The organism is Mucilaginibacter lutimaris, assembly GCF_042676625.1.
Classification (GTDB): Bacteria; Bacteroidota; Bacteroidia; order Sphingobacteriales; family Sphingobacteriaceae; genus Mucilaginibacter; species Mucilaginibacter lutimaris.
Genome location: NZ_JBHTIA010000003.1, coordinates 1,439,635 through 1,497,305, shown reverse-complemented (window position 1 = coordinate 1,497,305; position 57,671 = coordinate 1,439,635). Strand labels below are relative to the sequence as shown.

The 57,671-nt window shown below is 41.9% G+C and carries 49 protein-coding genes (2 of these 49 only partly in view); 28 read left to right on the top strand and 21 right to left on the bottom strand.

Going from position 1 to position 57,671, the window contains the following annotated elements; translation table 11 throughout:
- Positions 1–648 carry the end of a glutamine synthetase III family protein gene (locus ACFQZI_RS07660; RefSeq protein WP_377140632.1) on the top strand. It extends 1,527 nt beyond the left edge of the window, so 648 of the gene's 2,175 nt are visible here — the last part of the coding sequence; its start codon lies beyond the left edge, outside the window; the stop codon is at positions 646–648.
- Between the two features lie 42 nt (positions 649–690).
- Here the strand turns inward: ACFQZI_RS07660 and ACFQZI_RS07655 are convergent, their stop codons facing one another.
- Entirely contained in the window at positions 691–2,469 is a 1,779-nt protein-coding gene (locus ACFQZI_RS07655) for a chloride channel protein (protein WP_377140629.1), read from the bottom strand.
- A gap of 68 nt (positions 2,470–2,537) precedes the next feature.
- On the opposite strand from ACFQZI_RS07655, the gene ACFQZI_RS07650 reads away from it, so the two are divergent.
- Both ACFQZI_RS07650 and ACFQZI_RS07645 read left to right on the top strand, forming a co-directional pair.
- Positions 2,538–3,719 (top strand): AIR synthase related protein, encoded by a 1,182-nt coding sequence (locus ACFQZI_RS07650; protein WP_377140626.1) that lies wholly within the window; start codon positions 2,538–2,540, stop codon positions 3,717–3,719.
- Between the two features lie 199 nt (positions 3,720–3,918).
- Positions 3,919–4,422 (top strand): sterol desaturase family protein, encoded by a 504-nt coding sequence (locus tag ACFQZI_RS07645; RefSeq protein WP_377140624.1) that lies wholly within the window; start codon positions 3,919–3,921, stop codon positions 4,420–4,422.
- Positions 4,423–4,492: 70 nt separating this feature from the next.
- Here the strand turns inward: ACFQZI_RS07645 and ACFQZI_RS07640 are convergent, their stop codons facing one another.
- Together ACFQZI_RS07640 and ACFQZI_RS07635 are read right to left on the bottom strand one after the other, a co-directional pair.
- Complete coding sequence (locus ACFQZI_RS07640) at positions 4,493–5,077, bottom strand: hypothetical protein (RefSeq protein ID WP_377140622.1); 585 nt, start codon at positions 5,075–5,077, stop codon at positions 4,493–4,495.
- A 37-nt stretch (positions 5,078–5,114) separates the two neighbouring features.
- Positions 5,115–8,417, bottom strand: a complete 3,303-nt coding sequence (locus ACFQZI_RS07635) for a TonB-dependent receptor (protein ID WP_377140619.1) — start codon at positions 8,415–8,417, stop codon at positions 5,115–5,117.
- Positions 8,418–8,748: 331 nt separating this feature from the next.
- Here ACFQZI_RS07635 and lpdA point away from each other — a divergent pair, with 331 nt between their 5' ends.
- The 3 genes from lpdA (at position 8,749) to ACFQZI_RS07620 (ending at position 12,758) form a co-directional block, all read left to right on the top strand.
- Entirely contained in the window at positions 8,749–10,137 is a 1,389-nt protein-coding gene (gene lpdA, locus ACFQZI_RS07630; protein ID WP_377140616.1) for a dihydrolipoyl dehydrogenase, read from the top strand.
- Positions 10,138–10,256: 119 nt separating this feature from the next.
- Positions 10,257–11,810, top strand: a complete 1,554-nt coding sequence (locus ACFQZI_RS07625) for an FAD-dependent oxidoreductase (protein ID WP_377140613.1) — start codon at positions 10,257–10,259, stop codon at positions 11,808–11,810.
- A 12-nt stretch (positions 11,811–11,822) separates the two neighbouring features.
- A complete protein-coding gene (locus ACFQZI_RS07620; protein WP_377140610.1) occupies positions 11,823–12,758 on the top strand; it encodes an MBL fold metallo-hydrolase in 936 nt (311 codons plus the stop codon).
- Between the two features lie 32 nt (positions 12,759–12,790).
- Here ACFQZI_RS07620 and ACFQZI_RS07615 read toward each other — a convergent pair whose 3' ends face one another.
- A complete protein-coding gene (locus ACFQZI_RS07615) occupies positions 12,791–14,422 on the bottom strand; it encodes a carboxylesterase/lipase family protein (protein ID WP_377140608.1) in 1,632 nt (543 codons plus the stop codon).
- Positions 14,423–14,538: 116 nt separating this feature from the next.
- Here ACFQZI_RS07615 and ACFQZI_RS07610 point away from each other — a divergent pair, with 116 nt between their 5' ends.
- Positions 14,539–14,823: a SelT/SelW/SelH family protein gene (locus ACFQZI_RS07610; RefSeq protein WP_377140605.1), complete on the top strand. Its 285-nt coding sequence runs from the start codon at positions 14,539–14,541 to the stop codon at positions 14,821–14,823.
- A gap of 65 nt (positions 14,824–14,888) precedes the next feature.
- Positions 14,889–15,326, top strand: coding sequence for an RrF2 family transcriptional regulator (locus ACFQZI_RS07605; protein WP_377140602.1), 438 nt, complete (start codon positions 14,889–14,891; stop codon positions 15,324–15,326).
- Positions 15,327–15,368: 42 nt separating this feature from the next.
- Here the strand turns inward: ACFQZI_RS07605 and ACFQZI_RS07600 are convergent, their stop codons facing one another.
- Positions 15,369–16,880, bottom strand: coding sequence for a hypothetical protein (locus ACFQZI_RS07600; protein WP_377140599.1), 1,512 nt, complete (start codon positions 16,878–16,880; stop codon positions 15,369–15,371).
- Positions 16,881–17,018: 138 nt separating this feature from the next.
- Between ACFQZI_RS07600 and ACFQZI_RS07595 the strand changes: the two genes are divergently transcribed.
- Positions 17,019–17,267: a hypothetical protein gene (locus tag ACFQZI_RS07595; protein ID WP_377140597.1), complete on the top strand. Its 249-nt coding sequence runs from the start codon at positions 17,019–17,021 to the stop codon at positions 17,265–17,267.
- A gap of 38 nt (positions 17,268–17,305) precedes the next feature.
- Here the strand turns inward: ACFQZI_RS07595 and ACFQZI_RS07590 are convergent, their stop codons facing one another.
- On the bottom strand, positions 17,306–18,025 hold the full coding sequence (locus ACFQZI_RS07590; RefSeq protein WP_377140594.1) for an RluA family pseudouridine synthase: 720 nt from the start codon (positions 18,023–18,025) through the stop codon (positions 17,306–17,308).
- Positions 18,026–18,161: 136 nt separating this feature from the next.
- Here ACFQZI_RS07590 and ACFQZI_RS07585 point away from each other — a divergent pair, with 136 nt between their 5' ends.
- Positions 18,162–18,695 (top strand): hypothetical protein, encoded by a 534-nt coding sequence (locus tag ACFQZI_RS07585; RefSeq protein ID WP_377140591.1) that lies wholly within the window; start codon positions 18,162–18,164, stop codon positions 18,693–18,695.
- A gap of 43 nt (positions 18,696–18,738) precedes the next feature.
- On the opposite strand, the gene ACFQZI_RS07580 is transcribed toward ACFQZI_RS07585, so the two are convergent.
- The 3 genes from ACFQZI_RS07580 to gatB form a co-directional block, all read right to left on the bottom strand.
- Positions 18,739–19,425, bottom strand: a complete 687-nt coding sequence (locus ACFQZI_RS07580; protein ID WP_377140589.1) for a response regulator transcription factor — start codon at positions 19,423–19,425, stop codon at positions 18,739–18,741.
- Positions 19,426–19,528: 103 nt separating this feature from the next.
- A complete protein-coding gene (locus ACFQZI_RS07575) occupies positions 19,529–20,644 on the bottom strand; it encodes a redoxin domain-containing protein (RefSeq protein ID WP_377140587.1) in 1,116 nt (371 codons plus the stop codon).
- Positions 20,645–20,650: 6 nt separating this feature from the next.
- Positions 20,651–22,120 (bottom strand): Asp-tRNA(Asn)/Glu-tRNA(Gln) amidotransferase subunit GatB, encoded by a 1,470-nt coding sequence (gene gatB, locus ACFQZI_RS07570; RefSeq protein ID WP_377140585.1) that lies wholly within the window; start codon positions 22,118–22,120, stop codon positions 20,651–20,653.
- 180 nt (positions 22,121–22,300) lie between these two features.
- Between gatB and ACFQZI_RS07565 the strand changes: the two genes are divergently transcribed.
- Entirely contained in the window at positions 22,301–22,900 is a 600-nt protein-coding gene (locus ACFQZI_RS07565) for a hypothetical protein (protein WP_377140582.1), read from the top strand.
- 67 nt (positions 22,901–22,967) lie between these two features.
- Here the strand turns inward: ACFQZI_RS07565 and alaS are convergent, their stop codons facing one another.
- Positions 22,968–25,631: an alanine--tRNA ligase gene (alaS, locus tag ACFQZI_RS07560; protein WP_377140579.1), complete on the bottom strand. Its 2,664-nt coding sequence runs from the start codon at positions 25,629–25,631 to the stop codon at positions 22,968–22,970.
- 133 nt (positions 25,632–25,764) lie between these two features.
- Between alaS and ACFQZI_RS07555 the strand changes: the two genes are divergently transcribed.
- The 3 genes from ACFQZI_RS07555 to ACFQZI_RS07545 all read left to right on the top strand — a co-directional run bounded on the left by ACFQZI_RS07555 (position 25,765) and on the right by ACFQZI_RS07545 (position 28,990).
- Positions 25,765–26,100, top strand: coding sequence for a MerR family transcriptional regulator (locus ACFQZI_RS07555; RefSeq protein WP_377140576.1), 336 nt, complete (start codon positions 25,765–25,767; stop codon positions 26,098–26,100).
- A 72-nt stretch (positions 26,101–26,172) separates the two neighbouring features.
- Positions 26,173–28,269: a ComEC/Rec2 family competence protein gene (locus ACFQZI_RS07550; RefSeq protein ID WP_377140574.1), complete on the top strand. Its 2,097-nt coding sequence runs from the start codon at positions 26,173–26,175 to the stop codon at positions 28,267–28,269.
- 70 nt (positions 28,270–28,339) lie between these two features.
- A complete protein-coding gene (locus ACFQZI_RS07545; RefSeq protein ID WP_377140572.1) occupies positions 28,340–28,990 on the top strand; it encodes a DUF4412 domain-containing protein in 651 nt (216 codons plus the stop codon).
- 70 nt (positions 28,991–29,060) lie between these two features.
- Here the strand turns inward: ACFQZI_RS07545 and ACFQZI_RS07540 are convergent, their stop codons facing one another.
- The 5 genes from ACFQZI_RS07540 to ACFQZI_RS07520 are packed head-to-tail and all read right to left on the bottom strand — an operon-like array spanning position 29,061 to position 33,254.
- Positions 29,061–29,666: a hypothetical protein gene (locus ACFQZI_RS07540; protein WP_377140569.1), complete on the bottom strand. Its 606-nt coding sequence runs from the start codon at positions 29,664–29,666 to the stop codon at positions 29,061–29,063.
- A gap of 3 nt (positions 29,667–29,669) precedes the next feature.
- Complete coding sequence (gene bioA / locus ACFQZI_RS07535; protein WP_377140566.1) at positions 29,670–30,935, bottom strand: adenosylmethionine--8-amino-7-oxononanoate transaminase; 1,266 nt, start codon at positions 30,933–30,935, stop codon at positions 29,670–29,672.
- On the bottom strand, positions 30,932–31,378 hold the full coding sequence (locus ACFQZI_RS07530; RefSeq protein ID WP_377140563.1) for an NUDIX domain-containing protein: 447 nt from the start codon (positions 31,376–31,378) through the stop codon (positions 30,932–30,934). The genes bioA and ACFQZI_RS07530 overlap by 4 nt, the downstream gene beginning before the upstream one ends.
- Positions 31,371–32,345: a cation diffusion facilitator family transporter gene (locus ACFQZI_RS07525; protein WP_377140560.1), complete on the bottom strand. Its 975-nt coding sequence runs from the start codon at positions 32,343–32,345 to the stop codon at positions 31,371–31,373. Before ACFQZI_RS07525 ends, ACFQZI_RS07530 begins: the two co-directional genes overlap by 8 nt.
- A 60-nt stretch (positions 32,346–32,405) precedes the next feature.
- Entirely contained in the window at positions 32,406–33,254 is an 849-nt protein-coding gene (locus tag ACFQZI_RS07520) for a hypothetical protein (protein WP_377140557.1), read from the bottom strand.
- 154 nt (positions 33,255–33,408) lie between these two features.
- Between ACFQZI_RS07520 and ACFQZI_RS07515 the strand changes: the two genes are divergently transcribed.
- Positions 33,409–34,602 carry a pyridoxal phosphate-dependent aminotransferase gene (locus ACFQZI_RS07515; protein WP_377140555.1) on the top strand — a complete coding sequence of 398 codons (1,194 nt, stop codon included), beginning with the start codon at positions 33,409–33,411 and terminating at the stop codon, positions 34,600–34,602.
- Between the two features lie 134 nt (positions 34,603–34,736).
- On the opposite strand, the gene ACFQZI_RS07510 is transcribed toward ACFQZI_RS07515, so the two are convergent.
- The 4 genes from ACFQZI_RS07510 to ACFQZI_RS07495 form a co-directional block, all read right to left on the bottom strand.
- On the bottom strand, positions 34,737–35,315 hold the full coding sequence (locus ACFQZI_RS07510; protein WP_377140552.1) for a hypothetical protein: 579 nt from the start codon (positions 35,313–35,315) through the stop codon (positions 34,737–34,739).
- A 376-nt stretch (positions 35,316–35,691) separates the two neighbouring features.
- Complete coding sequence (locus ACFQZI_RS07505; RefSeq protein WP_377140550.1) at positions 35,692–38,871, bottom strand: efflux RND transporter permease subunit; 3,180 nt, start codon at positions 38,869–38,871, stop codon at positions 35,692–35,694.
- Between the two features lie 65 nt (positions 38,872–38,936).
- Positions 38,937–40,115: an efflux RND transporter periplasmic adaptor subunit gene (locus tag ACFQZI_RS07500; protein ID WP_377140547.1), complete on the bottom strand. Its 1,179-nt coding sequence runs from the start codon at positions 40,113–40,115 to the stop codon at positions 38,937–38,939.
- 53 nt (positions 40,116–40,168) lie between these two features.
- On the bottom strand, positions 40,169–41,521 hold the full coding sequence (locus tag ACFQZI_RS07495; protein WP_377140544.1) for a TolC family protein: 1,353 nt from the start codon (positions 41,519–41,521) through the stop codon (positions 40,169–40,171).
- A 340-nt stretch (positions 41,522–41,861) separates the two neighbouring features.
- Between ACFQZI_RS07495 and spt the strand changes: the two genes are divergently transcribed.
- The 13 genes from spt to ACFQZI_RS07430 all read left to right on the top strand — a co-directional run bounded on the left by spt (position 41,862) and on the right by ACFQZI_RS07430 (position 56,807).
- Positions 41,862–43,073 carry a serine palmitoyltransferase gene (spt, locus tag ACFQZI_RS07490; protein ID WP_377140540.1) on the top strand — a complete coding sequence of 404 codons (1,212 nt, stop codon included), beginning with the start codon at positions 41,862–41,864 and terminating at the stop codon, positions 43,071–43,073.
- Positions 43,074–43,132: 59 nt separating this feature from the next.
- Entirely contained in the window at positions 43,133–44,251 is a 1,119-nt protein-coding gene (locus ACFQZI_RS07485; RefSeq protein WP_377140537.1) for a hypothetical protein, read from the top strand.
- A 232-nt stretch (positions 44,252–44,483) separates the two neighbouring features.
- Positions 44,484–45,806, top strand: coding sequence for an inositol-3-phosphate synthase (locus ACFQZI_RS07480; RefSeq protein ID WP_377140535.1), 1,323 nt, complete (start codon positions 44,484–44,486; stop codon positions 45,804–45,806).
- A 154-nt stretch (positions 45,807–45,960) separates the two neighbouring features.
- Entirely contained in the window at positions 45,961–48,267 is a 2,307-nt protein-coding gene (locus ACFQZI_RS07475) for a hypothetical protein (RefSeq protein WP_377140533.1), read from the top strand.
- A gap of 9 nt (positions 48,268–48,276) precedes the next feature.
- Entirely contained in the window at positions 48,277–48,957 is a 681-nt protein-coding gene (locus ACFQZI_RS07470; protein WP_377140531.1) for an SMI1/KNR4 family protein, read from the top strand.
- Positions 48,958–49,297: 340 nt separating this feature from the next.
- Entirely contained in the window at positions 49,298–49,672 is a 375-nt protein-coding gene (locus ACFQZI_RS07465) for a GtrA family protein (RefSeq protein WP_377140528.1), read from the top strand.
- A gap of 13 nt (positions 49,673–49,685) precedes the next feature.
- Complete coding sequence (locus ACFQZI_RS07460; protein ID WP_377140526.1) at positions 49,686–52,235, top strand: DUF5686 and carboxypeptidase-like regulatory domain-containing protein; 2,550 nt, start codon at positions 49,686–49,688, stop codon at positions 52,233–52,235.
- A gap of 41 nt (positions 52,236–52,276) precedes the next feature.
- A complete protein-coding gene (locus tag ACFQZI_RS07455; RefSeq protein ID WP_377140523.1) occupies positions 52,277–52,996 on the top strand; it encodes a CDP-alcohol phosphatidyltransferase family protein in 720 nt (239 codons plus the stop codon).
- A gap of 43 nt (positions 52,997–53,039) precedes the next feature.
- Entirely contained in the window at positions 53,040–53,591 is a 552-nt protein-coding gene (locus tag ACFQZI_RS07450) for a DUF4833 domain-containing protein (RefSeq protein WP_377140520.1), read from the top strand.
- 5 nt (positions 53,592–53,596) lie between these two features.
- Positions 53,597–54,223 carry a sterol desaturase family protein gene (locus ACFQZI_RS07445; protein WP_377140518.1) on the top strand — a complete coding sequence of 209 codons (627 nt, stop codon included), beginning with the start codon at positions 53,597–53,599 and terminating at the stop codon, positions 54,221–54,223.
- On the top strand, positions 54,216–55,154 hold the full coding sequence (locus ACFQZI_RS07440) for a phosphatase PAP2 family protein (protein WP_377140516.1): 939 nt from the start codon (positions 54,216–54,218) through the stop codon (positions 55,152–55,154). Before ACFQZI_RS07445 ends, ACFQZI_RS07440 begins: the two co-directional genes overlap by 8 nt.
- 232 nt (positions 55,155–55,386) lie before the next feature.
- On the top strand, positions 55,387–56,151 hold the full coding sequence (locus tag ACFQZI_RS07435) for a hypothetical protein (RefSeq protein WP_377140514.1): 765 nt from the start codon (positions 55,387–55,389) through the stop codon (positions 56,149–56,151).
- Positions 56,152–56,234: 83 nt separating this feature from the next.
- Complete coding sequence (locus ACFQZI_RS07430; RefSeq protein ID WP_377140512.1) at positions 56,235–56,807, top strand: CAP domain-containing protein; 573 nt, start codon at positions 56,235–56,237, stop codon at positions 56,805–56,807.
- Here ACFQZI_RS07430 and ACFQZI_RS07425 read toward each other — a convergent pair whose 3' ends face one another.
- Both ACFQZI_RS07425 and ACFQZI_RS07420 read right to left on the bottom strand, forming a co-directional pair.
- Positions 56,808–57,050, bottom strand: a complete 243-nt coding sequence (locus ACFQZI_RS07425; RefSeq protein WP_377140510.1) for a DUF1456 family protein — start codon at positions 57,048–57,050, stop codon at positions 56,808–56,810.
- 23 nt (positions 57,051–57,073) lie between these two features.
- On the bottom strand, positions 57,074–57,671 hold the 3' portion of the coding sequence (locus ACFQZI_RS07420; RefSeq protein ID WP_377140508.1) for a pseudouridine synthase. It continues 89 nt past the right edge of the window; 598 of the gene's 687 nt are visible here — the last part of the coding sequence; its start codon lies beyond the right edge, outside the window; its stop codon occupies positions 57,074–57,076.

Sequence of the window (57,671 nt, the reverse complement as noted above, 5' to 3'; positions counted from 1 at the left end):
GAGAAAAAAGATGTAGCCCTGATGACCATCATCAAACGCTATATTAAAGAATCGAGAAACATCCGCTTTGAAGGCAACGGCTACAGCGAAGAATGGGAGAAAGAGGCGGAAGCACGCGGTTTAGCTAACATTAAAACCACACCCAAAGCGCTCGACGCTTTTATATCTGAAAAAGCCGAAACACTTTTTACAGAAACAGGCGTATTCACCAAACGCGAAGCACACGCCCGCCACGAAATATTGCTGGATAGCTTTTATAAAAAACTACAGATAGAAGCCCGGGTAATTGGTGAGTTGGTAATGAATATTATTATACCTGCAGCCATAGAATATCAATCGAAACTAATAGAGAACGTTAAGGGTTTAAAAGAAATTGGCATGGATCCATCCACCTACGAGGCCCAGATGGATATCATCAGCAAAATCGCGGAACACATTAATTTCACGAAAACCAATGTGGAACAGATGATAAATGAACGCAAACTGGCCAATAAGATTGACGACCTGCGCCAGCGCGCGATAGATTACGACGAGAAGGTAAAGAGCTACTTTCAACCTATCCGTTACCATGTAGATAAGCTGGAACAACTGGTTGACGACTCACTTTGGCCACTGCCTAAATTTAGGGAGTTGCTGTTTATAAAGTAATATAAAAGAAACGCCGGGCGATTGCCCGGCGTTTCTTTTATATTATCTCGCGAAAATATCAGCCTGCTTATGCTGGCTGATAATTACTTCGCGGTATTTATTGAGCAAAGCCGATTTAGACACAAACCCTATAAACTTATCATCCTTAATAACAGGAAGCTGCCAAACATCCAACCCGTCAAACATATCCATTACGTCGCTTATAGGTTCGCCATAATGTATTATTGCAGGTGGTGCAACCATTATGTCGGCAACGGTATCTTCTTGCTGTACGATTTCAAACAAATGCTTCCGTATCTCATCCATCCAAACAACCCCCTCCAGCTGGCCGTGTTTGCTTAACACCGCAAAGATGTTTGCTTTACTATTTGATAGGATAGTGTAAAAATCGCTGACCGGCATCTCCTTACTGATCACCTTAAAATCGTGGTTGATAATACTATCCAGTGATATTTGATTTAACATACCGTAGTCCTGGCCGGGGTGTATATTTTTTTCATGAATGAGCTCGTGCCAGTACATATTATGCTTGCTAAAAACACGGGAGATGATATATGATATAGCCGATACGATCATGAGCGGGATAAAAAGGATGTAACCTCCGGTTATTTCGGCTATTAAAAAGATGGATGTCAGCGGCGCATGTAAAACACCGCTTAGCGCCCCCGCCATGCCTACGGCAATAAAATTACTGATATTTAAATGCACTAACCCGGTCTGGTTTACCGCAAAAGCTACAAATAAGCCCAGGAACGCGCCTGTAAACATGGTTGGCGCGAACGTACCGCCGTTACCGCCCGAACCAATGGTAATACCCGCGGCCACTATCTTCATTAAAATAAGCGCGGCAATAAATAGCAGCATTAGCCACGGATTTGATAACCACTGGCTAAAAAATGACTCTTCTTTAAGCGCGTCAATATTACCGTTCAATATCTCCTGGAGGTAGTGGTAGCCTTCGCCAAATAAGGCGGGAAATATCATCAGGATAAAACCTAATATCAGGCCGCCGCCAATAGCGCGTACGTAACGGTTCTGATTAGTAAAAATCCCCTTCTCGAGTTTACCCGCAACTTTTGTTATGTAAACAGCGATCCATCCGCAAAGCAAACCCAAAATAACATAAAACGGCAGGGCTGTCATTACCCAACCATCGGTAACCAGGTGGAAGAGCTGGCGCGAATACAGCACCTTGGCCACAACCACACCTGTGGCAGATGCAATAAGTAAAGGGATAAAAGTTGGAATAGTGATCTCTCCTATCAAGATCTCCAATGCGAACAAAACACCCGCAATGGGGCTGTTAAACACCGCCGCAATACCCGCCGATGCCCCGGCGGCTATCAGCACCGTTTTTTCGTACGGGCTAAGGTTAAATAACTTACCCACGTTAGAACCTATGGCCGAGCCGGTACAAACAATGGGCGCCTCTAAGCCCGATGAACCGCCAAACCCCACGGTAAGCGAGCTTGTTATTAAATGCGAATAAATATTATTTGACCGGATGTTGGAGCGGTTCTTTTTAATGTTGATCAGTATGTTACCTATCCCCTTTTGTATTTTATCACGATTGATGAGGTGTTGCCAGGCTACAGTAAGCAAGATACCAACAGCAGGCAAAAACACATATATAATATGGTAAGGCAGGTGCGATGATATATTACGGCTTAGCTCCTCCATTAGGTGCACCAGGTATTTTAATGCCACAGCCGCAAGGCCGCCAATAAGGCCTACAGCAACACTGCAATAAATTAAAAAGTTGCGTTGGGTATTCTTTTTTAATCGCCAGCGGGCAATTTTATAACTGATAGATTTTAACATAGGAGTGCGCAGAAGTGGCAATGTAATAATTTTAACGCTTAAAATATTTGTAAGCAGTATATTTGCCCATGACTTCTCCGCAAAGATATGATCAACGGGGCGTTTCTGCATCAAAAGATGATGTACATAATGCCATTAAAAACATTGATAAAGGGATCTTCCCGAAAGCTTTCTGCAAAATTGTACCCGATATTTTAACTAACGACCCTGAGTATTGCAATATTATGCATGCTGATGGCGCAGGTACAAAATCATCTCTAGCGTATACTTACTGGAAAGAAACCGGCGATATATCTGTATGGCGGGGTATTGCACAGGATGCCATTATCATGAACCTGGACGACCTGCTTTGCGTGGGCGCTACTGATAACATCCTGCTATCATCAACCATTGGCCGTAATAAAAACCTGATACCGGGCGAAGTTATCGCAGCTATCATAAACGGCACCGAAGAAATTTTAGCCGAACTGCGTAATGCAGGGATAGGAATCTACTCTACCGGCGGCGAAACTGCCGACGTGGGCGATTTGGTACGTACCATCATAGTAGACAGCACCGTTACCTGCCGCATGAAACGTGCCGATGTAATTTCAAACGACCGTATTAAACCCGGCGATGTTATAGTGGGGCTTGCATCATACGGGCAAGCTACCTACGAAAAAGAATATAATGGCGGCATGGGTTCAAACGGCCTTACATCTGCCCGCCACGATGTGTTTAATAAAAACATCGCCAATAAATATAGCGAAAGCTTTGACTCTGCAGTTCCCCAAGAACTGGTATTTAGCGGCAGCAAGACACTCACCGATAAAATTGAGATCGGCAATGGCGAAACTGTTACCGCGGGTAAACTGGTATTATCGGCAACACGCACCTATGCCCCCATCATCAAAACCATTTTAGATAAGTATCGCGCACAGGTAAACGGTATGGTGCATTGCAGCGGCGGGGCGCAAACTAAAGTATTACACTTTATTGATAACCTGCACATCATAAAAGATAACCTGTTCCCGATTCCTCCTTTGTTCAAACTTATCCAGGAAGAATCCAATACCGACTGGCAGGAAATGTACAAAGTATTTAACATGGGCCACCGTATGGAACTTTATGTACCCGAAGAGATAACTGATGACATCATAGCTATTTCAAAAAGCTTTAATGTAGATGCGCAAATTATTGGGCGTGTAGAAGCTGCTGATAAAAAGCAGGTAACGGTGGTATCGGAATTTGGGCAGTTTGAATATGAATAGTAATTAACTTATCATGTTAAAATTCCTGTCAGAACAATCGTCCGCTATATTATTGATGATATTTCTGATAGAAAATTGTCTTGTAACACTATTAGCTTTATTTGCTGGTTGGCTTACTCAGAAGTTAACCTCGAAGCATGTCGAACCGCCCAACCGTAATGAGGTTCTTGTTTGCATCATAACAAATCTGATCAACACTTTGATCACTTTCGCAGGCTTTAAGTTATGGCAAACGGGAGCCTTAACTTTCCGCTTTGATATAAATTGGATTATAGTTATCGATTTTGCATTTTTATTTATAGCGATGGATCTGGCTATGTATGTTTTGCATTATTGCATCCATCATTCAGCTATTTACAATACTATTCATAAATTCCACCATTATTACAGCCACCCAAAACCTATAGATCTTTTTGTTTTGCATCCGTTGGAAACTGTTAGTTTCGGTTTACTGTGGCTTTGTATTATTAGCGTTTACGCTTTTAACTTCTATGCTGTTATTATTTATTTAACGGCAAATGTAGTCTTTGGTATTGCCGGCCATTTGGGTACCGAACCTTTATCAGATAGAGCAAGAAACAGTATATGGTTCAAGTATCTCGGGTCATCAACATTTCATCATAATCATCATACTGATATTACCTATAATTACGGCTTTTATACCAACATCTGGGACAGGTTATTTAAAACATATAAACCTTAATCTCCGAAAAACAAGCACAAAAAAAAGCCTCCCAAATTGGGAGGCTTTTTTTATTATTTAAAACTTCATATTACTTAGTTACTAAGAATGAGTTTTGAGTAAACACTGATGATTTACTTCCATCTTTATTGTAAGCGTAAGCTTTTACGTTGTAAGTTTTACCAACCGTTAAACCAAGTGAACTTAATTTAAGCGTGATAGTACCGGCATATACTAAAGTATTAGGATATGTGGTTGATTGCTCAACAGCAGAAATAGTATGAACAACCACTGCAGCTTTTGCAGGTGTTGTTTCGGTAGCCGGTACAGCAGGTGTCGATGTAACATCATTACCGTTCCACGACGTAAAGTTTACGGTAGATTTTAGCACCGGTGCGGGAGTTACAGGCGGGGTTCCGGCTGCAGGTTGTTGTTCGTAAAACTCCAGTTTAAAAGCACCGGTTTGCTGGTTAGTAAGTGTTGCACCAAAGTTTACCTGCAAATAATTTGCAGTACTACCGCTAATGATGAATGGCCCTACTTGCTGATAGCCAAGGCTGCTTAATTGAATGGCTGGCAGCTTTGGTTCGATAGCGTCAACATCGGCTTTTTTTGTACAGCTAAACACGGTTAATGTAACCAGGGCAGCTAATACGATATTTATATATTTTTTCATTGTAATTATTTTAATGTTTAACAATATCAACTGTTGATTAGAAAATGTACTTAGCACCAATCAATAAGCTCCAGGTAGTAGCTGATGTAGCATCAACATATGGAGTGTTAACCAGTTTACCGTTAAGCTGACGCATGTTGTATGACGGAACATTTGTAGTTGCATCTGTACTTAAGTAAGTAAGCGGGTTAGCAAAGGTGATCTGTTTTTGGATACCCCAGTATTTGTTAAGCAAGTTTGGCAGGTTTAATACAGTTGCGCTTAACTGTAATGTATGTTTCTGACCGCCGGCCATGATGTAAAAATCTTGTAAGATGTTTGCATCTATACGGTTGTACCATGGTAAGAAAGCAGCATTCCTTTGCGCGTATTTACCCCTGTTAGCATTTAAGTAAGGAGTGTTTTTGATGAATTGCTCTAAAGCAGCAGCTTGTTGTTGCGGGGTGTAAGTGTAAGTTACGCCGTTAACAGTAGCATTGTATTGAGTGAAAGTAATTTCGCTCGCTTTTTTAGGAATGTACATTAAGTCAGCAGATACACCATCACCATTTAAGTCGCCGTTAACAGTGTAGCTGATAGGGGTTGTACCACCTGCCTGGCCCTGGTAAAATAAACCAATGGTTGTAGCAGCATGGTTTAAGTAATTAAACCTGTACGATGCAGAAGCAACTATACGGTGAGGAACATAAAAGTTAGTATAACCTGTTTCAACATCGTTAGTAGTACCAACGTTTGCAGTTGATGACCATACGTTTGTTGCAGTTGTACCTACAGTAGAGAATGCTTCTTTAGCCTGGGTGTAAGTATAGGCTGCAGTTGCAGTAAACCCACCTTTAAATTGTTTAGCGATTTGCGCGGTTAACGAAGTAGCGTAACCTTTGTTAGTGTTCTCTAATACGATAGCCGAGCTAAGTGCAGGGTATATAGACCTGTCTGCAGCGTTACCTGTGTAGCGAACACGTGTCAGGTCGCCTTCAACTAAAATACCGGTAGGGTCTTTTAAGTTAGCGTTACGCATTCTAACAGCATTGATATCTTTAGTATATAAACCTTCCAAAGTAGCAGTGAAGCCATTACCAAGGTTTTTCTCTACCGCTAAGTTAGTTCTGAAAACCTGTGGGAATTTAAAGTTACGATCTATTAATACAGTAGCCGATTGGATAGCTGTACCAGCAGTTTGCGGGAACAGGTTGGCGTAAGTTGTTGGATCCGGGTTTAACTTAATATCAGCAAGTTGTGCCGGGGTAGCAACACCACCAAAGTTATACATGGCGCTGTTACTTGGGTTGTTGGTTAAGAAAACGTAAGGAATTTTACCTGTGAAGATACCGGTACCACCACGGATAACCAATGATTTATCTTCAAGCAATGCCCAACGGAAACCTACCCTTGGCGATAACAAGATAGGTGATTTTGGCCATAAGCCAGAGTTGTATGAAGTAGGCACACCTTTAGAGTTCGGCAATATCAACGCGGTCATTTGCGGGTTTTCTATTGGGTTCTCTAAGTAGATGCTCTTATCGGCACGGATACCGTAAGTAAATTTAAAGTCCGGGCTTACAGCGTATTCGTCTTGTACGTATGCGCTGATAGTACCAACTTTTAAGTTAGCCGAGAAAACTTTATCAACACCCGGTACCAACGAGTAGTTGTAAGTAAATTGAATGGGTGCCCTGTCATTCAAGAAATCATCTAATGAATTGTAGATGTATGAACCCGCTGCACCCGGCATAAACGCGTTACCTACCCTTTGGTACTCGTAGTTAATACCACCTGTAATGGTGTGTTTACCTGCGTAGTAAGTTAAGTTGTCGTAAACGCTGTAGGTATTGTCAACAACCTCGTTGTTTTTTGTGTAAGGGTCAGAACCTGCAGTAATGTAGTTGCTACCTAAACCATTGTAGATATCAATAGTTGGGAATAATGCACCTTTGCTGGTACGTGGGTTATCGTATTTTTTGAAGGTAGCTAACAACTGGTTAGAGAATTTAGAGCTGATGCTGCTGTTTAACTCTATTGTACCGGTGTTAACTTTGTTTAAGAAACCATAGTTTGAGTTAGCAAACGCAATTGACTGGTTGCTGTAACGCGCGTTAACCAAACCACCACTACCACGGGTAGTAGATACACCTGTAGCTGTATTTGTAAAGGTATAAGATCCGTTGTTTGGTGTACTTGTACCATTAACTGTTTGATCGCTGGTTGCATTTAAATGGCTGTATTTAACAGTCAACTTGTTTTTATCGTTGATGTTCCAGTCCAGTTTAAGTAAATACTTGGTGTTTTTGTTGTTAAACGCGTCAAAGTTATCAAAACCACCTGTTTCATAACCAAACTTAGTTTTCAGGTAATCAGACACTTTTTGAAGATCGGCAACCGGTGTTGCTGATGGCGTACCATTACCCGAACCACCTGCCGGAGAAAACGCTATACCCGGAGAGGTTGCGGTTTCTTTTTCGAAGTTAGCGAAGAAGAATAATTTGTTTTTGATGATAGGGCCGCCAAAAGTAGCACCGTAAGTTTTGGTACTTGCTTTAGCTACGTTAGCACCAATAAAATTATCGCCAATGTAGTTACCGTTAAAAGATTGGTTTTTGTAGTAAGTATAAGCCGAACCGTGGAATGTGTTGGTACCGCTTTTGGTAGTAGCGTATATACCTGCACCGGTAAAGCCTGACTGTCTAACGTCAAACGGAGCGATATTAATAGAAAGCTCGTCGTAAGTTTCGATAGAAATAGGCTGTGCACCACCACCCGGTAAAAGGTCTGATGATGTACCAAAGGTATTGTTAAGGTTTGCACCATCAACAGTTACACTGTTTAAACGCGCGTCGCGGCCTGCAAAGCTCGAACCTGATGACTGTGGTGTTAAACGGGTAAAATCTGTAATGCTACGAGAAAAAGTAGGCAGGGTTGAAAGTGCTGTTCTGTTCACGTTTGTACTTGCGCCTGCTTTAGCAGTAGAAATGCGCCTTGTTGCAGTAATGTTTACAGCCTGTAACTCTAAACCTGTTTCGCTAAGGGTTGAGTTAAAGATGTAAGGCTGGCCTAATTGTAAAGTAATGTCGCTTGCGGTTGCTTTATTAAAACCAATAAAGCTTACCTCAACCGTGTAAGGGCCACCAACGCGCATACCCGGGATGTTAAACAAACCGTCTTTGTTTGAAGCGGCAGTGTAAACAGTTCCTGATGGAAGGTGAGTTGCCTTAATGGTTGCGCCGGGCAAAGTAACGCCCTTAGCATCTTTAATTGTTCCTGACATACTACTTGATGTTACCTGTGCAAAGGCAACAACCGCAGTAAACAAGAAGATGATTGAGAGAAGTAAATGTTTTCTCATACTTGTTTTTTTAATTTAACTGTTAAGTGATTTAATCGTTAGTGAATTAATGGCGCAAAGATATATATTACAGCTGTTTAGTATATTAAGTTTATGTTAACAATAATTATATATTTTTCAACACTTTACACCTTATTTAAGCAATAATGAAATTTTGATGAATTTCTGCTATAATATTTGCATTATGAGTGTCATTTTTTATAATAATTAACTTAAATATCACCTAATTACTTTAAATTATAAGCTTCATTTCTAAATCAATTCCCATTTTTCATTTACACTGGTTTTTAGTTAGCTTTGGCATTCCAAAATCATAAAAGATACATACTATATGGATTACGATTTAATTGTTATTGGTTCGGGCCCGGGCGGCTATGTAGCTGCTATCCGCGCATCGCAATTGGGTTTAAAAACCGCTATTGTAGAAAAAGAATCGCTTGGGGGCATATGCCTTAACTGGGGTTGTATCCCTACTAAAGCTTTATTAAAAAGCGCCCAGGTTTTTGAATATTTAAACCATGCTGCCGACTATGGTATTAAAACCAGCGGCGGCGAGGTTGATTTTGAAGCCGTTGTAAAACGCAGCCGCGGCGTTGCCGATGGCATGAGTAAAGGCGTACAGTTCTTGATGAAGAAAAACAAGATCGACGTGATTATCGGCTACGGCTCGTTAAAATCAAAAGGCACCGTTGCTGTTAAGCTTGCAGATGGCTCTACAAAGGATTTTACCGCTACCAACATCATATTGGCAACAGGTGGCCGCTCGCGCGAGTTACCTAACCTTAAACAGGATGGTAAAAAGGTAATTGGTTACCGCCAGGCCATGATATTACCACAGCAACCTAAATCAATGGTTGTGGTGGGCTCAGGCGCTATAGGTATTGAGTTTGCTTATTTTTACAACGCTATTGGTACAAAAGTTACTGTGGTAGAGTATTTAGATAACATCGTTCCGTTAGAGGACGAAGAGATCTCAAAAGGCTTGTTACGTATCTTAAAAAAACAGGGCATCAACATCATGACCGGTTCTACCGTTGAGTCTGTTGATACCAATGGCGAAGGCTGCCGTGTTAACGTAAAAACCGCTAATGGCAACCAGGTGCTTGAGGCCGACATTGTATTATCGGCAATAGGTGTCTCTACCAACATCGAAGGCATAGGCCTTGAAGAGAACGGTGTTAAAACCGACAAAGGCAAGGTTTTAGTTGATGATTTTTACAAAACAAACGTTGAAGGCGTTTACGCTATCGGCGATATTGTTAAAGGCCAGGCTTTGGCACACGTTGCATCTGCCGAGGGTATTATTTGTGTAGAAAAGATAGCGGGTAAAAACCCCGAGCCTTTAGATTATAATAACATCCCGGGCTGTACTTATTGCTCTCCGGAGGTTGCTTCTGTAGGTTATACCGAAAAAGCTGCTAAAGAAGCAGGGTACGAAGTTAAGGTGGGTAAGTTCCCGTTCTCGGCATCGGGTAAGGCAAGTGCTGCCGGCGCTAAAGATGGTTTTGTAAAGGTTATTTTTGATGCTAAATACGGCGAATTCCTGGGAGCGCATATGCTGGGCCTTAACGTTACAGAAATGATTGCCGAGGTTGTTACCGCACGCAAGCTGGAAACTACCGGTCACGATATTATTAAATCGGTACACCCTCACCCTACCATGAGCGAGGCTGTTATGGAAGCCGCTGCTGATGCATACGGCGAAGTAATTCACTTGTAGTAAATATTTTTAACCTATAGTATTAGGATGGCATCACATTTGTATTAAATGTGGTGCCTTACATATCAAGGCCGCCCCGGTATACCGGGGCGGTTTTTTTATTTAAAAATCTGTATGCTATGGAAAAAATCAACACTACACGACAACAAACTTTACGGGATAGCGAAACGCTTAGTCCCTGGCAAAAGGGCAGTTTTACGCTTAACGCTACAACAGATAAAATCACCGGAGAGACTGTTTATGATGCCCTCGTAGTTGGCGGTGGCATCACAGGTTTAACCACTGCCCTGCTGCTTCAAAAACAGGGTAAACAAACCATTCTGGCCGAGGCAAGAACCATTGGTTTTGGCACTACAGGCGGCACAAGCGCACACTTAAATACATTTTTTGACGCTACCTATGCCGATGTAGAAAGCGATTTTAGCGAGGCGGATGCTAAACTACTTGCCAATTGCGGCAAAGAGGCATTTAGTATGATCAGGGATCTATCCCAGGATCATAATATAGCCTGCGATCTCGAAATAAAAGACGGCTACCTGTACGCGGAAACCGACGAAGAGGTTAAGATACTTGACGACATCCTTACTGCTTCACAAAAGGCAGGAATAGAAGTTTTTGAAGCCGATGACAACGGTGTTAAAGTGCCGTTTAAAAAATCGATCGTATTTAAAAAGCAGGGGCAGTTTCATCCGCTTAAGTATATATATGGTTTGGCAAAAGCATTTATTGAAGCGGGCGGCGTTCTGTTAGAGGACACATTTATCAGGGAAACATCTTTTGCTGATGGGGTACATTTAGCCAAGGGGGATAGTGTTACCATAAAAGCCAAAAATTTGGTTTACGCTACCCACCTTCCACCGGGAATTAATGTTTTCGATTTTAACTGCGCGCCCTACCGTAGCTATGTAATTGGTGTAAAACTAAAGAACGAGGCCGATTACCCGGATTGTTTATCCTATGATTCTAAGGAGCCGTATCATTATTTCCGCGGCCATACCGTTGATGGCCAAAAATACTTACTGGTTGGCGGCGAAGATCATAAAACCGGCCACGAAGATCCTGATGCTGCCTTTGATACGTTAGAAAAATATATTCGTAATTATTATGATGTTGACGAAGTGGCGTTTAAATGGTCGTCTCAATATTACGTCCCAACAGATCAGTTACCATTTATAGGGCAAATGCCCATGGGCGACGATAATCTTTATATGGCTACGGGCTACAATGGCAACGGCATGATGTTCGGTACCATCGCGGGTAAAATGATTAGTGATGCGATACTGGGCAAGGAAAATGAATATGCAGATCTGTTCAATCCTTCGCGCATTAAGCCTGTAGCAGGGTTTATGGATTTTGTTAAAGAGAACGCTGATGTTGCCTACCGTTTTGTAGCGGATAGGATCAGCGCCGAGTCGATCAACTCATTAAAGGATCTTGAATCAGATACCGGCACCATAGTAAAGTATGAGGGAGAAAAGCTTGCAGTATACAAAGATGCTGATGGCAAAATAACCGCCTTAAACCCTACATGCACTCATGCCGGCTGTATTGTATGTTTTAACCACGCCGAAAAAAGCTGGGATTGCCCCTGCCATGGCGGCCGATTTGACATTGACGGAAAAGTACTTACCGGCCCGCCAAGAATGGATTTACAGAAAGTAGATATAGAATAGAAATATATAGTTATGACCCAAGTTGAAACAGAAAAAGATAACCAGTCTGGTTACTTCAAAATAGCAACCGGCGTGTGGGGGCTTAAAACGCTATTTGTAAACGTTTACTTTGTAGCCATTAATAAAAACGAATGGGTGTTGGTAGATACAGGGCTTAAAGGCTACTCACAATATATTAAAGATACTGCGCAAGAGCTTTTTGGTAATAACCCGCCAAAGGCAATTATACTTACCCACGGGCACTTCGATCATACCGGCAATATATTGGAGTTGTTAAAAGCCTGGGATGTACCGGTATTTGCACACCCGTTGGAGATACCTTATTTAAACGGAGTTTCATCTTACCCACCACCCGACCCTACCGTTGGTGGCGGATTAATGAGCCTGATGTCGGTAGTTTATCCACGGAAGTCAATCGATTTGAATGGCTCCTTAAAGGTGCTGCAAAACGATAATAATATCCCGGTTTTACCAGGTTGGCAATATATCCATACGCCGGGCCACGCTCCGGGGCATATAGCGCTTTTTAGGGAAAAAGACAGGCTGCTGTTAGCCGGAGATGCATTTGTTACTACTAAACAAGAGTCGGCCTTTTCGATAGCCATGCAATCAGAGATCGTATCCGGTCCTCCCAAATACTTCACTTACGATTGGGGCGCGGCAAAGCAGTCGGTAAAAAAATTATATAATTTAAATCCGGCTATTGCTGCAACCGGCCACGGCAGACCAATGGTTGGCGAGGAGCTTGCCGAAGGGCTTAAAAGTTTGGTTGAAAATTTTGACAGGGTAGCCATCCCAAGCAGCGGCCGATATGTTAAGCGCCCCGCTAAAACAAATAAACGTGGCGTATTGTACACCCCGCCTAAATTGGTCAACAAAACACTAATTGCTTCGGTAATTGCAGTTGCAGGCATATTGACTTTTACAATTGTCAGGAATTTGAAGTAATAAAAAAAGAGCCGCACAAAGCGGCTCTTTTTTTATTCTTGATATTGCTTATCTAAAAAATCATATCTACCTTTTAGCTGAGGGCTTTCCTTTTTCAACACGGTTTTTACATCAAGGTCATTGTATGATACTACCCCGTCCTTAACGTTGGCATCCCACTTCGGCAATCGCGCCCCGTTGGGGTTACCTGTTTTAATAAAGTTGGCAAAATAGCTTTCCATCGTGTCAGATACTTTGTAATCGTCCGCTGTCCAGGCATACATTTTATTGGTGGCCAGGTTACCCATAGCATACTCAATTTCAAAAGCATGCGGCGCGCCATTATAAGGTTGCGGCCCCTTAGGCCTTGCTTTTTCAGCATCTGTAGTTTTATTTACACCACCTGCAAGCCCTGGTGTTAAATTGGCCATTGCCGCAGTAACAGGTGGTTTAGCTTTAGAGAACACATACCTGTACACCGGCTTACCGCTTGTTTTAGCATGTACATCGGCCCATTTCCAGGTTGCGTAAACAATAAACCTGTCGCTGGCCAGTTCCGTGGCCGATTTAATTACCTCTTCTTCTGTAGCACCCGGATATAATTTGAGCACCTCGTTGGCCTTGTCCTTATAAAACATATTTAATTGCTTTAAATAATTCTCGGGCGTTGGCGCGTTGCCGTACATAAAGGCCTGGTAAGGTATCTCGGCAGAGTTCCATCCTACCAGCAGCGTCACTTTAGCCTGCTGTCCTGACATGAACGTAGCAGATGGTTGTTCAGTGAAAAAGTAACCATCTGTAGTAAAGCCTATTTGCGGATTGCCCGGTTTAGAGGCCAGCTCTAATAATTGATCGGCCGGGATGGTACGCAAAGCTGCTAACGTGGTGGCCTCTGCCTTTTCGCCAAATTTAACACCATTACTTTCGGCAACATCAAGCGCCGTTGGCGCTAAAGGTTTAAACATAGCCCCGCTCTCACCTATGGCTCCGGCTATCAAACCCTTTGATAAAGGCGATGCCATTTGCGCTGATACCGACATGGAGCCGGCAGATTCCCCTGCTATGGTTACCCTTTTAGGGTCGCCACCAAAGGCGGCAATATTTTTTTGCACCCAACGCAGGGCGGCGTTCTGGTCGAGCAAACCATAGTTGCCCGATGAGTGGTGTGCCGATTCCTTCGTAAGTTCTGGGTGTGCCAAAAACCCGAACACGCCCAAACGGTAGTTAACGGTTAAGGTAATAATGCCCCGTTTGGCCATGCTTTCGCCATCGTAACGCGGCTCGGATCCGTCGCCGGCCACAAAGCCGCCGCCATAAAAATATACCAGAACAGGTAACTTACCTTTGGGTTTACCGGCAGGTACCCAAACATTCAGATACAGGCAATCCTCGCTCATACCCGGCGAGCGAAAACCCATGTCGCCAAACGGCTTTTTTTGCATGGCGTTGTAACCAAAAGCATCGCACTTTCGCACACCTGTCCAGCTGTTAACCGGTTGCGGCTCTTTCCAGCGCAATTCGCCAATTGGTGGCTGTGCAAATGGTATCCCCTTGAAGCTGTTTACGCCGGATGTTTCTGTAACGCTTTCTACAATACCATTTTCAATTTTAACTTGTACGCCCTTTTGAGCGAACAAAGACATGCCTGCAACCTGCATCAGCAGAAAAAATGTTATTTTTTTCATGAAATATGTTTTATAATTGGTTGGTGTTTGGATGTTGAAATTAATAAAAATTATCTGCTAACAAACTATTGTGTCGTATTTACGCAATGAATTTATAAATTATTTATCTCGCCAGTATGAAACCTGCTATCACCATTGAATATTGCCCAAAGTGTAACTGGCTTTTACGTGCGGCATACATGGCCCAGGAACTGCTTACTACCTTTACCGATGATGTTTACGGCATAACTTTACAACCCAGCGAAACATCTGGAACATATAACATCCGGATAAATGAAGCTGTGATATTTGACCGCAAAGAACAAGGCCGTTTCCCTGAAATTAAGGAACTAAAGCAACTTGTACGAGATGTAATCAGCCCCGGTAAAAACCTTGGCCATTCAGACAAAACGACTACCTGATTTACTATGCATACATATTATGTAGTACAAATTTGTTTATGTAATTTTGTGCACTATATTTATAAATGCTATCCAAAAAAACTAAATACGCCATAAAGGCGCTTGTTGTCATGGGCAAAAACATGGACAAGCCGCCTATGCAGATCTCGAAGATCGCTGAGCTTGAAAAGATACCGAAAAAATTTTTGGAGCAGATCCTGCTTGACCTCAGGAACGCGGGTTACCTATACAGTAAAAAAGGTGCGGGTGGTGGCTACAGCCTAAACAAAGACCCTAAAGACATTTACCTGGTTAGCATTATGCGTATTACCGATGGCCCTATTGCCATGGTACCTTGTGCAAGCTTAAACTTCTATCATCGTTGCGATGAGTGCCACCAGGAGCATACCTGCGGTATACGGGATGTGTTTATAGAAGTACGCGATGCTACGCTGAAGATACTATCTGAAACGAGTGTGGCTGATATTATTCGCCGGGAAACTACGCTGATAAGCTTGGATTAGGGATAGTAATTGATCCGGACAGAATTTTGTTAGACATCCCCTCTACTCGTCGTTCAGCTTTTCGGAAATGTTTTTGATAGCATCATCAAGCAACGAGGCAGATTTGTATAGATACTCCTCCACCTGCCTGTAGTCTTCCAGTTTAGTACTACTGTGCTTTAAAATATCTATCATACCCAAAATATTGGTGAGGTGTTTGCGAACCTCATGAGAGTTGATAAAGGCGAGCTCGGCTTTTTTAGCTTCAAACAATAGTTTTTCGTAATGCCTTTTTTGACGAACGTTACGGTAAAACAACGCTATGGCAATTATGCTGAGTGCTGCAATCAATACAATAAACAGCAGCCACAAACGCTCGCGTTTATATACCTCGGCTTTTTGAAGATAGGATTGTTCGGTTTCTTCTATTTTTATTTGCGATGATATATTACCTACCTGCGTTAACCTGATGTTAATTTCCTGCGATTGGCGCAACGCCAGCCTGAAGTTGTATGATGAAGCTTTGTAGTCCCCTTTCTTTTCGGCTATCCAGGCAAGCGTTTCGTAAAGGTGAAATTTTATCTCAGGGTGGCTGTTAGCGGTATCGGCGGCAAGCAGCATGTCAATAATAACCTTTGCCGAATCTAACTGCCCGCTCATGTAGTACGCATCGGCCAGGTGTTGGTTTTCCAGGTCGCTTTGGGCGTAGTTCTTACTTTTCTGCAGTTCTTTAATTTGGTTTATAGCTAAAGTATAGTTGTGCTGCAGCAACGTTATGTAATAAGCTGTACGCCCCCGGTAAGTAAATATTTTATAGTTGGTGTTTTTAGGATCGTTAAGTATATTGTGATAAGCCTTCAGCGAATCGAGGTTGTTCATCCTGAAAAAATTCTCGGACTTATTATAATATATAGCGCTCGATAAAAGGCGTTGCGCTGTAGTGTCGTTTCTGAGCAGCGCATCAGCGTCGTTAAGGTAATTGAGAGACTGCGCATACAACCCCGATTTGTAAAACAGGTCGGAAATATTAATATTGAGGGCGGCTTCCCTCCTTACATCCTTAAACTTATCCCTAAGCTTCCGTACGTTGATATTGGCAAGGCGATAGCTATAAATAGCACCGATATAATCGCCCTTATCTGTTTGAATAAAGCCCAGGTGGCTTAAACATTGAAATGACAGGTAAGCCTGATTATTTCTTTCGGCAAGCTGTACGGCCTTTGCCATGTTCAGTTCGGCCAGCTTAAGATCATGAAGCTTATTATATGCGATGCTTTTTATAAAATATATAAAAATATCGCGGTTTGGCAGATTATACTTCGAAAAATAATTTTTTAAAGTGTCTTGCGCTGCTGATAATTTAGCGGTATCTGTAACCTGGATATATGTTTTTGAAAAAGTAATTAAACGTTTTTCGCGTTGAAATGCATCCGGCTGCGAAAGTATATCGATGAGTGTGTCTTTACTGAGCTTATTATTTTTTTGCTGTGTAACAGGCAATTGCCGTGCATGAACATGCACAACTTGCAGGAATAGAATAAAGAAACTAAGGGTTATGGTAAGCTTTTTAAGCATACACTGTTTTTTTACTAATTTACGCTTGACTTTGATAAAAACAAAAAGAATATAATTGTAACTTTTTACTCTTTTTATGCGTATAAAGAAATATATTAATTATACATTTGTATAAACTATCACAGCGGACAATCAGATATGAAAAAAATTATTTACTTATTATTAGCCATAGTTGTTATTGGCGTATATGCGTGCCAGAAAGATAACACTGCCCCTGCCGGTAAGTCTCTTAATAATTTAAGCGTTAAAGGCAAAAAAGACACTGTTCCACCAGACCCTTCTTTCAATACATTCAGGGTTAAAAAAGACACTGTTCCACCAGATCCTTCTTTTAATACATTAAGGACTAAAAAGGATACTGTTCCACCAGATCCAAGCTTCAAGTAATTGAAAGCCCTTGCAAATAGCAAGGGCTTTTTTTATGCCTAACTGTCAAATTTTTCCAACAGTTTCAGCAGCGTTTCAAAATCTTTAGGGTAAGGCGCATGTATGGTAACATCATTGCCGGATGGCAGCTTAAAGCTTACCTCATAAGCGTGCAGGGCAAAGCGTTTCATAATAGGCAGCTCCTCCTGATCTTTACCTAAAATATACTTCCGTTTTATTTTTGAAAGGAATACCGGCTGGCCCTTATACATTTCATCGCCGGCTATTGAAGCACGCTGGGTAGCCAGGTGAATCCTTATCTGGTGCATTCGGCCCGTAACTGGCCTACATTCCACCAAGGTGTAGTGTTTAAAGTATTTTAACGATTGGAACCATGTTTCGGCACGTTTACCTTCCTGCCTGCTAATGGTTACATTGCCTTTACCAACGTTTAGGATAGGCAGGTCTATCAGCAGGTTTTCAAAAACATGTGTACCATCAATAACAGCGTGGTAAACCTTTTTAACTTTACGTTTTTCAAACTGCATAGATACCGTACGGTAGGCCTCCGGGTTTTTGGCTATAATAAGCGCGCCCGAGGTTTCTTTATCTAAGCGATGACATATCTGCGCATCATCGGTATATTGCTTCGCCAGGCGCAGCATATTTATCTCGCCACCCTTGCGCTCGTCTAACGAACTGATGAACGGTGGTTTATTAACCACAATAACATCATCATCTTCAAACAATATCAGATCGGTAAACTTTGGAAACTTCATATTGCGGGCAAAAATACAGTTAATTAAATTAATTGCAGTATCGCTATAGCAATCACGCTAAATAGCTGGCCTAAAACAAATTATAATTACCTATGTTAAATTCCTATAAATCATTCCGCTACCTAAATATATTATTATGAGCACAAAAAAAACACAGCCCGAAGAAAAGGGCTTTTTCGAAAAGATAAAGGAAACCATAGAAGAATTTTGGGATGGCACTAAAGAAACTGCCGAAGACCTGAAAGATAAGGCCGAAGACAAAATTGAAGACATTAAAGAAAGCGTAACCGCAAAAAAAGCGACGGCCACGCGTAAAGCAAGTGCGGCAAAAACAACCGTTGTAAAAAAAGCTACTGCAGCTAAAACCACTGCCGCTAAAAAGGCCGCCGATACTACAAATAAAGCTCAGAAAGAAGCAACCGCTGTTAAAACAGTTGCCGCGGCCAAAGCAAAAGCGGTTACCGATAAAGCAAAAACCACCACGGCTGACGCTAAAAAAACAGCTGCCGATTTAAAAACCAAAGCCGATACCAAAGCTAAAGCAATTACTACTGAAGCTAAAACCAAGGTTGCCGCTGTTAAAAAAGCAGCACCAAAGGTTACTGCTGCTAAAAACACTACTTCAAAAACAGCAACCACCGCTAAAAGTAAAGCCGCGACTGCTAAATAAGTAAAGAACACAAAAAAAGCCTCCCGGCTTCGGGAGGCTTTTTTTAGGCTTCAAATTTGTAACCTACACCTTTTACGGTAGCTACACAATCATCTCCAAGCTTTTCGCGTAGTTTGCGCACATGTACGTCAATGGTACGGTTGGTAACCACTACCGAATCTTCCCAAATATTTTTCAGTATCACTTCACGGGTATAAACCTTGCCCGGTTTTGATGCCAACAGGTAAAGCAGCTCAAACTCTTTTTTGGCTAATACTACCTTTACACCCTTTTTATAAACCAGGTAAGCCTCACGATCTATCACAAGGTCTCCAATTTCCAGTTTGTTATCGGTAACCTCTTCCGGTGGGGCATTACGACGAAGGATGGCGTTTATACGGCTAACCAGCGCACGTGGCTTAATAGGTTTGGCAATGTAATCATCGGCACCTACGTTAAAGCCTGCAATTTCCGAATACTCTTCGCTACGTGCAGTAAGGAACACCATAAAGGTGTTCTTAAACTCGGGCATGGTGCGCATAATGCGGCATGCTTCTATGCCATCCATTTTAGGCATCATTATATCTAAAACGATCAGATCTGGCTGGGTACGTTTTGCTTCGGCAACAGCTTCCTGGCCATTACGCGCCGAATAAACCTGGTAGCCTTCTTTCTTAAGGTTATACTCTATCAGCTCTAAAATATCGGGCTCGTCGTCAACAATTAATATCTTTTGTTTGCTGGTGCTCATGTATATTTATTTTTGCATAAATGTATAAGCTTAATTAAAGCTAATAGTTAACGCAATATTAACAAATTGTTAAATGGCACCATAAGTTAACCTTTAATTCAGGTTATTTAAATGTTTTCTTTAAAAATTCTTCAAGATCAGCGCCTGTAACATTCTTCGCTACAATATTTCCTTGCGGGTCTATGATAAAATTTGATGGGATAGCCTCAATATGATATAGCTTTTCTGTAGGCCCTTCAAAGCGCTGTAAGTCTGACACATGCGTCCAGCTTAAGCCATCGGCATTAACAGCTTGCTTCCAGTCTTTTTTCTCAATATCTAATGATATACCAAGTATGTTAAAGCCTTTATCTTTATAAAGTTTATACTGCTTAACCACGTTAGGGTTTTCCTGGCGGCAAGGACCGCACCACGATGCCCAAAAATCCAGCATTACATATTTGCCTTTATAGTCTGATAGCTTTACATCCTTATCATCAATGCTCTTGATGGTAAAGTCGGGCGCTTTATGGCCTACCGAAATAGGCTTTACCGCGGCCATCTGGCGCAAAAAGGTTTGTACGGCAGGGTTATTTTTAAACTCATCTTTTATATCATCGGCATAAGCAACCATTTGCTGCTCGTACTTGTATTGGTCTAAAGATGTGGCTGCGTAAAAACCTGCCAATGATTTTTTATTATCGGCAACAAATTTCAAAACTTCGTTGCTGTAGTCGGCAATATTTTTCTGGAATTGCGGAATGTAGATCTTAAGCAACGAATCGGACTCCTTACCCAATGCTGCCGATTTATTGGTGTACTCATCAGACAGTTTACTGTTTTTGGCACCGTACATGTTGCTTATTTTATTAAACTCCTTAATTTTTTCAGATGTTTCTGAACCACCCACCTCATAATCGTGGTTAACGTTGGCTACATCTGTTTTAAAAGTAATGGCATCGCCGTTCTTGGCAACCAGATCATAAATATTACCGCCAATGCGCAGCTTATACAGGTTAGCGTAGGGCGATGAATGTTTGAAACTGAACTCCTTGTTAGCGCTTATTTCTGTGGAATCAATAATACTTACCTGCGCGCTGTCTGCTGCTAACAGATATACTTTTTTAATGCTGCCGGGGTTATCTAATTTACCCGAAATAGTGAAGGTTGTAGCATCCTTACACGACGAAATGGCGAACGCTGCCACGAATGCCAGGCAGGTAACAATACGGTTTTTCATTGATCTTTATTTAGATTCTAATTCTTTTATTAAAAGCTGATTGGTTTTTTGCGGGTCGATCTTTCCTTTCGATAGTTTCATCACCTCGCCCATAAACAAGCCTAAAACGCCCTTTTTACCCTTTTGGTATTCTACCACCTTGTCGGGATATTTTGCCAGCGCGGCACGTATAAACTCATCAACCTCGTTAGTATCACCACTTATCAGTAAATTTAAGTCTTTAGCCAGTTGATCGGCAGTTTTGTTATTAACTTTCAACATTTCGGGGAAAAGCTTTTGCGTGGCTACAGAATTATTCACTTTGCCTTCGTCAACCAGTTGGATAAGCCCGGCTAAATTTTTTGGAGGCAAATTAAAATCAGCTACGTTAATGCTGTTATCGTTAATGTATGACCTTACGGCCCCCATAACCCAATTAGCGGCAGATTTATAATTAGTGGTATGCTTTATAAGCTCTTCAAAATATACGGCAAAATCTTTGTCAGCGATTATCACGCCGGCGTCATAATCAGATAGGCCAAGGTTTTTCGTGTACTTTTCAAACAACTCATTTGGCAAAGCCGGCATGCTTTTTCGGATCACATCAAGCTGTTCTTCTATTATTTGAACGGGCAGTAGATCCGGCTCGGGGAAGTAGCGATAATCGTTAGCCATTTCCTTTGAACGCAGTACCGATGTTTCGCCGGTATCTGCATTAAAATTAAGGGTGTTTTGATCTATATGGCCGCCGGCTTCTATTATCTCTACCTGGCGTGCAAACTCATGTTCAATAGCGCGCTGCACATTACGTATGGAGTTTAAGTTTTTTACCTCACACCGATTACCAAATTGGGTAGCGCCTTTTAACCGGACGGATATATTGGCATCGCAGCGCATGCTGCCTTCTTCCATATTGCCATCGCAAATATCAAGGTAACGCAAAATACGGCGGATCTCGGTCAGGAACTGGCCGGCCTCTTCGGCACTACGCAGGTCTGGTTCGGATACTATTTCTATAAGCGGTACTCCTGCCCTGTTCAGGTCTATAAGAGAATACTGGTCGTGCTGGTCGTGAGAACTTTTACCTGCATCATCTTCCATGTGGATGTGATGAATAGCGATCGTTTTAGACGAACCGTCGGATAATTTAACCGTTACGCCACCACCAAGGCATATAGGCTGCTGGTCTTGCGTGGTTTGAAAGCCTTTGGGTAAATCGGCGTAAAAGTAATTTTTACGGGCAAAAGTGTTTTTTAAATTGATAATGCAGTTACAAGCTAAACCCATTTTAACAGCATACTCTACCATGCGCTTGTTAATGCGTGGCAACGTACCGGGATGGCCCAGCGAAACCGGACTAACATGATGGTTCGGTTCGGCGCCAAATGCTGCCGAATCTGATGAGAAAGCCTTACTTAAAGTGGATAACTGCGCGTGAACCTCTAACCCAACAACCAACTCGTACTTATCACTCACGCTGCCTTGTAGAACTGCCATAGTATATATTCAGCTGTTGTTCAGCATTGATGAAACATGCCAAATATAGTTTTTATATATGTTTTTCATAGCTATTTTTTAAAAAGCACGGGCTATAAACAAACAATTTTTTAAACCATTTATTTATGCTGATGTCTGTTACCTTAAGCGTGCAGAATTAATTGCAATTACACTATAGATATGAAGAAACTACTTTTTGGATGCCTTGCGGCGATGTTTATGCTCGCGGCATCAGTAACCCGGTCAAAAGCGCAGGTAAGCGTAAACGTTAATATAGGCACCTGGACCCCACCAGTAGAATATGCCGACGCGAATTATTACTACCTGCCCGATGTTAACAGTTATTACTATGCCCCAACACGGCAGTATATTTATTTAAACGGCAATAACTGGATCTGGCGTAACAGCTTACCACCACGCTATAATTACTACAACATAAATAATGGTTACAAAGTGGCGGTGTACAGGCCAAACCCCTACCGCTATTACAGCAGCGACCGTGTAAGATATGCGCGGTACCGTGGTGCAGGGCATGGCATTATTCGCGACAGGTATTACCGCCCGCGCACAGTAGTAGTAAACCGTAACCATTATGTGAACCTCCCTGTTAGGGTCATAAACCGTGGGCCGGGCAGAGGCCCTAACCATAACTGGAACCGTGGCCCAGGCAGAGGCCCCGGCCGTGACTGGGGACATGGGCCATCCAAAGGACCACAACATGGCCATGGGCCCGGAGGGCCGGGCGGACACGGGCATGGCGGTGGACATGGCAGGCATTAATATGATCTAAATGAAAAAGGACCGCTTAACAGGCGGTCCTTTTTGTTATAAAGTAAGTTTGTTGGGCTTAGCTTACAAAGCTTTTGGCTTTTGTTAAAGCGTTATTAATACCGGTAACATCGCTGCCGCCGGCTGTAGCAAAGAATGGCTGGCCACCGCCGCCGCCTTTGACCTCTTTGGCAAGCTCTTTTACAATATTACCCGCGTGCAGGCCTTTTTCTTTTACAAGGGCCTCATCTATCATTACGGTAATACTTGGTTTTCCGTTAATTTCCGCAGCCAATACCAGGAACAGGTTTGGCACAATATCTTTAAGGTGATAGGCCAGGGTTTTAATAGCATCGGCGTTTGGTAACTCTACCCTTTGGGCAATAAAATTGATGCTGTTGATCTCCTGTGATTTTTTAGCCAGTTCATCTCTTAAACCGGATGATTTTTCGAGGATAGATTTTTCTATCTCTTTTTTCAAACGGTTATTTTCTTCCATTAAACTTTCCAGACTTTTAGCAATATCCTTCGGGTTTCTAAGCAGCTCTTTTACCTGCTGCACCAGTTTGGTTTGCTCGTTGATATAATTTTCGGCAGCAACCCCTGTAATTGCTTCGATACGGCGCACACCGGCTGCAACTGCACTTTCGGCTGTTATTTTAAAGTAACCTATCTGGCCTGTGGCTTTTACGTGTGTACCACCGCAAAGCTCCTTGCTAAAATCGTCGTCAAAAGTTATTACCCTTACGTATTCGCCATATTTTTCACCAAACAAGGCTGTAACGCCACTTTGTATAGCTTCGGCATAAACTACACTTCGCTCTTCTTTTAGGAAGATATTTTCCCTTATTTTTTCATTTACAATATTTTCTATCCTTCTAAGTTCATCGTCCGTCACTTTTGCGAAATGAGAAAAATCAAAGCGAAGATAATCAGCATTTACCAAAGACCCTTTTTGATTGACGTGCGTGCCCAATACCTGCTTCATCGCAGCGTGTAACAAGTGCGTAGCTGAGTGATTACTGTTCGTGCGGTTACGCAAAGAAGCGTCCACAATAGCTGTCAAGGCATCTTCCGGAGCCGACGGAAGCTTATTTGTAAAATGTACAATAAGGCCATTCTCTTTTTTAGTATCAGTAACTTCAATTATTTCGCCGTTAGGGAATATCAGTTCTCCTTTATCGCCCACCTGGCCACCACTTTCAGCGTAAAAAGGCGTTTTATCTAAAACTAACTGGTATTGTTCTTTTCCCTTGGCGCTCACCTTTCGGTATTTTATAAGGTGCGCTATGCTTTCAGTCTCATCGTAACCTGTAAACATTACAGCGTCTTCGTCTTTTAGAACAATCCAATCGCCGGTATCAACAGCTGTAGCCGCCCGTGAGCGGAGTTTTTGGGTTTGTAGGGCTTCGTTAAACAAGACCATATCGACAGAAAGTCCATTTTCACGCGCCATCAATTCAGTAAGATCGATTGGGAACCCATAAGTATCATACAATGTAAAGGCAAAATTTCCATCTATTACAGGAGAATTTTGGGTAGCGACATTTTTATCTTTCAATAAAGTCGCATACTCTCCAAACATATCTATACCCTTGGCTAAAGTTCTCAAGAAAGAAACCTCCTCCTCCAAGATAACCTTTTGCACAAAATCTTTCTGGGCGTCCAATCCATCAAACACACCTTTAAACTGCTCAGCCAGCAATGGCACTAATTCGTTAAAGAATGGTTCTTTAAAGCCGAGAGTTTGGTAGCTGTAACGTACCGCACGGCGCAAAATCCTACGGATAACGTAACCTGCTTTGTTGCTTGCAGGCAACTGCCCATCGGCAATGGCAAAACTAATGGCGCGTATATGGTCTGCCAGTACGCGCATGGCTACGGCATCGGCCCAGTCGGCATCGCCGGGTTTGGCGGCACTGTTATATTTTTTACCGCTCTTCTCCGCTATGAGCTGAATCATCGGCTGGAAAACATCAGTATCGTAGTTAGATGTTTTGCCTTGCAGCACACGTACCAAACGTTCAAAGCCCATCCCTGTATCCACATGCTTGGCAGGCAACTGGTGCAGCGAACCATCTTTAATGCGGTTAAACTGCATAAATACGTTGTTCCAGATCTCTATTACCTGGTCGTGGTCGGCGTTAACTAAGGTATCGCCACTAACTTTTGCACGCTCATTATCCGGGCGGCTATCGTAATGTACCTCCGAACATGGGCCGCATGGGCCGGTTTCGCCCATTTCCCAAAAGTTATCTTTTTTGTTGCCTCGTAATATATGCGCCTCGTCTACATATTGTTTCCATAGGTCGTAGGTTTCGGTATCCTTTTCAAGGCCTTCCTTTTCGTCGCCTTCAAAATAGGTTACGTAAAGGCGGCTCTTATCTAATTTGTAAACTTCTGTGAGAAGTTCCCAGCTCCAGGCTATGGCATCTTTTTTAAAGTAATCGCCAAAGCTCCAGTTGCCCAGCATCTCGAACATGGTATGGTGGTAGGTATCAATACCCACTTCTTCCAGGTCGTTATGTTTGCCGCTAACGCGAAGGCAGCGCTGGGTATCGGCCACGCGCGGGGCCTTTGCAGGAGCTTCGCCCAAAAAAACATCCTTAAACTGGTTCATCCCCGCGTTGGTAAACATCAGGGTGGGGTCGTTTTTAACAACAATAGGTGCACTTGGCACAATAACGTGGCCTTTAGAAGCAAAAAAATCAAGAAAAGCCTGGCGTATCTCTTTAGCGGTCATAGTGTGCAAAGGTAATGATTAGTCCGAAAGTCGGGAAGTCTGATGTCAGGAAGAAAAAAATGTTTTCGAGCATTATATTAACTTTCCCTATTACACTCTTGCAGACTTCCTTACTAAAACTTTACATTTGTGTATGCCTTACAAAGACCGCGAGATAAGCAAAATGTACTATACCATGGGCGAAGTATCGGCCATGTTTGGCGTTAACCAATCTTTGATACGTTTCTACGAAAAGGAGTTTGATGTATTGCAGCCTAAAAAGAATAAAAAGGGCAACAGATATTTTACGCCCGAAGACCTGGAAAATTTTAAGATCATCTTCCACCTTATAAACGACAAGGGTTATACCCTACAGGGCGCCAAAGACCACCTCAAAACTAACCTTAACGATACCCGCGACCATCAGCGCGTAATAGATTCGCTGGAAAGCATGAAAAAATTCCTGCTGGAAGTGCGCGACCAATTGTAATTATTCTATTTTTATTGCAGCCTGACACTCATCCCATGCAGGCTTAATAAAACTGTTGAATAATAAATTATTATGATTGCTAAGCACAAGGGCGAAATACCCATTGTTGTATTACTCCTCCCCTTTTTAGCAGGCATAACCGGCGCGCTGTTGCGTTTACATACATCCAATAACTTTGTTTTAGCCGCGCTAATTACCTTTACGTTAATATTTATCGGGCTTAATTTGGCCTATGCCAAACTACATATATACAAAGCACGCTGGCTTGGCGGCGCATTGCTTTACACTATATTATTCTTGTTTGGGTGGTTTGTTACAATTAATCATAATCAGCTAAATCAACCAGACCACTTTTCAAAAAAAGCAGCTCAAAAAATGCTGATAAACATTACATCCGAACCAAAAGTAAAGGATGATATGGTACGGTTTACGGCAGATGTAAAAGCGGTAAGCAACGACAACCGGGTTACTAAAACAAGCGGCACATTGCTGGTTACCATTAAAGATGAACTGGCTGAAAACCTTTTCTATGGCGAACAACTGATCATACCGGCAAACTATTTGCCTGTCGACCCTCCGTATAATCCCGGTGAGTTTAATTATAAGCAGTACCTGGCCAACAAGAATGTGTACCATCAGGCTTACTTATATCCAAAACAGTACAAAATAGTTTCAGCTGGAAATGGTAACCCTGTAATTGCATATGCGCTACGTGTAAGGCAAAATCTTGTAGAAAAGTTTAAACACAATATGCATGATACTACGGCCATAGCGGTAGCATCAACCCTGATACTGGGCTACAAAGCCGATTTAAGTAACGATGTATTGCAAGCCTATTCTAAAACCGGCACTATCCATATCCTGTCGGTTTCGGGCGGGCACGTGGCAATCATTTACATACTGCTTGGCTGGATGCTGGGTTTCCTGGATGTATCTAAACGCGGCAAGATAATTAAGGCCATACTAATTATAAGTTTAATATGGGCGTATGCTTTGCTAACGGGATTTTCGCCCGCGGTTTGCCGTGCCGCGGTTATGATCAGTTTGGTAATAACCGGTAAAACCTACAGCAGGTACATTAACACGCTAAATTTACTGGCTGCATCAGCTTTAGGGTTGTTGTTGTACGACCCATTTTTGCTTACAGACGTAGGCTTTCAACTCTCCTACCTCGCGGTTGCAGGGTTGGTAATTTTCCAACCTATAGTGTATGGCTGGTTAATCATAAAAAATAAGTGGTTAGATAATATCTGGCTGGCGTGTTCAGTATCTATTGCCGCCCAGGTAATTACTTTTCCACTTAGCGCATATTACTTTCACCAGTTCCCGGTTTATTTTTTATTGAGCAACCTGTTAATAGCTATCCCCATTATTATAGTGATGTATACCGGGCTGCTTTTGTTGCTGCTGCCGCAAATGCCACATATATCCGGCATACTTGGTTATATACTGGAGCACACTATCCTGTTGATGAATAAGGCATTAGCTATTATAGAACATTCGCCTTATGCAAGCATCGGTAAAATATGGCTTACAAAGTTTGAGTACATACTGTTGTATGCCATTATTATATCGTTATTTTATTTTTTGTATAACAAAGGGCGGTGGGCTATAAAAGCTGCTTTATTATGTACGCTTGCATTTAGCGTAAGAATCAGCTTCAAAAAGTTAACTGCCGATGCTACCAACTCCATTACCTTTTTAAACCTGCGCAAACATACAGGCATTGTATTTAAGGCTGGTACACATGGTGTGGTGATAAGTGATCTGCCGCAAACAGACAGAAACTTTCAGTACGCCGTACAGCCCGGGCTGGATAGCAGCAAAATCACCGATTTTAAGGTGTATCATATTGCCGATAATATAACCCTGCCATATTTGATAAAGCAGGGCAACTACATCAACTTTCAAAATAAAAATATACTGCTGTTAAACGGTGAGCGTAAAATACAGTCCATCCCGCAGCAAATAAATATTCAATATCTATTTGTGAGCAGAAACGCCTTTATAGATACGGGCATGCTAAAGGGTAAAACCGTTATTATCAATGCGGACAATTCGCCAAAATATGTAGAAGCATTTATAGCAAGTTTAAAAAGTAGTAAAACTAATTATCACATATTAAAACGTAACAAATCGGTTTGTATAGCATCTAATTCACATAAATAATTAAAAAACATCTTAAAAAACTTGCACACGAGTTAATTACACACTAAATTGTATCCATTAAATTAAAACTATGAATAATAAACTATTTACTGTTGCCCTGGGTATTGCACTTACCGCAACAGCTATGAGCGCCAGCGCGCAAAAAGCTTACAAAGAAGGTGTTGCTACCCTAAGCATGAGCGTTATGGGCCAAACAGTTGATGCCAAAAATTACTTTAACGCCGATTCGAGTGCTATCGCTTTTAGCGCCGGGCCGGCAAATATTAAGGTACTTACAGACAACAAAGGCACTTACATGGTCTATTTAGTTGATGTGGCTGTTGCCTCAATTAAAAAAGCCGCTGTTGCTACACCTGCTGAAGTTGAAGAGCAATATTCTAAGCTGCCTGTATACACATTTGCTCCTACTACCGAAACTAAAGTTATTAACGGCTTTAACTGCAAAAAAGTGGTTGCCACCGATACTAAGGATAACAAAAAATACGATGTATGGGTAACTAATGATATTAGCCTGCCAATGAACGCGGCATCGAAAGTTTATGCCAAAGCAGGTGGTGTGCCAATCCAATACACCAGCACCCGCGACGGTCAAACATCAGAAATTACGGTTAAAAGCGTAACAGAACAAAAGCTACCAAAAGGTACGTTTGCCGTACCTGCCGATTTTGATAAAATCACCATGGAGGAGTTAAACTCCATGAGAGGCGGTGGCGGTAACTAAGCCCTTATAAATAGAAAAAAGGCCCGTTAGTTAAAAACTAACGGGCTTTGCTTTTAATATATAGTATATTTTAATTTAGTTCTGATGATAAGCTGTTAACCCATTGGCCAAATAAACGGGTTTCCATATCAACGGCCTTTTGCGCGTGTGCTTCCCAATCCGACGAAAACTTTTGCAGTTGGTTTATCATTTCTTCCAGGTGGCCTTCTTCCTCTAAAATTATAGATTTGACGTTTACTTTACTGCCCACAGCGTCGAGTGCATCCTGGTAAATAGGGTAAAGTTCATCGGCACGCACTTCTATAGCGTAGGTTACCAACAAGTATGCTGCAAAACGCAACTCAGATCCGCTTAAATGCAATTCTTTTTTTAGGTAACGGCAAACGTCAATATCTAACTGGTTCAAATAACGTTTGCTAAAGGCGGGCGCAATGAGGTACCCGGCAGCATACGTTGGCAATTGTTCACCTGTTTTCTCTATTTGTTTTTTCAAATAAAAAGCGTGACGGTGTTCTTCGGCAGCGTGTTTTAAAATGATGTAGGTAACTGTGGCGGGGTCTTCGCTCGCCGAGATCTTCCGGGCACCTGTGTTTTCCATAAGCGACAGGGTGTTTAACCAACGCGCGTGCAGCCGGTTATCGGCAATTATTTGGGGTAATATTGTGTTTAGTTCCATGGTTTATATCTCATCAAGGGCTTGCCCTATGGTGGCGTAAATGTAATCGAGTTCGGTATCAGTAATGCAATATGGGGGTAAAATGTAAATAATATTACCCAAAGGCCTTAAGATTATACCCCTGTCTAAAAAGTAGTGATACAACTTATCGCGCAGCCCGCTAAAGTACGACGTGTTGTTACCTGTTTCCCATTCCAGCGCCAGGATGGTACCTGTTTGGCGCGTGCTTCTTATAGACCTATGCCCCTCAACGCTTTCAGCAAATATCTGGTGTTTGGCTATAATACGGTCGATATTTTGTTGGGTTGATGGGTCAACAAATAGATCCAGGCTTGCCAAAGCCGCGGCGCAGGCAATAGGGTTAGCGGTGTACGAATGCCCGTGAAACAACGTCTTCATTTTATCATCGGATAAAAACGCGTCGTAAATTTCCTGTGTACAGGTTGTTAAACCAAAAGCCATTGTACCACCTGTAAGCCCCTTTGAGAAACACATGATATCAGGCTGTGTGGCGACATGCTCGCAGGCAAAAGATTTGCCCGTACGCCCAAAACCGGTGAATACTTCGTCGGCTATCAGCATAATACCTTCTGCACGGCAATGAGCCATCAATTCGTCAAGGTACTTCGCCTCATACATCACCATACCTGCCGAACCCTGCACAAGCGGCTCGAAAATAAATGATGAGATCTGAGACTTGAGATCTGAGATTTGAGATTTTAACGTTTCGATATTCTCCGCATCAGGCAGATCAATAAACTCCACCTCAAATAATAAACTATCGAATGCAGCCGTGAATGCGCTGCGCCCGCTAACCGACATGGCGCCAAATGTATCGCCATGATAGGCATTCTTAAAAGCGATTATCTTAGTTCGCTCTTCTCCTTTGTTATGCCAGTATTGCAGGCACATTTTTATGGCGACCTCTACTGCGGTGGAGCCATTATCAGAATAAAATGCTTTAGCCTGGTTGTTTGGTAAGAGTGCCAGCAACCGCTCGGCCAGTTCAACCGCGCCGGGATGTGTAAAGCCGGCAAAAATAACGTGCTCCAAAACAGTTAATTGTTCGGCTATTTTTTTCGCGATGTACGGATGTGAATGCCCGTGGATATTTACCCACCATGATGATATGGCATCTATATATTTTGTACCATCCTCTGCATACAAGCAGGTGCCTTCACCCCTCACTATAGGGATCGGCGGCTGCGCCGTTTTCATTTGCGTGTAAGGGTGCCATATAACTTTCAGGTCGCGATCGGCTAAGCTCATATTGTTTTTAATAATAGGTCGGCTACGTATTGGTCGGTTGGGAAGGTAAAGGCATCGACGGTAAGGTCGCTTAATTTTACCCAGCGGAAGGATTGTAAAACATCGCCCTCGCCGTCAAAATCAAATACTTCTATCTTGGTGGTAAAACGAAGCTCAGATACTGCTTTTACCAGGTAATAAACGCTGATGATCTGTGAGTCGTTAAAGGCCGACTTTACAAAAAAATCGGTGGTATAAAAGTGACTTATCACTTCTACTTCTGTATTACATTCTTCAACAAACTCGCGTTTAAGGCCCTCTATCAGTCCTTCGCCGTACTCTAAACCACCGCCGGGGAACTTGGTAAATTTAAAGCCATACTCCTGCTCATCGCTTATCAAAACCTCGTTGGCCTCATTTATCAGCAGGCCGTAAACACGCAAATTAAAAAACTTTTTACTCATAATGTTTTTTGTTACGCATTACTTTATCCATCGTCCACGGTATATCTTCTGTTTTCGCCTCTCTTCTGATGGGGCAGTTAGGCATACTACAGTAATGGCAGCAATACGGCAGGCAGGGATCGGTATGAATAAAAAATTCGGTTACTATGCCCGCGTTTTTATTTACCAGTTGCTCTACCAGCTTCACCTCCTCGTGCACCCGGTTAAGGTCAAAATAGTTTGGCAAGGTAAGATGACAGTCTATATGCAACTCGTGACCATATTTTTGCGCGCGCAGGTTATGTATATCTATCCATTCTTCGCGGCGCTGATCGCTTAAAACCTTTACGATATCATTTACAACCGTGAAATCGGTTTCGTCCATTAACCCCGCCACAGACCGGCGGATAAGCTTGTACCCGGTGTACATAATATAAATGCCTACAAGGATAGACAACACGCTATCCAGCCAAAGTATTTTGGTAAAGTGTATCAGCAGTAAACCTATTACAAGGCCACTGCTGGTAACAGCATCAGTAATTAAATGCCTGCCATCAGCCTCAAGGGTTATAGACCGCAGGCTTTTACCTTTACTGATAAGATAATAGCCAAGCCCCCCATTTATTGCACCGGTGATGCCTATAATAATAGCGCCCAGTAACAGATCATGAATAACCTCGGGATAAAAAATACTGTAAGTTGATTTGGCAACAATAATTACCCCGGCTATGCCAATTAAGGCCCCTTCTATAAAAACAGAGAAGTACTCTACTTTTCCATGCCCATATGGGTGATTCTCGTCCCTTGGTTGTGATGCCAGGTAGATGCTGAAAAACGCGAAAGAGCTTGCTACCACATTCACAATACTCTCAGCAGCATCAGTTAACACAAAGTTTGAGTTGGTGAGTAAGTAGGCGCCGAATTTCATTACCATCAGCACTGCGCCGGTAATAAGCGATATGAGGATTATCCTTTTTTGTTCCTTCACAAACCCAGTTTTAAGAAGCCAAACTTACGGATTTTTAGGCTTGCAGTAATCAAAATACTATTAATACCTACCAATTCTTCCGTATCTTATCAGCATATAAGTATATGCTACCAATACGATCAATATTACTAATCCAACCATTATACCAAAAAATAACAATACAATCTTCAAAGGCGACAACCGTGTAAAGAAGTTAGGCTTTTTTATACCAAGCTTTACTTTTAAAACGATGCCTGCAACAAAAAGGGCTATTATGCCAGCTACTATATAAGTAAATGATAGTGCTTTACTAAACCAATGTGCCCAATACTGTTTACGCGCAATACTTTTTTGATCGCCATGCCATTGTACCCTGGTAATATAATAGTTATTTGCCCCGGCCTTACCTATATTGGCAACCATACTATGAGCATTCTTTAAAGCATAATAATTAACCCGGGACGACTCGAACCTGAGCGCATGATGGTCATAATCGGCATAAATATAACTGCCAATAAAGGAGCGTTTTGAAATTATTTTCTTTACTGTATTGATATTTATCCGGGTGATTTTAGTATCGCCTTTAGCCGCATAATACAATAGCTTGACGCTATGCAAATTCATCCCTAACAACACCGAAAGAAGGAAGGTACCAACCATAATATTAGCATAGGTCATAAACCGCTTCAAGCCTATGTATTTTACACAATAGTAAGTGAGTATTATAAATACCACTATACCACAACCGACATATTCGCCCAGGGTAATGTTTTCCGTGTACATTTCAAAACACAGATCGGTAATTACATAAATAATAAATATAAAAGCGGCTATACAGGTAAGAAACAGCTTATCGGGCCGGCTCATTTTATTATCTGTTTCCCCAACGTCAGTAATGTCTTTCTCCTGAAAATTAACGTAGTTATTCATTTTATTTATGATAACAGCATTATTAATACTTATTGGTTATAAATAGTTCTCTACAAAACAAAATATATGTTAACACCTCCCCTAATTGTGCTGGTTTTAATAAACCAGCAGTAAACTAATTTTCTATATTTGCCGCAATAACAAAAACAACAATATGAGCGCATTAAGTAACAGGATAAACAACCTGTCAGAATCCCAAACCATTAAAATGGCAAAAATGGGTCGCGAATTGGCCGCTAAAGGTGTAGATGTAATAAGCCTTAGCTTTGGCGAGCCCGATTTTCATACCCCTGAGCATATTAAGGAGGCCGCAAAAACGGCAATGGATAACAACTTTACCTATTATACGCCGGTGGCCGGTTACCCCGACCTGCGCAAGGCTGTTGTTGGTAAGCTGAAGAATGAAAACAACCTGGATTATACTGATACGCAAATTGTAGTTTCTACCGGCGCTAAACAAGCGCTTGCTAACGCGGTGCTATGTTTGGTTAACCCGGGCGAAGAGGTTATTATCCCTACCCCTTACTGGGTTTCATACTCGGAGATTGTAAAACTGGCCGAAGGTGTTAGTGTGTTCATTGACACCACGGTTGAAACTAATTTTAAAATTACTGCCGAGCAGTTAGAGTCCGCTATTACGCCAAAAACAAAACTCTTCATGTTCTCGTCGCCGTGTAACCCTACAGGCAGCGTTTACAGCAAGGAAGAATTGGCAAGCCTGGCTAAAGTATTTGAAAAATACCCCCAGATCTATATCCTGAGCGATGAAATCTACGAGCATATCAACTTTATTGGCGGCCACGAATCTATTGCACAGTTTGAGAGCATTAAAGACCGCGTGGTGATAGTAAACGGATGGTCTAAGGCTTTTGCCATGACCGGTTGGAGAATTGGCTACACGGCGTCTAACAGTGAAATTGCTGCTGCCTGCGATAAGATACAGGGCCAGATAACATCGGGCACATGCTCTATCACCCAAAAAGCTGGTGTGGCTGCCTACACAGGTGGCTTGGAAAGCGTGCACAAAATGCGCGAGCAATTTCAAAAACGCCGCGACCTTGTTTATGGCTTATTAAAAGACATCCCAGGCATAGAAGTTAACCTGCCCGATGGTGCGTTCTACTTCTTCCCTAATGTAACTTCATTCTTCGGTAAAAGTTATAATGGCAAAACTATTAATGATGCTGATGAGCTGAGCATCTATTTATTAGAAGAAGGCCACGTTGCTACAGTTGGCGGCGATTCATTCGGCGATAAAAAATCTATTCGTATATCTTATGCTGCCGCTGAAGATAAATTGGTTAAAGCGATGAAACGTATAAAAGCTGCTCTGGCAAAATTAGTCTGAACCCGAATGATTAGAGTTCAAGAATTGACAGAATTTTAATTGTTCCATAATTCACTAACACAAATTAAGACTAAACAAAAAATCCCCTCGCCATATTGACGAGGGGATTTTTTGTAAGTAGAAGTTCGGCAATATTATAAACCGAAACCGTAAGCTATACGTAAACCAAGGGTACCAAAATTGGTGCTTTGGCCAGAGAAGTTCTCGTAACGTGCGCCAATATCCCATGTTTGATTAGCCCAACCTATACCAGGTGATGCGATCAATTTAGTTTGTTTTGGATTCTGACCAACTCTACCTTCATAATCACCGAAGTGGCTGGTTTCAAATGCGGCACCAACTTCACCATCCAGGTAGAAGTTTTTGGATACAAAAGCTTTAACGCCTGCCTTAACTGGTACCATACCAAAAGACTTAGATTTATAACCTGAATTTACACCCCCGGCAGCATTGATATTTTTGCCAAAGAAATTATAATAACCTGAAGTTAGTGTAAGGGCAAGGGCATCAGAGATACCATATTGTAAACGCGGGGTTATACCTAAACCAACGTTAGATACATCATGCAATTTCCCTACAGGGGCTAAACCGTCTACTCCAATACCAAAACGCCATGCGCTTTTTGGTGTTGATTGTGCACTCGCTACGTTTGTTCCGAAAAATATAGCAGCTGCTGTCAAAGCTCCTGCTACTAATTTAGTCATTTTTTTCATTGTCGTGTTTTTAGTAATACAATTATAAATTGTGATACACGGCTATAATCAAATACTTTGCCAATTGGCACTTTATGTATTAAAATGGTAATCCCAATGTTATCCGGTAAGCTTTATTTTACAATAAATTTACTTGTTATAAGCTGATAATCAACCAAGTTCTGACTTTTAAGCCAGCACGGTCAGAAAGTGTTAAAATTATGCATTAAACAATCTTACTTATGCTTTTAAGTGTACCGTTTTTACTAAAAGTGTAGTATTTACAGATTTATAAATATCTTTTATTGATTGAAAATATGCCGACTGTCCAGATTTTACATCACTAAATCTCTAACAAAAAGCCCCCGGTTGCAACCGGGGGCTTTGTAGATCATTATTATACTTTAGGATCAACTTCCGGATCCGGTTTATAATTCTTTTCCATTTCGGCCAGCTTAGCATCGCCGTATGAAAACTTGGTAATGATGTAATATAACACCGGCACTATAAATATAGCAAGAGATGTAGCCATCAACATACCGCCAAACACCGTCCAGCCAATAGTTTTCCTCGACTCGGCACCTGCACCGGATGCGAACAGCAACGGTAACACGCCCAGTATAAATGCCATCGAGGTCATGATTATTGGCCTTAAACGTAATCTTACGGCCTCCAGCGTCGCTTTTTCGAGGTTCATTCCCCTGTCCACACGTTCTTTGGCAAACTCCACAATAAGAATGGCGTTCTTGGCGGCCAAACCTATGAGCGTTATCAAACCTATCTGCGCGTAAACATTGTTGGTTAAGCTCGGTTTAAACATCAAGAAGAGGATAGCTCCAAATGCGCCCAGTGGCACGGCAAGCAGCACGGAGAATGGCACCGACCAGCTCTCGTACAGTGCCGCGAGGAACAGGAACACGAAGCCTATTGATAACGCGAATATATATATGGTTTTTGAACCCGATAACAACTCTTCGCGGCTTAAGCCCGAAAACTCGTAACCATACCCTTGCGGCAACGTTTGTGCAGCCACTTCCTTTAAGGCCGTAATGGCATCGCCGCTACTAAAGCCCTCTTTGGTGCTACCGTTTATCTCGGCAGAACGGAACAAGTTATAGTGCGAGATCAACGGCGCATTTTCAATAAGCTTATAGCTGGTTAGCGTGCTTAACGGCACCATTGCACCTGCATCGTTACGTACAAAGTACTGCCCTATGTTTGCAATATTTGTACGGTAGTTTGTATCGGCCTGTGCCACCACCCTAAAGTTACGGCCATAAACGGTAAAATCGTTTACATAAGCGCTACCCATATAGGTTTGGAGGGTTGCGTTTACATCAGATAACTTCACACCTAACTTTTTGGCCTTTTCTCTGTCGATTGTTAACTGGTAAGCGGGCGTATGTGCGCCAAAGAAAGTAAATGCCTTAGCAATTTCGGGGCGTTTGTTAACAGCACCCACAAAGTTGTTCAATACCTTCTCAAAGTTCTTTATATCGCCGCCTGCTTCTTTTTCCTGTAATATAAAAGAGAAACCACCGGTATTACCTAAACCGGGTATAGCCGGGGGAGAGATAACAACCACATTGGCTTCCTTAAACTTGGCCAGCTTCTTCTGTATCAATCCTATCACACCGTTTAGCTGGTCTTCTTTCTTTGATCGCTCTTCCCACGGTTTAAGCTGCACAAATATGGTTGCACTGTTACTTTTTGTCGCAAAGTTTACAGCGTTTAACCCGCCTAATGCAGCGTAGTGGTTAATAGCATGCACAGTTTTAAGCGTGTCCATCATTTCGTGCAACACGGCAACGGTACGCTCAGTAGACGAACCTTCGGGTAGATCGTAGGTTACGTATATACGGCCTTCATCCTCCAGCGGTAAAAAGCCCGACGGTTTTTTCCTGAACAATAACACCGTACCTATAACGATACAAAGTAATATGATCACCACAAACTTAGAGTTTTTAATACCCTTATCTACCGCGTTACGGTAACGGCCGGTAACCCTGTCAAACCATTGGTTAAACTTATAGAACCATCTGTTTAGCCCGGTTGACTTTTCATCGATCTTGTGGGGGCGTAATAATATAGTACATAAGGCCGGTGTAAGTGATAGCGCCACAAATGCCGAGATAAGTACGGATATGGCGATGGTTATAGCGAACTGCTGGTATAAACGCCCAACTATACCCGGTACAAAGCCTACCGGTACAAACACCGCAGCAAGTATCAGCGCAATGGCTATTACCGGTGCCGAAATATCTTTCATGGCATGGTGTGTTGCCTCTTTCGGGCTCATCCCCTCTTCGTCCATGTAATGCTGTACAGCCTCAACCACAACAATGGCGTCATCCACAACTATACCAATAGCCAGTACAAAACCGAACAGGGTTAGAGTATTAATAGTAAACCCTAACGGCACGAAGAAGATGAAGGTACCCACAATAGATACCGGGATAGCCAATACCGGGATAAGCGTTGTACGCCAGTTTTGCAGGAATAAAAACACCACTACAATTACCAGGAACAAGGCTATGACCAGGGTTTCGATAACCTCGTGTAACGATACCTTTACCACAGTAACCGACTCGAAAGGAACCACAAAGTCGATATCGGCAGGGAACGCTTTTTTAAGTTCGTTCATGGTTGCGATAACGTTATCAGCAGTTTCAATAGCGTTACTGCCCGGAGCCTGGTATATTAAAAGGTACGACGCCCTTTTACCATCAACAAAAGAGTTACCCGCGTAGTTAAACTTACCAAGCTCTACCCTTGCAATATCTTTAAGGTATACAATCGCGCCTGTTTGCGGCATGGTTTTAACAACTACGTTCTCAAATTCCGATTTATCTGTCAAACGACCTTTAACCAATACGCTGTACTCAAAGGTTTGCCCCTTCATTTGCGGGGTTGCGCCTACAGTACCCGCGGCCACCTGCGCGTTTTGCTCGGCCAAAGCAGCTGTAACATCTGCCGATGTCATGTTAAGGGCGGCCAACTTATCGGGCTTAAGCCATATTCGCATACTAAAGTCATCGGCCCGTGTAAATACATCGCCCACGCCTTTGGTACGCAAAAGCGCATCCTTTATAAATACGTTGGTATAGTTATCAGTAAACGTCACATCGTGGGTACCTTTAGGCGAATACATAGCCACCAGCATCAAAATACTGGGGTTACGTTTACGCACTATCATACCCAAACGCTGCACCTCTTGCGGCAATGTAGGCAGCGCTATCCCTACACGGTTCTGCACATCAAGCGCGGCTATATTAATATCTGTACCAACCTCAAAGTTAACCGTCATGCTCATGGCGCCGTTACCGGTGCTGTTACTTTGCAGGTAGGTCATGCCGGGGGTACCGTTTACCTGTACTTCTACAGGCGTGGCAACTGTTTGCTCAACCGTTAAGGCGTCAGCACCTGTATAGGTACCCGTTACCTGTACGGTTGGCGGCGTAATTTCGGGATATTGCCCTATCGGGAGGCTCGACATGGCCAGCAACCCAACGATCAGTATAACCAGTGATATTACTATAGCGGTTACCGGGCGTTTTATGAAAGTATCTGCGATCATTATGTATATGTCTTTTTCTTAAATATTAGGGGCATGCCCATTAAGTAGCTATCGTGATAAACGCTTTATTTTTTTGGCGCTGCACCAGCCGCTGCAGGCGGAGGGCCTAAGGTTACTTTACCGCCATCGCGCAAGCGTTGGAAACCTTCGGAGATCACCTGGTCGCCCGGTTTAAGGCCTTTTAAAACCACCACGTTGCTGTTTATACGCGGGCCTAATGCTACCTTTATTTGCTTACCAATGGTATCGCGTTTATCTACAATCTTCTTATCCTGGGTAGTGTCCCTGTAAGTAGTGTCTTTTCTTACAAATACAAAAAACTCACCCATTTGCTCGGTAACCGCTTTGTACGGTATCTGCACGCGGGTGCCGGAGGCATCGTTCAACACCTGTAATACGCAGCTCATACCATCTTTTAACCGGTCATCGGCATTAGGGAACTGTACCCTTACCTTAATGGTACCGGTCTGGTCGCTAACGCCGCGGTCAATAGCGAACACCTTGCCCGGTTTCTTTAATAAAGTGCCGTCGGCAGTTTGCAGTAAAAAGGTAGTATCAGTACTCACTTTTTGCAGTTTATAAAAACGCTCAATATCCTGCTCGTTTATAACTACGTCTACACCTATTGGGTTACTTGTAGATATAGTGTTTAATAAAGTAGTGCCCGGCGACACCTGCGCACCTAATTTAACCTGCGATATACCAATACGGCCGGTAAAGGGCGCGCGGATGGTAGCGTATGAAAGGTCGGTAGCAGCCGATGCCACACCTGCCTGTGCAACCGCAACCTGGCTGCGGCTGGTTTCATAAGAGGCAGTAGCCTGATCTACCGTCTGGCGGGCTACGGCGTCGTTCTTTAACAGCATGTTATAACGGTCAATATCTTTTTGCGCCTTGCTGAGGTTTGCTTTGGCGCTAAGCAGGTTTGCTTTGGCCTGCTCATAAGCCGCGACATATTTACGGCGGTCTATCTCGTATAGCGGCGCGCCCTTTTGTACAACATCGCCTTCTTTAAAGAATATGCCGGTAATAAAACCACCTACCTGGCTGCGCAGCTCAACCGAGTTAAGCGCGGTAACTGTACCCTGGTATTTATCGTAATAAAGCGCGTCAGATTGTTGCGCTTCAGTTACGTTTACCGGTGTGGCCGGCGGAGCGGCGGCGGCATCTTTCTTTTTGTCACCGCATGATGATATGGTTATTAATGCGATAGCGGCGATGAGATAAGTATATCTATTTTTCATTATGAGTGTATGTCGAGTGATTTTGTGATTTTATTCAGTAGTCTCCGGTTATGTTATTGTACTGTTTCGGGCCGCAAAGTTCCAAGCGCTCTTTGCAGGTCTATTTTACTTGACAGCAACTGGAACAATGAGTTGTAATAATTAAGTTCGGCTGTACGCAGGTCGGCTTGCGATACAATTACATCAAGGTAAGTTTTTATCCCTTCGCGGTATTGCAGGTCAACAACCTTATATACATCCCTGGCTAAGGTTACATTTTCTTTAAGGGTTAGCCAGTAGTTATAATTGCTTTTATAATTGGCCAGCGCCTGGGTGTATTCGGTATTAATAGTATTGCGGCTATTGATCAGGTCAAGGTCGCTGCGCTCTACCTGTAAACGTGCCTTAGCAAGATTTTGCAAACGCTTGCCTCCTGTAAATATCGGGAAGGTTAATGACAACCCCGCAAATGATGTTGGGTAGCCATTGTTATACAGTTTAGAAAAAGAATCGTTAAAATAAGCCAGGCTATACCCACCTATTGCTGATAATGATGGCAGAAAACCCCACTTGTAGTAAGATACGTTTAAATTTAAGAGGTTTTTTTGCGTTTGCAGTAACTGGTACTCTACACGGTTGGTATAATTTAAAACCTGGTTAGTATCAATAAGCGCCTCAGTTGTTAAACTTATGGAATCGTAAGACAGCGCCAGCCCTTTTTCGGGGTTAAAACCCATTATTTGTTTAAGTACAGCGGTTTTGCTTTTAATAGCTTCCTGCGTTTGTTTTTGCGATGCTAATGAATTATTAAGAGCGATGGTGGCTTGCTTATAATCTGTTTTATCAACTACGCCCGCCTGGTAACGCGAGTAAGCGTCCTTTAAACTTCTGCGAAGCCTCACAATATCTTCCTTAATAATATCCAGCTGGCGTTGCGATAACAAAACGTCGTAAAAAGCCTTGCTTACATCAGATACCACATCTATCCTGCTGCTTTCGGTATTTTGCTTATAATACTGTCTTGAATATTTTGAAGCCCGGGATGCCTGCAGCACATCGTTATTATATATAACCTGGCTGGCGTTTACCCCTAAGGTAGATACATTATGTGCAATGGCCAGGTTTTGCTGACCTGTACCACCACCTGCACCCGCGGCAATCTGCGCCGGCCTTTGAAAATAATGCTGGTATTGGCTGCTGCTGTTAATTTGAGGCAGCCATGCCGATAAGGCTATCCTGATATCGCGTTCATTAATTTGCTCATCAATATTTGCCTGCCTTAATTGCGGCTGGTTACGCAGTGCAAAATCAATGCTTTGCCTTAAGCTCACTACGGCGGTAGCGGTATCTGTAGGGGTTTGAGCAAATAATACTACCGGCAAAAAAAGTAGTAGATTGGAAATGAATAAGTAACGTAGTTTTTTCATAAATGCTTAGATGCAAACAAAACAAAAATACGGCAAAAAGGTTTCCGCGCGTTCTTGTCTATTAAAGGGAAGGCGAATATCCTATATATCCGTTTTAAATGAAAATGGACAACAGGAATATTACGCAATTAGGAGATTTGAATGATAATTGGCACGATTTTTCAACATTTTTAAAACAAATGCAAAATAATGGTAGCGAATAAATAAAAAATTTAATTAATTTGCCTGATGGAAGTATATTAACATACTATTAAGGTGGTGTGTAAAAAATTTACATTTACCATGCAAGTTATAAGCTTATTCATGGTATTTTTACAAAAAATTTAAGCAGCGTTTATAAATGGTTAAAAAGTTACACGAGAAGATTGCTCAGTTCCAGGATGCAAATATGATCAGGGCACAGGGACTGTATCCTTTTTTCAGGCCTATCGAGTCTGGTCAGGATACTGAAGTTATCATAAACGGCAAGCGTGTTTTAATGTTTGGTTCTAACTCCTATTTAGGTTTAACAAACCATCCTAAAATAAAAGAAGCTACAAAAAAAGCAATTGACATATATGGTTCCGGTTGTGCCGGTTCACGTTTCTTAAACGGTACCCTTGATATACACATCGAGTTAGAAAACCGTTTGGCACAGTATGTTGGTAAAGAAGCGGCTGTACTTTTCAGTACAGGTTTTCAGGTTAACCTGGGTGTTTTATCGTGCATTACCGGCCGTAACGATTATTTGATACTTGACGAATACGATCACGCCTCTATAATAGACGGGACGCGTTTATCATTCTCAAAAGTTATTAAATATGCCCACAATGACATGGCCGACCTGGAGCGCAAACTTGCCTTGCTGCCCGAAGAAGCTGTAAAAGTTATTGTTGTTGACGGTATTTTTAGCATGGAAGGTGATATTGTTAAGTTACCTGCCATTGTTGAGCTTGCTGATAAATATGGTGCGAATATTATGGTTGATGATGCACACAGTTTGGGTGTAATTGGCCATAATGGTTCTGGTACCGCGTCTCACTTTGGTTTAACCAGCGAGGTTGACCTTATCATGAGCACCTTTAGTAAATCATTGGCATCACTTGGCGGCTTTATAGCCAGCGACCATGATACTATAGATTATATAAAACACCGCGCCCGTTCATTAATGTTCAGCGCGAGCATGACCCCGGGATCTGTTGCCAGCGTTATTGCGGCACTTGATATTATTGAGGCCGAACCCGAGCGTATCCAAAAACTTTGGGACAACACCAACTACGCGGTTAAATTATTAACCGACGAAGGTTTTGATATTGGCGCTACCGAAAGCCCTATCCTGCCTATTTACATTCGCGACAATGCAAAAACCTTCCAGGTTACCAATTACCTGCAAAACGCGGGTGTATTTGTAAACCCTGTTGTATCTCCGGCCGTACCGTCAGATTCATCATTGCTTAGGTTCTCACTAATGGCAACCCACACATTCGAGCAAATTGACGAAGCCGTAGAAAAACTATTGCAGGCGTTTAAACATGTAGGCGTAACAAATAATACTATTAAAGAAAATATATAATCTCTTTAAATATAGCGGTACCCGGCCTACGGGGTACCCCTATTAACCACATCATCCAAATGAAAAAAATTGTACCGGTACAGTCGAAAAAAGACCTTGCTGCTTTTATTGACTTTCCGCACGAGCTTTATAAAAACGACCCGCTTTACGTACCCGAATTATTTATTGCCCAAAAGGACCTGCTAACCACACACCCCTTTCACAAGCACTCGTCGTTACAAACCTTTTTGGCTTACGATAGCGATAAAATAGTAGGCCGTATTGCAGCCATCTACAACACAAACCATAATAGCTTTAACAAAGCGAACGATGGTTTTTTTGGTTTTTTTGATTGTATAAACGACCAGGAGACCGCCAATCTGCTTTTTGATACTGCCACAAAGTGGGTAAAAGAAAAAGGCGCGGAAAACATTATTGGCCCGGTTAACCCATCAACAAACGAAACCTGTGGCTTATTGATCAAAGGGTTTGACAAGTCGCCGGTGGTGATGATGACCTACAACCCCGAGTATTACATTACCCTGCTGGAGAACGCCGGTTTTAAAAAGCAAACCGACCTGCTTGCATGGTACTGGGATGGTGCCAATTACAACGATAAATCTTTAAGGATGCTGGATATGCTTACCGAACGCTTAAAACGCAACAGCAACATCGTTATCCGCAAAATAAACCTGAAGAACTTTAAGCAGGAGGCCGATGCCCTGCGCGATGTATATAACAAAGCCTGGGATAAAAACCTTGGCTTTTTTCCGATGACCAACGAAGAGTTTGATTATACCGCCAAAGACCTTAAAATGATACTCGACCCTGATTTTGCTTTGGTAGCCGAGCAGGATGGTAAAATAGTGGGCTTTGGTGTAGCCATTCCCGATATTAACCAGATACTTAAAACCATTAAAAGAGGCAGGTTATTGCCTACGGGTATCTTTAAACTATTATTAAATAAAAAGAAGATAACAGGCATCCGCATTATGTTATTGGGCGTAATTGATGGCTACCGTAAGTTGGGTATCGAAGCCAGTTTATATGGCAGCATTATTAAGGAATACAGGCGCAAAGGCTTAAAGTATGCCGAAGCATCGTGGACCCTTGAAAACAATGATATGGTAAACCGTGCCATTGAAGCCATTGGAGGCGACCAGTATAAAATTTACAGGATATACGAAAAGGCCTTATAGTTAGCGCCAATCTTCATCTGCCTGTAATCTTTATAACTTTATAAATTTTCGTCCAAAAAAATTATATTCTTTGCCCCGCAATTAGGCGAACCCGCATCGGGTTTAATATAAATACTACGATAGTAACCGTGAGCGATCACTACTATATACAAAGCAACAGTAAACTAAACCTGTTACAATCTTTTAAAAATGTTGTAGCAGGTGGCATTATCCTTTAAACAAACAGTAAGTAATGAAAATTAACATTAAACCTGCAGAAGGTAAATTAGGTATTTTAATACCTGGTTTAGGCGCAGTAGCTACTACACTAATTGCCGGTGTTGAAGCTGTAAAAAAAGGCATTTCACAGCCTATTGGCTCGTTAACCCAAATGGGTAGCATCCGTTTAGGCAAACGTACCGAAGCCCGTCACCCTAAAATTAAAGATTTTGTACCATTGGCTAACCTTAACGATGTGGTTTTTGGTGGCTGGGATGTGTATGAAGATAACGTTTACCAGGCAGCCGTAAACGCTAAAGTACTTGAGCGCGACTTATTAGATTCAGTTAGAGAAGGTTTAGAATCAATTGTGCCTATGAAGGCAGCTTTTGATAAAAACTACGCTAAAAACCTTGATGGTACACACGTAAAAACCGGTACCCGTTACGAACTTGCGCAGCAGGTTATGGAAGATATCCAAAACTTCCAGAAAGATAACGGTTTAGACCGCGTTGTATTGGTATGGTGTGGTTCTACCGAGGTTTACTTTGAAGGTTCGGAGATCCACGAAACCCTTGCTGCTTTTGAGCAGGCTTTAAAAGACGACGATAAACGTATTGCCCCAAGTATGATCTACGCTTACGCGGCATTAAAACTTGGTGTACCATTCGCTAACGGCGCCCCTAACCTTACGGTTGATATCCCTGCAATGATAGAGTTGGCTAAACAAACCAAAACCCCGATTGCAGGTAAAGATTTTAAAACCGGCCAAACTTTAATGAAAACTGTATTGGCACCGGGCCTTGCAGCACGTTCATTAGGTGTACACGGTTGGTTCTCTACCAACATTTTGGGTAACCGCGATGGTTTGGTGTTAGACGATCCGGATAACTTTAAAACTAAGGAAGTATCTAAATTAGGTGTGTTAGAAGACATTCTTCGCCCTGAGGATAATCCTGAGCTTTACGGTGAGATCTTCCACAAGATCCGTATCAACTACTACCCCCCGCATGGCGATAACAAAGAGAGCTGGGATAACATCGACATTTTTGGCTGGTTAGGCTACAAAATGCAAATTAAGATCAACTTCCTTTGCCGCGACTCTATCTTAGCAGCACCTATCGCTTTAGACTTAGCTTTATTTTGCGATATGGCTAAACGCGCTAACATGAGCGGTATACAGGAATGGTTATCATTCTACCTTAAATCGCCGCAAACCGCGCCGGGTTTACATGCCGAGAATGACATCTTTAAACAATTGATTAAACTTGAGAACACTTTACGTTACTTAATGGGCGAAGACCTTATCACGCATCTGGGCCTTGACTATTACGACGACATGTTCGCAGGTCAATAATTTTAATAAAACTTATACAGGAACTGGTTATTGCCTTAACGGGCGATAACCAGTTTTTTATTTTACGGGTTTTTAATTCACATTAAAATTTAACTAACACGCACAAATTATTAAATGATATTTTTTATTATTGCTAAACCTAAACTAATCAATAATGAAAAAAACCTTTAAAAAGTGGGGGTATTACCTTCAAGTCTTTACCTTTCTGCTCTTAACATTTACTGTAATATCCTGTAAGAAAGAAGACATTAGTAGACCAAATAGTTCCAATATTCCGATATTTAATAACCAAGAAAATGTTATTCAAGGTCAGTTAATTGCGCCTGAACACATACAAAATTGGTTTACTGATCATCCAATGGGTCAATTTCTAACACCCGATTGGGGCAAGGCAACCCAGGCAAAAATTAATGGGGTTAAATTTGTAAGTATGCCCTTACAAAATGTTGATAAAACCCCTAAGTCATCATCATTAACTAAAGTTTTGGCTTCAGGGCAAACAGGAACAGGCGAAAATAATCCCAATTATTACGCAGAACATCCCCCTGCTATTGTTTTCGCAGAGCAAAAAATTGGAGGCAAGGATAGCGTATTTGCAATGTTATTAAATTTTATACCAGACAATCGTAATAAAGAGTTTGGACAGGATAGTTTATGGACCGGAAAACTGGTTGAATGGGATATGTTGGCAGATACAGTATTAGTGCAAAAGCTGGATAAAAGCCTGGTAGTACAAAAGTACAGATTGGTTAACAACCAAACGATAAACTACAGTGTTGGAAACAGAAAAGCCATTAATAGCTTTTGGACTTGGTTGGAGGGTTTAGTAAAAGTTGTTTGGGATGCCATTAACTGGATCGGTTTTCAATTAGGTATACCAGGCTCAACCCTTTGGAATGAAGCAGGCCATGTTGATGGATACATATCAGATTGGTGTCAGTTTCTATGGGGTATTTTTTGTGGCGATGGTAGTAGTACAGGCGGCGGCGGTAGTTCGGGTGGTGGTAGCGGCGGTGGTGGAGACATTGCGACATTGTTACCATATGATTTGTTTTATAATGGATATGTTCCCGGGTATACTACAGGTGGTGGATCGGGAAGCGGCGGGTGCCCAGTAACAGTCGCAAGCAATGGGAAACAACATATAAATGTAGCACAACCTGGCGGAGGTTGCCCTCCTACGGGTGATGGCGGCTGGCAGCCTTACCCTATTTCTACGCCAAATTTACCACAAGCACCGGACAATAATAGTCCTTCTGTAATAAAAGGACGGGCTTTTTTAGCTATACTAAATCAGGTTAAGAACCTTGAAAACGAGTATTCGGTAAATACTAACTTGACAGATAATGATCGACAGGAATTAGCAGAAAAATTATTTTTGGCTTACAGGGGCGATTTTCTTACAAACAAAGACCAACTTAATCAATTAATCGACGACGAGGAAACTTATCCACCCTTTATTACCTGGCTTAGAAATAAGCTCGGAAAGCTATCAGGTATTTACCCATCTAAGAATGCTGTAGAAACACAGCAAATAACTAGTGAATTAGATGCGTGGGGTGCCATAGGACAAAGGGTTTTACAGGTGCGTCAAGCTGTACTTAGCCGGCCTTATAATGAAAATTCCAAAGTTTATATACCCACTGATTTTAGTGTAGTATATGATCAGGAATGGTTTACTAACGAGGACGAATTAGGTGCCGTAGGGAATGAGTTACAACAACAAGGCATCAAAAATACCGACCCTATACCAGAATCATATTATAAAAATGGCACCCCAATCGATATGACCCCATCCCCAATCGACTCTCGTACGGTGAAAGGGGCGCCTAGAAACGCCAAATATTTTTGGACACAATTAATAAAAAAGAAACCGGAAATGTTTAGTGAAAAAAATAGAAATTATATTGCAACTAACCAATTTAAATTGGTCAATGCCGATGATCAATGGATCAAATATAATCCTACTCATAAGGCATATAAATTTGGCCAACTTGTTCATCATCATGATGAACAAGGGTATACTGCCTATGCCATCCCAGTAAAAGTACATCAAAAATGGACCAAGATATTACATGACTTTAAAATAAATGGTAAAATACCACGAATTAAACCTACCCTTAACTCATTTGTTAATATAATGCAGGTATTTTCTTTTTTAACTGACATACAAACCGGAAACCCAGATGCATGGATAAATTGGTTTGGCCAAAACAATCAAATCGGCAGAATCTATAAACAACCATTGACCGGCGATTATTATATGATCACACAATTAATTTCGTATAAAAATAACGCAGGAGTAGTAATAAGAGCTGTTGTAACGTACGATGTGTATGCCGATTATATTTGGGATAGTGATGAAGGTAAATACATGGGCGTACAAAAGCTGGCTACATTTACGGAAGATATAGACGTGGTTACCAAAAAATCAACTTCAAGAAATTTTCAAACATATTAGTACGGTATTATGAACAATATAATAAATAAGTATTTCAATGCTTATTTTTTAACAGGTCCGCATTGGGTTGGTTATATAAGTCAGTTTTCACCCCCATCTATGATGGATTCAGCTATTGATCATGAGGGATATTATAAGTGGAAGCCAATAAAAGGCACATTAACTTATGCTGATTATCAAAAAGTTGAACAAAAATTCGATGTCAAATTTCCAAAAAGTTTCATAGAATGGCATAAAAGATATTTTTTTTTGAATGCAGGGGGATATGTTGTTTCTTTACCAAACTCATACCCAACGCAGCCCCTGCAAGCAATTATTGACAATCTGGACAATGATCTTTCAGAGGAGTTAATTGCCCGAAAGCTATATCCTTTTGCTACAGATGATAATGATATCGGGTTTTTCGTTTTTGATGGTCGGGAAGAAAGAGAAGAGAATGAATTTCCCATAAGATTATATGACCATGAGTACGGCGGGGATGATCTTGACGGTTTAAGCGAAATCTTATTTTCATCTTTTACCAAACTGTTAGAATGCCTTACCTATACTATTGAAAATAGTAAAGCACCTTTACACGAAAACATTGCCGAGTTTATTAGAATAGACCCACAGGGAGCCGGTAGGGATGGCATTGATTTTTGGTTGCACCGGATTGCTTTTGAAAAAGAGAATCTTGATTATGACGAATAAAATAAATTTGTTATTCTTCACGCATCTGGGCCTGACTATTATGACGGCATGTTCGCCGTCAATAATTTTAATAAAAATTATACTGTAACTGGTTATTGCCTTAACGGGCAGTAACCAGTTTTTTATTTTACGGGTTTTAGGTTTAAATTAACGATATTCGTAGCAAAACGCAAACCTCCCCCCGAGGGCTTTGTTGTTTAAGTTAAACTAATTGCAGTATTTTTTACGTAGATAGTAACAAATTGGGAACCCTAACGTCTACTACCTGATGCTGAAAATTGGATGGACTAATAACCTTACGGCGGGGTTAAAACGTATTAGCCGCATTATTTAAACCTGAATGGCAACATTTGTTAAGGCGCAAGCCTCTTCCTTTATATCTTCAGCAGTTGACTTCTTAACCACTATTGTGCTTAAAGAGGCATTTTCTGTTTGGTACGTAACCGCAAGTTTTATTGGTACTATTATGGGCGGCGTTACAAACTTTGCGCTGGGCCGCGTTTGGGTATTTAAAAAACGTAAAGAAAAAACCATTCCTCAGCAGGCTATAAAATATGTGTTGGTATGGTGCGGTAACCTTGCCCTAAACACATTAGGTGTGTTTTTAGTTACACACTATATTAAGTTAGATTATAAGATCTCAAAAATAATAGTATCATTTACAGTAGGGATAACATACAATTATTTCCTGCAAAAGAAGTTTGTATTTGCATAACCTCATAAACTTAATGAATTTTAAATACCCCTTTAAATATCCAGTTCTTATACTTTTTTTACTGATAGGTTTTGCAGCCAAAGCGCAAACTACCATTGTTACCGGTAAAGTTACCGATGGCGGCAACCGCGACGGGCTCCCTTTTGTATCTGTGGCTTTTGTTGGCAGTAATATAGGTACTGTTACAAACAGCACAGGCCATTACACTCTTCGCACAACCGGCAGTTATAACCAGATAAAAGTAAGTTACGTTGGCTTTAAGGATGCCACCTACAACGTTGCACCAGGTAAAGAACAGGTGATAAATGTGAGGATGATCCCGTCCTCTACGGCGTTGAGCGAAGTAAACATCAAGTCTGCCAAGAAAACAAAGTACCAAAACGATAACCCTGCTGTGGCGTTGATACGCAAGGTTATAGAGAATAAAGAGAAGAACCGCCCCCAGGCTTATAACTATGTAGAGTACAAAGAGTACGATAAGATGCAGTTTGCACTTAGCAATATATCTGATAAGGTTAAAGAGAAAAGGCTTTTTCGTAAGTATAAATTTATATTCGAGAATAAAGACAGTGTAACTTATCCCGGCAAAACCCTGCTGCCCATATACCTGAAAGAACGCCTGTCTAACGTATATTACCGCAAAAATCCCGAAGTTACCCGCAATGTGATATTAGGCGAAAAATCGGTTGACTTTGGGCCCGGCTTTGATACCGAAGGTGTTGGCCAGTACTTTAAGCACCTTTACGAAAAGGTTGACATTTACGATAACAGCACCTTATTGCTGGGCCGCGAATTTTTAAGCCCCATTGCTAACACCGCCCCTTCGTTTTATAAATATTTTATAACCGATACCATTACACTTGAAAGCGGTAAAAAACTGGTACAACTTAGCTTTACCCCCCGTAATACCAACGATATTTTGTTTGAAGGCGATATTTATATAACGCTTGATGGTAATTATGCCGTACAAAAAGCGAGCTTAAGCATAAACAACAACATCAACGTAAATTTTGTGCGCAGCATGCATGTTGACCAGGATTTTGAGTTAAGCCCTGATGGACGTTACCACCTTAGCCGAAGCAATACCTTTGCCGATTTTGGTATAAGCGCCAAGCGCAAAAGCGGGCTTTTTGGTACCCGTACGCTTACCATCAAAAACTTCGAGATAAATAAACCGCATGGCGATACTTTATACAAGGCCCGTGCAGAACTGGAGGATGAAGAATTACGCAACCGTCCCGAAAGCTTTTGGGCCCAGAACCGCCTGGATACCCTTACCACTGCCGAATCTAAAGTTTATAAGAACATTGATAGCCTGGTGCATATGCCATCCTTCAGGCGCACGGCTGATATAATTAACCTGCTGTTTGCAGGCTTTAAAAACTTTGGCAAATTTGAAATAGGCCCTGCAAGTACATTCTATAGCTTTAACCCGGTAGAAGGTTTACGCCTGCGTGTTGGTGGCCGTACAACAGCGGATTTTAGCAAAAAGATCTTTTTTGAAAGCTATGGCGCATATGGTTTTAAGGACGAAAAGTGGAAATACTTTTTCGCCACCACATACTCGTTAAACGGTAAAAGTATTTACAGGTTCCCGCAGCATTATATCCGCGGTAGCTTTCAGCGCGATACAAAAATACCCGGCCAGGAGCTGCAATTTGTACAGGAAGACAACTTCCTGCTATCTTTTAAGCGTGGCCGTAACGATAAATACTACTATAATGATGCTTACCGTATCGACTACCAAAGCGAGTTCGAGAACCATTTCTCGTACCACGTCGGTTTAAGAAAGCTGATGCAAACACCAGCAGGCAGCTTGTATCCGTTCATCAATACACAAGGCACCAATACTTTTAACAGTCTGACTACCTCTGAGGTTAACGTAGGCGTACGTTATGCGCCGAACGAACAATATTACCAGGGCAAGCTGTTCCGTACACCCATTATAAACCAGTACCCGAAACTATCGCTTGATTATACAAGGGGCCTTAAAAATGTATTGGGCGGCGAGTATGGTTATGATAAAATTGAATTCAGGGGCGATAAACGTTTTTACCTGGCACCATTTGGTTTCTCTGATGTGGTTTTAGAGGGGTCTAAAACCTTCGGGCAAATCCCATATCCGTTGTTAAACATCCACCGTGCAAACCAAACCTTTGCATACGTTATAGATTCGTATAACCTGATGAACTTTTTGGAATTTGTGAGCGATAAATCGGCCAGTGTAATTATCGATCATCACTTTGGCGGCTACTTTTTCAACAAAATACCTTTATTTAAAAAACTGAAGTGGCGCGAAACCTTATCCGGTAAGGCCTTGTGGGGCGGCTTGAGCGCACAAAATACACCATCGCTACATCCAAACCTGTATCAATTCCCGGTTGATGAAAACGGCAACCCTATAACCTACGGCCTTGGCAAAACCCCTTATATTGAAGGCAGCGTGGGTATAGAAAACATTTTTAAATTTGTACGTGTTGATTACGTTAAAAGATTTACCTACCTGGATCATCCCGATATTGCGAAGTGGGGGATCCGTGTAAAAATCAAATTTGACTTTTAATCAATAATAGTTAATTTAGGTTTACATACTTTTACCGGCAAATGGAATCACAAACATCAGTACGTACAAGCCTCCAACTGGGGATATACAAAGTTATCGACCCTTTTGTAAAGCTTCTGATCAAAATTGGCTTAACGCCTAATGCCGTTACGTCTATAGGTTTTGTTTTAAACGTAGGAGTTGCAGCCATATTTATTATCGGTGCCGAAGATGGTAACCGCGGCGACCTGAGCTACGTTGGCTGGGCGGGCGGCCTTATTTTATTTGCCGGCCTTTTTGATATGCTCGACGGACAGGTTGCCCGTTTGGGTAATATGAAATCTGTTTTTGGCGCTTTGTACGATTCCGTTTTAGACCGTTACAGCGAGTTGATCATGTTTCTGGGCATTTGCTATTACCTTGTTGCACATCACTACTTTTTAAGTTCCATATTCGCGTTTATAGCCCTTATAGGTTCAATGATGGTTAGCTACGTGCGCGCCCGTGCCGAAGGTTTAGGCGTAGATGCCAAAGGCGGCCTTATGCAACGCCCCGAGCGTGTGGTAACAATTGGCTTATTCGCCATATTTTGTGGCATAGCCTCGTCATACTTACCGGCCGACTATAAACTATACATTCCAGGTATTAAATGGCACGTTTTTGAAACCATGACCATTTTTACTTTCCCTATTACTGTACTTGCCGTATTAACTAATTTAACTGCCTTTAAAAGGTTGGTAAATGCCAAAAAAGCATTAGACGAAAAAGAAGAGAATGCGTAAAACTCTTTTAAAATGTTCTGCAGTGCTTTTTTTAGTTTCTGCAATGGCGATTTATAACGCCGCTGCAAAACATGGCAAAACACAACAAACAGATACTACCAGAGTACGCACTGATGATAAGGGGCTTACTTACCCTACCCCGCCGCAAAACCCCCTGCGGCTGTTTTATTTGCAACGCTCGCCCAATATAAACGCATTATCTTACGATTTAAATATTAACAAGGCTACAGGTAAGCCGGATAAAGACACACCCATACATGTATATTGGTTAAGGTACGCCGAGGGGCAAGGTGAGGCTGCCGAGTTAAGCTATATACAACGCAAGTTTGCGTATGGCGTAACTTCTAAATCGTTGGCAAATGATAAGTATGATATCAGAATTATGTCATACAATAAACTTCCGCTTACTTTAATGAAGGCTGCCGACGGAAAATATCATATCTTCGCAACTGTATCCAATAAACAAATGTTACTCCAAAATATTTTTATTAAGATAGATGGTGGTACTTTATGGGTACCAAATGTTATTTTTGTAGAAATGCAAGGTACAGACCCCGTTACAGGAAAAGTGGTTACCGAACGTTTTAAACCCTGATTACTATGGCAAAGAATTTTGTATCGAACTCGCAGGAATCTGTGAGGATGTTTAAAAGCAATTTTTTAGAAAGTTTATCAAAAGTGCACTACTTTGTGCCTATCATAATTTTTGTACCGGTTATTTTAGTTACCAGCTATTTCGCTTACGACAGGAATATAGGCGTGTCTAACTATATCTGGTTATTTATAGCAGGCCTGTTTGTTTGGACGCTTACCGAGTATGTTATGCACCGCTTTGTATTCCACTTTGTGCCAAAGGCAAAATGGGCCCTGCGTTTGCACTTTATATTCCATGGCGTACACCACGATTACCCCAGCGATGCAAAACGTTTGGTAATGCCCCCATCGGCAAGTATACCGCTGGCAACAGGCTTTTACTTTTTGTTTAACGCGTTATTACCAACAAACTATATTTTCGGGTTTTTCCCGGGCTTTATTTTAGGTTACCTGTTTTATGATATATCGCATTATGCTATACATCACTTTAACTTTAAAGGCAATTTCTGGAAACGCATTAAACAACACCACATGCTGCACCACTACCAGGACCCTACCAAAGGTTATGGCGTAAGCTCTCCCCTATGGGACAAGATATTCAATTCAGATTTCATTAAAAAGCAGAATGGCTAATGCTGTTGGCGATGATATACGGATCAACACAAAAAGCATAGCTATTGTTACCGGTATATCAATTGCATACCTCATTTTATCTTATTTACTGGTTGGCTTTAAATCCGACCAACTTGTTTTGCTTTGCATATTCAACGTACTGTTTTATGCCTCGGTAATTACGCGCAAGTTCATTTTAGGCTTTTCTATTTTTATAATCTACTGGATCATTTTCGATTATATGAAGGCCTTCCCCAACTATAATTATAATGATGTTGCTGTTGGAGGCCTGTATGGCGCCGAAAAAGATCTTTTTGGCATCACCTATCATGGAAGCGTGCTTACGCCAAACGAATACCTGCGCCTGCAGGGCAATAATATTATAGATACCCTTGCCGGGTTATTTTACCTGTGCTGGATCCCCGTACCCCTTGCATTCGCAGCCTACCTGTTTTTTAAGAACAAGCGCCAGTTCCTGTACTTTTCGCTCACATTCGTACTGGTAAATATGCTGGGATTCATTATTTACTATGCTTACCCTGCCGCACCGCCATGGTACATCCAGTTCCATGGGTTTAATTTTCATCCGTTAACACAAGGTAATACCGCAGGGTTAGCAAGGTTTGATAAACTATATAATGTTAACCTGTTTAAATCAATATACGCTAAAGGGTCAAACGTGTTCGCGGCTATGCCCTCTCTGCACTCCTCATACCCGGTAATTGTGCTTTATTACGGCATTAAGAACCGCCTGGGCCTCGTTAACTGGTTTTTTGGTATTGTGATGTTCGGCATCTGGTTTACTGCCGTATACGCAAGCCATCATTACGTGCTCGATGTTTTGGCAGGTATAGCTTGTGCTACGTTGGGTATCCTCATCTTCAATTTGGTAAGATCCAGATCTGCCGGCTTTAATGCCTTTCTTAACAGGTACGAAAGCGTAATAAAGTAACTGTACTATTTCCTTTAATTAAAATGTACACTTTTATGTACTGCTAAATTTCAATACTGATGTTTAGCGGGATAATTAAGCCTGTTTGTTATTCTTATAAATGGCTGTACATCAAATTGATTGTAATATTAAAGTACTTTATTGTAACTTGCACACCCCGTAATAGTTTACCGGCAATAACGGGCATAAAAATTGAAGAGCATATAACATCTCACAATTGAGATTTAAGCAGATGAAAAAACTTTTTCTACTTTTCACATTTATATTAGCCGCTACAACATTTGCTGCACATGCCGACGACGTTGATAAAAACAACATCGACAGCCTTAAACAAAAATTGCAGCTTACCACCAACGATACCCTTAAGGGCGCTATATACAGGCAGATTGCGACCGAGTATTTACAGTTCGACAAACAACCTAACCGTAACTTAAAGGCTTATTACCAATCAGAAGCAATCCACTGGACCTTGCTTGCCCTGCATAATTATAGTTATTATGAGGATACTACCGGTATTCGTGCCAGTTTTGATGACCTTGCACGTGTTTACATTGCACAACGTAAATTTAGCCAGGCAAAGTGGTTCACCTTACAGTCAAATAAGATCTCACGAGAGGTTAAGGACGTTCCCAATATTATTAGCTCCCTGGTAAAGCTATCAGCCATAAAAATGGAGCTTAAAGAGTATAAGATGGCTATGCGCGACCTCGACGAGGCCTTAAGATGGTCAACATCTAATAATATGCCTGCTTCGGAGGCTCTTGTGCAGCAAAATTACGCTTACCTGTATAACAGGTTAAAAGATTATGATAAAGGCAACGCCGCCGAAAAACGCGCCACCGAATTAACGGCAAAAGCAGCCCTCGAAGCTGACAAACCCGTGATCATTAGTTTTGATAACTCACCCTCAAAACGGGTTGCACCCAAAAAGAAGAAGGCAATCATCGCGAAAAAGCAAGCTAAACCTACCACTATAGGTAAATTGGCATCGTTATAATATCAGCATGGCTCTTTATTATTTAACGGTACGGTTTATATATATTTAAACCATATTACGTTAATGGTGTCATAGATGGCGATATGAAGAAATACTATTTTGGCATTCTATTCTTTTTAACTGTTTTTGCTTTCAGCTCCTTTGTCTCTGTAAATAAAGTTGCGGGGTATGCCTCGTTTAAACAACAATTTTTAGACCTGATAAACGAAACACGCGCCAAAGGTTGCAAATGCGGCAATAAATGGTATCCGCCTGCCCCGTCAATGGTTTGGAACGACGATTTAGAAGAGGCTGCTAAAGGGCACGCTAAAGATATGGCTAAGCAAAATTACTTTAGCCACGAAAGTAAAGACGGCCGCACCATGACCACCCGGATAATTACCGCGGGATACGTATTTAAAGGCTGGAAGAGCTTTGCTGTAGGCGAGAACATAGCATTTGGGCAAACCAGTATCCCCGAAGTTATGACCGGCTGGTTTAAAAGCGAAGGCCACTGTAAAAATTTGATGAACCCCGGCTTTAAAGAGGTTGGCGTTGCCGAAAACAATAAATACTGGGTACAGGATTTTGGAGGCCGAGAACCGTTTAGCGAAGAACAGCAAAAATTAATTAAAAGCGGCAAATACCGCCTGATACAAAAAGAGCCGGGATATTAATTATTCCGGCTTTTGTGTTTTCTCTACTTTTGGCCCGCGAAGGTGTAGCACAAGGCCATTTAAAAAATTACGCAGTAACTGATCTTTACAAGGCTGAAAGTTAGGGTGGTCTTCGCTGCGGAAGATGGCACTCAACTCCGTTTTAGTGGTGCGGAAATTTGCCAGTTTAAGTATCTCGATGATCTGGTCGTCGCGCAGTTGCAGTGCTACGCGAAGCTTTTTCATGATGTCGTTATTGCTCATACTGCAAATATAAATATAGTTTGTTACTTATCCATCCAGCCCATCAACTGCATAACACGTATAAACTCAGGCTGTAATGCCGCATTAATGGTGACCTCCTCACGTGTTACCGGGTGCATAAACAATAATTGCGACGCGTGTAGAAGCATGGTTTCCATGTCCCATTTTTCCTTAAAAAGTTTATTCTGCTTATTACAGCCGTGTGTGCGGTCGCCAATAATGGGATGAAATATATGCGCGAAGTGTTTGCGTAACTGGTGCATCCTGCCTGTTTCGGGCGATGCTTCTATCAACGAATACCTGGATGTGAGGTGACTACCAAAAGGTACATCCAGTTCGGCGCGTTCCAAGGTAATATAGTTGGTCAATGCGTCCTGTAAAGTACCGTTCTCTTTACGCAGCGGGTAATCTATCACTTCGGCATCGGGAGTGTAGCCACGTAAAACGGCCAGGTATTTCTTTTTCACCCTGTTCTCCATAAAGGCTTGCTGCATGGCAATCTCCGAAACTTTATCAAACGCGAACAGCAGCACACCGCCTGTTTTCCTGTCGATACGATGAGCAGGGTTCACTTTCCTGCCAATCTGGTCGCGCAGTAATTGCAGTGCAAATTCCTCAGCA

Excerpts from the sequence above, each read along its gene's own strand:
- ACFQZI_RS07435 (WP_377140514.1), top strand. The coding sequence starts at position 55,387 with ATGAAAAAACTTTTTCTACTTTTCACATTTATATTAGCCGCTACAACA.
- ACFQZI_RS07500 (WP_377140547.1), bottom strand. The coding sequence starts at position 40,115 with ATGAAAAATAGATATACTTATCTCATCGCCGCTATCGCATTAATAACC.
- ACFQZI_RS07620 (WP_377140610.1), top strand. The coding sequence starts at position 11,823 with ATGACCCAAGTTGAAACAGAAAAAGATAACCAGTCTGGTTACTTCAAA.
- ACFQZI_RS07455 (WP_377140523.1), top strand. The coding sequence starts at position 52,277 with ATGGAATCACAAACATCAGTACGTACAAGCCTCCAACTGGGGATATAC.
- ACFQZI_RS07585 (WP_377140591.1), top strand. The coding sequence starts at position 18,162 with ATGAGCACAAAAAAAACACAGCCCGAAGAAAAGGGCTTTTTCGAAAAG.
- ACFQZI_RS07655 (WP_377140629.1), bottom strand. The coding sequence starts at position 2,469 with ATGTTAAAATCTATCAGTTATAAAATTGCCCGCTGGCGATTAAAAAAG.
- ACFQZI_RS07640 (WP_377140622.1), bottom strand. The coding sequence starts at position 5,077 with ATGAAAAAATATATAAATATCGTATTAGCTGCCCTGGTTACATTAACC.
- ACFQZI_RS07635 (WP_377140619.1), bottom strand. The coding sequence starts at position 8,417 with ATGAGAAAACATTTACTTCTCTCAATCATCTTCTTGTTTACTGCGGTT.
- ACFQZI_RS07445 (WP_377140518.1), top strand. The coding sequence starts at position 53,597 with ATGGCAAAGAATTTTGTATCGAACTCGCAGGAATCTGTGAGGATGTTT.
- ACFQZI_RS07580 (WP_377140589.1), bottom strand. The coding sequence starts at position 19,425 with ATGAGCACCAGCAAACAAAAGATATTAATTGTTGACGACGAGCCCGAT.
- ACFQZI_RS07625 (WP_377140613.1), top strand. The coding sequence starts at position 10,257 with ATGGAAAAAATCAACACTACACGACAACAAACTTTACGGGATAGCGAA.
- ACFQZI_RS07515 (WP_377140555.1), top strand. The coding sequence starts at position 33,409 with ATGAGCGCATTAAGTAACAGGATAAACAACCTGTCAGAATCCCAAACC.
- ACFQZI_RS07595 (WP_377140597.1), top strand. The coding sequence starts at position 17,019 with ATGAAAAAAATTATTTACTTATTATTAGCCATAGTTGTTATTGGCGTA.
- ACFQZI_RS07590 (WP_377140594.1), bottom strand. The coding sequence starts at position 18,025 with ATGAAGTTTCCAAAGTTTACCGATCTGATATTGTTTGAAGATGATGAT.
- ACFQZI_RS07510 (WP_377140552.1), bottom strand. The coding sequence starts at position 35,315 with ATGAAAAAAATGACTAAATTAGTAGCAGGAGCTTTGACAGCAGCTGCT.
- ACFQZI_RS07615 (WP_377140608.1), bottom strand. The coding sequence starts at position 14,422 with ATGAAAAAAATAACATTTTTTCTGCTGATGCAGGTTGCAGGCATGTCT.
- ACFQZI_RS07565 (WP_377140582.1), top strand. The coding sequence starts at position 22,301 with ATGAAGAAACTACTTTTTGGATGCCTTGCGGCGATGTTTATGCTCGCG.
- ACFQZI_RS07475 (WP_377140533.1), top strand. The coding sequence starts at position 45,961 with ATGAAAAAAACCTTTAAAAAGTGGGGGTATTACCTTCAAGTCTTTACC.
- ACFQZI_RS07505 (WP_377140550.1), bottom strand. The coding sequence starts at position 38,871 with ATGATCGCAGATACTTTCATAAAACGCCCGGTAACCGCTATAGTAATA.
- ACFQZI_RS07465 (WP_377140528.1), top strand. The coding sequence starts at position 49,298 with ATGGCAACATTTGTTAAGGCGCAAGCCTCTTCCTTTATATCTTCAGCA.
- ACFQZI_RS07460 (WP_377140526.1), top strand. The coding sequence starts at position 49,686 with ATGAATTTTAAATACCCCTTTAAATATCCAGTTCTTATACTTTTTTTA.
- spt (WP_377140540.1), top strand. The coding sequence starts at position 41,862 with ATGGTTAAAAAGTTACACGAGAAGATTGCTCAGTTCCAGGATGCAAAT.
- ACFQZI_RS07550 (WP_377140574.1), top strand. The coding sequence starts at position 26,173 with ATGATTGCTAAGCACAAGGGCGAAATACCCATTGTTGTATTACTCCTC.
- ACFQZI_RS07440 (WP_377140516.1), top strand. The coding sequence starts at position 54,216 with ATGGCTAATGCTGTTGGCGATGATATACGGATCAACACAAAAAGCATA.
- bioA (WP_377140566.1), bottom strand. The coding sequence starts at position 30,935 with ATGAGCTTAGCCGATCGCGACCTGAAAGTTATATGGCACCCTTACACG.
- ACFQZI_RS07450 (WP_377140520.1), top strand. The coding sequence starts at position 53,040 with ATGGCGATTTATAACGCCGCTGCAAAACATGGCAAAACACAACAAACA.
- gatB (WP_377140585.1), bottom strand. The coding sequence starts at position 22,120 with ATGGCAGTTCTACAAGGCAGCGTGAGTGATAAGTACGAGTTGGTTGTT.
- ACFQZI_RS07600 (WP_377140599.1), bottom strand. The coding sequence starts at position 16,880 with ATGCTTAAAAAGCTTACCATAACCCTTAGTTTCTTTATTCTATTCCTG.
- alaS (WP_377140579.1), bottom strand. The coding sequence starts at position 25,631 with ATGACCGCTAAAGAGATACGCCAGGCTTTTCTTGATTTTTTTGCTTCT.
- ACFQZI_RS07495 (WP_377140544.1), bottom strand. The coding sequence starts at position 41,521 with ATGAAAAAACTACGTTACTTATTCATTTCCAATCTACTACTTTTTTTG.
- ACFQZI_RS07575 (WP_377140587.1), bottom strand. The coding sequence starts at position 20,644 with ATGAAAAACCGTATTGTTACCTGCCTGGCATTCGTGGCAGCGTTCGCC.
- ACFQZI_RS07520 (WP_377140557.1), bottom strand. The coding sequence starts at position 33,254 with ATGAATAACTACGTTAATTTTCAGGAGAAAGACATTACTGACGTTGGG.
- ACFQZI_RS07540 (WP_377140569.1), bottom strand. The coding sequence starts at position 29,666 with ATGGAACTAAACACAATATTACCCCAAATAATTGCCGATAACCGGCTG.
- ACFQZI_RS07610 (WP_377140605.1), top strand. The coding sequence starts at position 14,539 with ATGAAACCTGCTATCACCATTGAATATTGCCCAAAGTGTAACTGGCTT.
- ACFQZI_RS07605 (WP_377140602.1), top strand. The coding sequence starts at position 14,889 with ATGCTATCCAAAAAAACTAAATACGCCATAAAGGCGCTTGTTGTCATG.
- ACFQZI_RS07650 (WP_377140626.1), top strand. The coding sequence starts at position 2,538 with ATGACTTCTCCGCAAAGATATGATCAACGGGGCGTTTCTGCATCAAAA.
- lpdA (WP_377140616.1), top strand. The coding sequence starts at position 8,749 with ATGGATTACGATTTAATTGTTATTGGTTCGGGCCCGGGCGGCTATGTA.
- ACFQZI_RS07545 (WP_377140572.1), top strand. The coding sequence starts at position 28,340 with ATGAATAATAAACTATTTACTGTTGCCCTGGGTATTGCACTTACCGCA.
- ACFQZI_RS07470 (WP_377140531.1), top strand. The coding sequence starts at position 48,277 with ATGAACAATATAATAAATAAGTATTTCAATGCTTATTTTTTAACAGGT.
- ACFQZI_RS07480 (WP_377140535.1), top strand. The coding sequence starts at position 44,484 with ATGAAAATTAACATTAAACCTGCAGAAGGTAAATTAGGTATTTTAATA.
- ACFQZI_RS07430 (WP_377140512.1), top strand. The coding sequence starts at position 56,235 with ATGAAGAAATACTATTTTGGCATTCTATTCTTTTTAACTGTTTTTGCT.
- ACFQZI_RS07485 (WP_377140537.1), top strand. The coding sequence starts at position 43,133 with ATGAAAAAAATTGTACCGGTACAGTCGAAAAAAGACCTTGCTGCTTTT.
- ACFQZI_RS07530 (WP_377140563.1), bottom strand. The coding sequence starts at position 31,378 with ATGAGTAAAAAGTTTTTTAATTTGCGTGTTTACGGCCTGCTGATAAAT.
- ACFQZI_RS07555 (WP_377140576.1), top strand. The coding sequence starts at position 25,765 with ATGCCTTACAAAGACCGCGAGATAAGCAAAATGTACTATACCATGGGC.
- ACFQZI_RS07425 (WP_377140510.1), bottom strand. The coding sequence starts at position 57,050 with ATGAGCAATAACGACATCATGAAAAAGCTTCGCGTAGCACTGCAACTG.